Below are 55,423 nucleotides of genomic sequence, written 5' to 3' on the forward strand. Positions count from 1 at the left end.
TAACGGTCGGCGATGGGTAGGTTGCTGGACCTGGGAAAGAGGGACGGGGCCGGAAGACCGGCCGGTCGCGAACGGCTCATTCTGTAACGAGCTCTTAGTGGGATCGGTAGTCCAGCAGCGCCAAACGACTCACGCCTCACTTCGGCCAGTGATGCCTTGACCAGTGGAACGGGCCGCCACCCTGACATCAGCGTTTGACATCAACCGCCACGCACACCAGTACATGGCGACGGATCGACCCGGTCCGCATCCCTGGATTGACGATGCCGAATGGCTGGTGGCCGCCGTGCGCGCGCAGCGTGGACACGCCTACGGATCAGAAGGTTGCAGGTTCGAATCCTGCCGAGTGCACGCAGGTTGAAGGCCCCGGAGAGATCCGGGGCCTTCGGCGTTTCAGGGGCGTACGCAACGAACAGGCTGACAGCGGCACATCAGGGCAGCGATCGCTGTGAGCGCGCTCAGGGGCACGGGTGCGGCTTCGCTGTGGCCGTGCGGAGCTGGATGCTCAGCTGGGCGCCCAGTTCCCGGAAGCCCAGGGCGGCCGCGACCCGGCGCGAGGCGAGGAGCCGGGCACGCCATTGCGGGAGCAGTCCGGTGGCGAGCGCGTGGGCCACGGCTGCCGACGCCGGCACCCGGGCGAGGCCGCGGCCCCGCCACGCCGGGTGGGTCAGCACGCTGAGATGGGCGGCCCGGCCCGGCCAGGACTGATACCCGGCAGCGGCGATCACCGGACCCGTACCGCCCGCGCGGACCACGAAGGCCGGCGAGGTGATGTCCTCCAGGGCGGCCTCGTCGGTGTCGTCCGCACCCGCGGCCTCCTCCAGGCGTCGTAGATCGGAGCGGCCGCCCGGAAGTCGCTGCACCGGCGAGGCGCCCGCGGCGGCCGGGCGGAACAGGTCCGGGGAGGTGTAGGACAGCGTTGCGGGTCCGAGTACCCGGGCCACGGGCAGGGCCGCGCGCACCGCGTCGGCGTCGGTGAGCGCATCCGGCGGCAGCGTCGCCAGTCCGTCCCGGACCAGGGCTGCCGCGCGCTTCGTCGGGGCGGTCACGACGGCCGCACCGCCCAGGCGCACGACACCGATCCAGCCGGCCGGGCACAGGCTCGAGGTGGGCGAGGTGACGACACTGACGCCTCCGGCCGGCGGGAACGACACGGGAGCTGCCGCCAGGACCTCCCACAGCGCGCGGGCTCCGGCCTGCAGAGGATCTGACGTCATGGGCGGATCCTGCCAGTTCCACGTCCTCTGCGCCGCCGGTGAGGGGAAAGTGAGAGGACGGTGGAGGTGGCGCCTGCCCGGTGCGTCACGGTGACTCGGTTTTGTCGCGCACCCATGGGGGGGGGTCGATGCGGCGGACCACGGCGGCCGCGAGCGTCGTCACCGTACTCGTGCCGCTTCTCCTGGCCGGCGCTTCCACGGCGTCGGCCACAGCCGGTGGATCACTGACCGTCAGGACACCGGACCGGAGCGGCAAGCCGGTCCACGCCCAGGTCGCGGTCTGCAACACGAAGAGCGACGACTTCCGCTACGTCGAGGACAACAAGAAGGCGCCGCTGCCGAACGGCAGTCACGAGCTCGCCACGTCCTTCGTCGGCGGCAACGAGGACGTCGTCCTCGGCGGCCACAGCGTGCAGGTCTCCGGGGCCACGACGACCACGTTCGACGGCCGGACGGGGCGTGCGGTCGAGGTGTCGCTCAGTCCGAACCCGGGCAGCGGATACGACCACGGGGTCAGCGCGGCCGTCTGCGCCACCGGCAACGGCATCTGTTCAGTAGCGCCGCATGGCGGAAATCGTTCGATCGGGCGTGCTGTGTCGAGTGGTTGCACGAACGCTCGGACGGATGTTGCCGCGGGTGCGGCCGATCGGTGGACTTCGCGGACCGCGGCAGTGCGGCGTGCTGTCCACACCGCCGCGCATCAACGCCCACACACGTTGTGTCGGGCAACCAGGACGACTCGTTTTCCTCAACGCGAAGCATCACACCGCACTGCGGGTGACGACGGTGGAGCCGCGTGACGCATCGCGGTCGGACGCCGAGGTGAGGCCCCTGCCCGATCCCGCCGTCACCGCCGATGACCTCCCAAAACACCACAGCCGCGCCCTGCACACCGAATTTTTTGCCTATCAGGAAAGTTCAATAACGAACTAATTACTTTCCGTACTTTCGCGGCAACCGCACAGGTCCTTCACCGGTCACCCACGCGCAAACACCGCAGAAACCCGTGGGGAGCACCATGAGCCAGCAGCAGTACCCCCAGCCCCAGCAGCCCGGCAGCAACGGCCTGGCCACCACCGCACTCGTCCTCGGCATCATCGCCGTCGTGGTCAGCCTCATCCCTGTCCTCAACGTCGTCGTCTGGCCGCTCGCGATCCTTGGCATCATCTTCGGCGCCATCGGCCTCTCCAAGGCGGGCAAGGTCCGCAAGGGCAAGGGCGCCGGCATCACCGGCCTCGTCACGTCGGCCGTAGCGATCATCATGTTCTTCGCCATGAACGCCCTGTTCTTCTCCGCCGTCGACAAGGCCAGCAAGGAGCTCGACAAGTCGTACGACTCCACCACCGTCGGCGCCGGCAAGTCCAAGACCGGCGGCGCCAAGGAGTCCAAGGTCATGAAGGACTTCAAGGTCACCAAGTGCGACGTGGTCACCGGCGACTTCGGCATCAAGGAGATGGCCATCCACGTCGACTACGCCAACAACGGCGACCGCCGATACTCGTACTTCGTAGAGGGCGAGGTCCTGGCCGACGGCAAGAAGGTCAACGACTTCATGTCAACCGCCGAGAACCTCGCCCCGGGCCAGAAGTTCACTGACAAGAACGCTGGTGCGCTGGTGAACGCGGACGAGATCAAGGACGCCAAGAAGCTCGAGTGCAAGACCATCAAAGCGTCCCGAACTGACTTCTGATCGCTGACGTCGCACGACGCCGACCACCATCTGCAGGCCTCGCCGCGCACCCCGCAGCGGCGGGGCTCGCTGCATCATGGAGACCATGGAGCCGCAGCGGCACGGGCGCCGGCCGGACTGAAGCGGGGCGGAGACATGAGCGCAGGCCCGGCCGAGGGCCGGGCCGCGCGCGGGGAGCGGAGCGAGTCTCAATGACGGAGTCAAGCCGCTTGCGTGGCAGGCGGGGATAGACACGCAGACAGAAACAGATCAGGCAGGTGCTGCATCCAGTGCCTGCCTGATCTGCTGTTTCGGCTGTCGGGGTGGCGGGATTCGAACCCACGACCTCTTCGTCGGTTACGAACGCCCCAGGTAGCCGCACCGTCGGGTGTCTGCGCACTGAACAGATCAGTGCGCAGATCCTCGATTCCAGCTGCGCAGAGAAGAGTTCAGTGCCCAGGTCAAAGCCTTGGGCGCTGAACTGTTTCCTCTCGTCCGACAGGCTTCTCCGGGACCTACGGTTACCTGTCATGGACTGGACTACGCCCGTGAGCACGCTGATCGGTGGGCTGGTCGGGGTGGGATCGACGCTGCTGGCCGAGAGCGTGCGGTCCCGACGCGATCGGGGACACCAACTGCACCAGCTCAGACGGCAGCTGTACGCGCGCTATCTCGAAGCGCTCACCGGCACGGACAGCGAGCTGCAGCTGCTTGCCGTCCGGCGGCGGGCCCCGGTGGACGGGGCCGACCTCCGCGCCGCGTGGCGCGGTCACTCCCTGCTCGCCCTGAACTACGAGATCGCGCTGGTGGCCCCATCGCCGGTCGCCGCCGCGGCCGAGACGGCGTACCGGGCGCTGCGCGAGGTACGGAACCTCATGGGCACGACCGTGGTCACCGTCAGCGGTTCCGGCCCGGAGGGAGGCGACCCCGACCCCGGGGCAGCCGCGTGGCAGGGCGTCCACCGGCCGTACGCCGACGCGTTGGCGGCGCTGCGCACGGCCATGCGCGCGGACGTGGGGAGCGGCCAGGGACATTGACCGGACACCGGTGGCCCGGGCCGGGGCGCCGGGAACGGGCGGAGCCGGGGCTCGGGAAGGGCCGGACCGGGCGACGGCCTCCCCCGTCTCCTGCCCACCGGCCTCAGCACTCCTCCTCCGGGTCGTTCCGGTTCAGCTTCTCCAGGTACTCGTGGGCCAGCGCCGTGGCCCGGGTGAACCAGTCGGTGATGATCGCCAGTTCCTCGGGCGAGTAGTCGGAGAACAGGGCCGTCATGCGTTCGTAGTGGCCCGCGTAGACGGCCTCGACGCGGGTCACCGCGGCCGGTACGGCGGCCACCCGGACCCGGCGGCGGTCCTTCGGGTCGGGACGGCGGGTGACGTAACCGGCGCGTTCGAGGCGGTTGAGGATGCCGGTCACCGCGCCCGTGGTGACGTGCGCGCGGGCCGCGAGGTCGCCGGCCGTCAGCAGGTCGTCGCCGGCCTCCAGGACGAAGGCGAAGCAGGTCAGGTCCGTGACGTTCAGCCCCAGCCGCCGGGCCAGCTCCTGCTGTCCGATCAGGTGGGCGGCGATGAGGTGGTCCATCGACGACAGCGCCTGGGCCGGGGTGGCGGGCGGTCGCGGCGTGCCGTGCATCTTTCAGAATCCCTTAGCTCGTGAGATATTCGGATCGATGAACTTCTTAGTTCGTGAGGGAATGCCCTCCGTGGAGGTGGCGGTATGAGTCTGTACGACGAGGGCCACACGATCGCCGGTTGGACCGGCTTCGGCATCGCGACCGTGGGTGGCGCCGTGGTGGGCCTGGGGGTGTGCACCTCCTCGCCGGCGGCGGCCGCGGGTGGGCTCGCCGTCGTCGCCGTGAGCGTCCTGGTGACGTGGGCCCTGCATCTGTCCGGCTGGGGCAAGCCACCGGGGGTACGGCCTCGGGGGCAGTGGGGCATGCGGGTCCGGGACGCGCGGGCGCGGGAGGGACATCCCGGGTGCGTCGGCTGTCGGCTGGCGGGGCGTGGGCGGCGGACGGTGGCCGCCTCGGCCGCGGCGGCCCCGTCGCTGCCGGAGGTGCTTCCCGGGGAGCCTGTCCCTGTGTCGCCCGTCGACTGAACGCGCGCCTGCCGCGTGCAGCCCCGCCCGGACGCCGTTGTCGGACCCACCGCCTACCCTCGCGGGTGATGGCTCAGGTATGGACATGTTCCGGGCTCCGCTGGTCGTCGGACGGGCCCGTGCTGGTGTGGGGCGGCGGGCGGCGCAGTGTGCTGCCCTGGGGGAAGCGGGTCGCGTTCGCCGTGCCGGAAGGGGGACGGCGGACGTGTGTGGGGGCGCGCGGGCATGCCTGTCCCGCGCGGGCGGCCGTGCCGGGGCGGAGTACGGGGGCCCGGTGCGAGGAGTGCGCGCGGCTGGACCGGGCGCACTCGGTGGCCGCGGACACGATCGCCGACGATCCGCGGCCGTACCGGGTGTACCTGGCGTGGTTCGGACCGGGGATGACCAAGGTCGGCATCACCGCCGTGGAGCGGGGATCGGCGCGGCTGCTCGAACAGGGCGCCGTCTGTTTCAGCTGGCTGGGCACCGGTCCGCTGATGGCCGCCCGCCGCACGGAAGAACTGCTGCGGGCGGCGCTGCGGGTGCCGGACCGGATCCCGTACGCCGGGAAGCGGGCGGTGCGGTCCGCCCTGCCGACGGCCGCAGACGAACGGGCGGCGGAAGTACGGGAGTTGTATGCCCGTGCCCGTGCGCTCGCGCAGTGGCCGGAGTCGTTGCGGCCGGAGGACTGCCACGTCGTCGATCACATGCGCGTCTTCGGGCTCGCCGGGGCACCGGCCGCTCGCGGTGAGGTGCTGGAGCTCGTGCCGGGCGGTGCCGTGAGCGGGGAGCTGGCCGCGGCGGCCGGACCCGATCTTCACCTGGTGGTGGAGGGGCGCGGGATCGTCGTTCTCGACACCCGGCTGATGACCGGGTGGGAGCTGGTGCCGGCGGGCGGCGGGGCCGCGGAAGTCGTTCTGCCGGTGCGGGAGTTCAGGAGGGAGCAGGACGGCCTGTTCTGAGGGGGGCGGGTAAAGAATTGGATCCCGTACGGATCCCTTCGGGCAAGGTCCATGGACGTCGGTTGGCCCCACCGCCGACGGTGGTGCCATGAGTGATCACACGCACAGTCCTGTCACACCCACTCCCGAACCGCCGTACTACGCCGTCGTGTTCACCTCCCTGCGCACCGGTGACGACGCCGACGGATACGGCCACACCGCCGAGCACCTCTCCCGGCTCGTGCGGGACGTCCCCGGCTTCCTCGGCGAGGACTCCGCCCACACTCCGGGCGGGCTCGCCATCAGCGTCGCCTACTTCCGGGACCTCGACGGCATCGAGCGGTGGCGGCGGCATCCCGAACATCTCGCGGCCAAGCGGCGGGGGCGCGAGCGGTGGTACGAGCGCTACGTGATCCACATCGCCCGGGTCGAGCACACGCACGCCTTCGCCCGTGCCTGAGCGGCCGTGAGAAGTCCCAGGAGTTCCCTGAGAGATGCCTGTGCGTTTCTCAGGGAAATCACAGAATGGGGAAAGCATCCTCTCAGAGGCCCCGGCCAAGGTGTCCACCATGACCACGACCTCGCCCCAGGGGCGCACCGAACTGCTGAGGCCGGACGGGAGCCCCGTCCGAGTGCTTGTGGTGGACGACGAGCTGTCGATCACGGAACTGCTGAGCATGGCCCTTCGTTACGAGGGCTGGCAGATCAGGAGTGCGGGAGACGGGCAGGGGGCCGTCCAGACGGCCCGCGAGTTCCGGCCCGACGCCGTCGTGCTCGACATGATGCTGCCCGACATGGACGGGCTGGCCGTCCTCGGGCGGCTGCGCCGCGAGCTGCCCGATGTGCCCGTCCTCTTCCTGACCGCCAAGGACGCGGTCGAGGACCGTATCGCCGGGCTCACCGCCGGCGGCGACGACTACGTCACCAAGCCGTTCAGCCTGGAGGAGGTCGTCGCCCGGCTGCGCGGGCTCATCCGCCGCTCGGGCGCCGCCGACCGGCGGTCGGACTCCGTGCTCGTCGTGGGCGACCTGACCCTGGACGAGGACAGCCACGAGGTGTCGCGGGACGGCGACTCCATCCACCTCACCGCCACCGAGTTCGAGCTGCTGCGCTTCCTCATGCGCAACCCGCGGCGCGTGCTCAGCAAGGCGCAGATCCTGGACCGTGTGTGGTCGTACGACTTCGGTGGGCAGGCCAATGTCGTGGAGCTGTACATCTCCTACCTGCGCAGGAAGATCGACGCGGGCCGCGAGCCGATGATCCACACCCGGCGGGGGGCGGGTTACCTGATCAAGCCCGCGGTGTCATGAGCCGGCGACGACGGCCGGGTCCGCGAAAGCGCCGACGGGCGGGACGGCCGCGCACCCTGCGGACCCGGCTCGTCGTCGCGTCGGTGGCGCTGATCGCGGTGGTGTGCGCGGTGATCGGCACGGTGACGACGCTGGCGCTGCGCTCGTATCTGTACGGCCAGCTGAACGGCCAGCTGAACGAGATCGCCTCGCGCGCGTCCGGCTCCTTCGGGCCGCCCGGCCGGCAGCCCGGTGGTGGCGTCATGCCCGACGGACAGAGGATCAAGCCGCACCGGACGGGCCTCGGCGATTTCGTCACCAAGGGCGGCCCACAGCCCTCGGGCACCATCGCGGCCAAGGTCGAGAAGGGTGTCATCACCGACGCCAAACGCGGCGAGAAGTCCACGAGCGACTTCTCGATGACCCCGAAGCCGCTGACCGAGGCGCAGCTCGCCGCTCTGGGAGCCGTGCCGCAGCAGAACGGGGGACAGTACACCGTCGGCGTACCGGGGTTGGGTGATTACCGGGTCGAGTACCGGACCGGTGACAACGGTTCCTTCTACGTCGCTGTTCCGACCTCGTCGGTCGACGGCACCATCACCACACTCATCCTCGTCGAGATCAGTGTCACCGCCGCCGGTCTGATCGCCGCCACCCTCGCGGGGACCGTCATCGTCGGCGTTGCCACCCGCCCCCTGCGCAAGGTCGCCGCCACCGCCACCCGCGTCTCCGAACTCCCCCTGCACACCGGCGAGGTGAACCTCAGCGAGCGGGTCCCGGAGTCGGAGTGCGACCCGCACAGCGAGGTCGGCCAGGTCGGTGCCGCGCTCAACCGCATGCTCAACCACGTGCACGGCGCTCTCCACGCCCGGCAGCAGAGCGAGACGCGAGTACGGCAGTTCGTGGCCGACGCCAGCCACGAGCTGCGCACCCCCCTCGCCTCCATCCGCGGGTACGCCGAGCTGACCCGGCGCGGACGCGAACAGGTCGGGCCGGACACCCGGCACGCGCTCGGGCGGATCGAGTCCGAGGCCGGCCGGATGACCCTCCTCGTCGAGGATCTGCTGCTGCTCGCCCGGCTCGACGCGGGCCGGCCGCTGCAGTTCGAGCAGACCGATCTCATCCCGCTCGTCGTGGACACCGTGAGCGACTCCCGCGCGGCCGGCATGGACCACAACTGGCGGCTCGACCTGCCCGACGAGCCCGCCCTCGTCTCCGCCGACGCGGCCCGCGTCCAGCAGGTGCTGGTCAACCTGCTGGGCAACGCCCGCAAGCACACCCCGCCCGGTACGACCGTCACCGCGCGCGTGCAGCGGCGCGGGCCCTGGATGTGCGTCGACGTCGAGGACAACGGGCAGGGGATCCCCGCCGAGCTGCTGCCGCACGTCTTCGAGCGCTTCGCACGCGGGGACTCCGCCCGCTCGCGGTCCACCGGGTCGACCGGACTCGGGCTCGCCATCGTGCAGGCCGTGGCCACCGCGCACGGCGGAGCCGTGACCGTCGACAGCGTCCCCGGGCGGACCGTGTTCACCGTGCACCTGCCCGCGCTCGCCCCGGCCGTCCCGCAGCCGGCCCCGGAGACGAACTGGGCAGCGCACTCACAGGCACAGCACAGCACCACCACATCGGTGCGACAGGGCGCCTGACGAGAGTCGGTCCCATGCGAACCGACTCTTCTCCCGGCACCCTGCCGGCGCGGGAGCACCTCCCGGCCGCGGACGCCGGTACGCCTGTCCTGGACGTAGTGGTCCCCGTCTACAACGAGGAGAAGGACCTCCAGCCGTGCGTCCGCAGACTGCACGAGCACCTCACCCGCACCTTCCCGTACGCCTTCCGGATCACGATCGCGGACAACGCGTCCACGGACACCACGCCGTCGGTGGCGGCGCGACTGGAGGCGGAGATCCCCGAGGTCACCAACTTCCGGCTGGAGCAGAAGGGGCGCGGACGCGCCCTGCGGACCGTGTGGTCCGCTTCCGAGGCGCCGATCCTCGCCTACATGGACGTCGATCTGTCCACCGACCTCAACGCCCTGCTGCCGCTGGTGGCACCGCTGATCTCCGGTCACTCGGACCTCGCGATCGGCTCCCGGCTCGCCCGCACCTCCCGGGTCGTACGCGGCCCCAAGCGGGAGTTCATCAGCCGGGCCTACAACCTGATCCTGCGCGGCTCGCTCCAGGCCCGCTTCTCCGACGCGCAGTGCGGCTTCAAGGCAGTCCGGCGCGATGTGGCGCAGGTGCTGCTGCCCCTGGTGGAGGACACCGGCTGGTTCTTCGACACCGAGATGCTGGTGCTGGCCGAGCGGGCCGGGCTCAGGATCCACGAGGTGCCGGTGGACTGGGTCGACGACCCCGACTCCACGGTGCACATCGTGCGGACGGCCACCGACGACCTCAGGGGCGTGTGGCGGGTCGGCAGGGCGCTGACCACCGGTTCGCTGCCGCTGGACCGGCTGACCCGGCCCTTCGGGGACGACCCGCGCGACCGGCAACTGACCGACGTGCCCAAGGGACTGGCCCGCCAGGTCGTCGGCTTCTGTGCGGTGGGCGCCCTGTCGACCCTGTTCTACCTCCTGCTGTACAGCCTCTTCCGGCAGTTCTCCGGCCCGCAGATCGCCAACGCGCTCGCCCTGCTGGTCTCCGCGGTCGCCAACACGGCCGCCAACCGCCGGCTCACCTTCGGGGTGCGCGGCCGGAGCGGCGCCGTACGCCACCAGGCGCAGGGCCTGGTCGTCTTCGGTATCGGCCTCGCTCTGACCAGCGGCTCCCTGGCCGCCCTGAACGCGGCCGGCGCCGGCCCGGCGCACTCCACCGAACTGGCGGTGCTGATCGCCGCCAACCTCGCGGCGACCGTGCTGCGGTTCCTGCTCTTCCGGGCCTGGGTCTTCCCGGACCGTGGGGAGACCACCCCGTCCACGGTGGTCGCCGCGCACGACCCGTCCCCGCCGGCCTACCGCACGACGGCCCCCGGGGCCCCGTACGCACCGCTGCCCCAGCGGCCGGTGCCGCACCGGCAGCCCTACGACCCGTACCCCACGACCACCCAGGTCCGCGCCGGTGAAGCCGCGGACGGCAGCTGGAGGGACGCCACCATGCGACTGCAGCCGGTGCGCCCTCACGACACCGACCCGGGGGACCCCCGATGACCATCCACCAGGAGAGCGCCTCGACCGTGTGGGGCCCGCCCCCGTCAGCTCCCCCCAGAGAGGGCGAGGCCGGTGAACCCCGGCAGCCGTTCGCCCGGAGACTGTGGCGCGGCCGGCCCGAGGACCCCCGCTGGGTCCGCCCGGCCCTCCTCGGCCTGCTGGCCGCCACTGTCGTCCTCTACCTCTGGGACCTCAGCGCCTCCGGCTACGCCAACTCCTTCTACTCGGCGGCCGTCCAGGCGGGCAGCAGGTCCTGGAAGGCGTTCTTCTTCGGCTCGCTGGACGCGGGCAACGCCATCACCGTCGACAAGCCCTCGGCCTTCCTGTGGCCGATGGAGCTGTCGGTGCGCGTCTTCGGCCTGAACGCGTGGGCGATCCTCACCCCCGAAGTCCTCATGGGTGTCGGCACGGTGGCGGTCGTGTACGCGGGCGTGCGACGCCGGTTCAGCCCGGCGGCCGGTCTGATCGCGGGCGCGGTGCTCGCGCTCACCCCCGTCGCCGCGCTGATGTTCCGGTTCAACAACCCGGACGCCATGCTGGCCCTGCTGATGGCACTGGCCTGCTACTTCGTCGTACGGGCCGTGGAGGACGGCCGGACGAGGTGGCTGGTGTGGGCCGGCACCGCGATCGGCTTCGCGTTCCTCGCCAAGACGCTGCAGGCGTTCCTGATCCTGCCGCCGCTGGCCCTCGTCTACGCGGTCTGCGGTCCGGTGAAGCTGCGCAAGCGCCTGGTCCAGCTGGGCCTCGCGACGGTCGCCCTGGTCGTCTCCGGCGGCTGGTGGGTGGCGATCGTCGAGCTGTGGCCTGCCTCTTCCCGCCCCTACATCGGCGGTTCGCAGACCAACAGCTTCCTCGAACTGACCTTCGGCTACAACGGCCTCGGCCGTATCAGCGGCGACGAGACCGGCAGCGTCGGCGGCGGTGGCGGCGGCAACGGGTCCGGCCGCTGGGGCGAGACCGGCTGGGACCGGATGTTCGGCTCCGAGATCGGCAGCCAGATCTCCTGGCTGCTCCCGGCCGCGCTGATCCTGCTGGTCGCGGGCCTGGTGGTCACCAGGAAGCTGAAGCGGACGTCGGTCACCCGTGCGTCGTTCCTGGTGTGGGGCGGCTCGCTGCTGATGACCCTCGTGGTGTTCAGCTACATGGCGGGCATCTTCCACCAGTACTACACGGTGGCGCTCGCGCCGTACCTGGCGGCCGTCGTCGGCATGGGTGCCGGGCTGCTGTGGGAGAGGCGGAAGGAGACCTGGGCGTCGATCGCCCTGGCCGCGTCCGTGGTGGCCGCGGCGGCCTGGGGTTACGTCCTGCTCGACCGCACCCCGGCCTATCTGCCCTGGCTGAAGTGGCTGGTGCTGATCGGCGGTCTGGCGGCGGCGCTGGGTCTGATCTTCGCCGGCCGGATCTCCCGGCGGGCGGCGCTGGGGGCGGCGGCGGTGGGCCTGGTGGTCGCGCTCGCCGGTCCGACGGCGTACACGCTGAGCACCGTGGACTCCGCCCACACCGGCTCCATCCCGACGGCCGGTCCGGCGGGCGCGAGCATGATGGGCTTCGGCGGCGGCCGTCCGGGCGGCGGCCTGCGGGGTGGCTTCGGCGGTGGGACGCCGGGTCAGCAGGGCCGGCCGAACGGCCAGGGGCAGCAGGGCCAGGGTCTGCCGGGCGGGCAGAACGGCAACGGTTTCCCGGGTGGCGGCGGCTTCCCCGGTGGCGGTGTGCCGGGCCGGAACCAGCAGCAGGGCAACGGCACCACGCAGGGCCCGGGCCAGGGCCGGAACGGCAACGGCTTCCCCGGCGGCGGCCGGATGGGCGAGGGCGGCATGGGCGGCGGCGTCGGCGGCCTGCTGAACGGCGCGGACGTGTCCTCCGCAGCCAAGAAGCTGCTGGAGACGGACGCCTCGGAGTACACCTGGGCCGCCGCGTCCATCGGCTCGCAGAACGCGGCCGGCTACCAGCTCGCCACCGGTGAACCGGTGATGGCGATCGGCGGCTTCAACGGAACCGACCCCTCCCCGACGCCGGCGCAGTTCAAGAAGTACGTGGCGGAGGGCAAGGTCCACTACTTCATCGCGGGCGGCGGGTTCGGCGGGGGCGGCGGCAACAGCGGTACGTCCTCCGAGATCAGCTCGTGGGTGCAGAGCACCTTCGAGAAGGTCACGGCCGGTTCGGCCACCTTCTACGACCTGACGCGGAAGAAGTAGGCGACCGGCCGAAAAAGGTGTCGTACACCGCATAGGAGCTCCTATGCGGTGTACGACATGTCCGTGTCCCCAGGTTCCCCCGGTCGCCTCCGGCGCCGGCTGATCCTCGGAGTCGTCTGTCTCGCGCAGCTCACCGTGCTGCTCGACAACACCGTGCTGAACGTGGCCGTCCCGTCGCGCGGTCGCCGACCCGGCGATGGCGCACGCCGTCATGAGCGCGATTCCTCCCGAGAGGACGGGGGCGGGGGCCGGAATCAACGGCACCCTTGCCGAATTCGGGAACGGGCTTGGTGTTGCCGTCCTAGGAGCTGTGCTCAGCTCATCTGTGGCGGCGGGGGAGTCGTTGTCCGCGGGGCTGGGGACCGGGCAGCTGGTGGGGGCGTCCGCGGTGCCGGCGGGGGGATTCGTCGCAGCGGGGCTGCTCCGGCGGGCGGAGCGGGTGAGCGCCTGAGAGCCCGGGGGGTATGGGTAGGGGGCGGCTAGGTTGGGGCAGTGAGCGGACTGGAGAAAGGTGCGTCGGTGGCGAAGGAAGCGGGTCGTTCGGCGCGGGCCAGCGTCTGGCTGGGGGGCGGGTCCCGCCGTGGCAGTCGTAACGGTCAGCCCTCCGGGCTGGACCGGGAGCGGATCACGAGCGTGTCCGTACGGCTTCTCGACGCCGAAGGTCTCGCCAAGTTCTCCATGCGGCGGCTGGCCGCCGAGCTGAGTGTCACCGCGATGTCCCTGTACTGGTACGTCGACACCAAGGACGACCTGCTCGAACTCGCCCTGGACGCCGCCATGGGCGAGCTGCCGCTGCCCGATCCGGACGCCGAGGGGGAGGACTGGCGCGGGCAGTTGCGGGGGCTGGCCACCGAGTACCGGGCGTTGCTGGTGCGCCACCCCTGGCTGTCGCCGCTGGCGGGGCGCTACCTCAACATCGGTCCGAACTCGCTGGCCTTCTCCCGTGCGGTCCAGCGGGTGGTGCGCAGGGCGGGGCTGCCCGTGCACGGGGTGACGGGGGCGATCTCGGCCGTCTTCCAGTTCGTGTACGGCTTCGGCACGATCGAGGCGCACTTCTCCGCCCGGATCGCGGACACCGGGCTGAGCGCCGACGAGTATCACCGGCAGGCCATGGCCATGGTGGCCGAGGCCCCGGAGACCGCCGAGGTCATCGAGGAGTCGAAGGACATCATGGCGGCCCGTGGCGGCGACACGGTCGCCGAGATGCTCGACCGGGACTTCACCTTCGCCCTGGACCTGCTGATCGCCGGCATCGAGGCGATGGTCGACCGCGGCTGAGGCCTACTCCTCGCCCGCCACCAGCCGCGCCGGGAATCCGCCGGTGGCGACCGGGCCCCAGCGTTGCGGGGTCACCCGGATGATGGACTTGCCCTGCTTGAGCATCGCCTGGCGGTACTCGTCCCAGTCGGGGTGTTCACCGGCGATGGTGCGGAAGTACTCGACCAGGGGCTCCACGGAGTCGGGGGCGTCGATGACCTCCGCCGCGCCGTCGATCTGCACCCAGGGGCCGTCCCAGTCGTCGCTGAGGACGAGCAGGCTGACCCGCGGGTCCCGCTTGGCGTTGCGGGTCTTGGCACGCTCGGGGTAGGTCGAGACCACGATCCGGCCCGAGTCGTCGACCCCGCAGGTCAGCGGGGAGGCCTGCGGCCCGCCGTCGGTGCGGCGGGTGATCAGCAAGGCCCGGTGGCGGGGGCGTACGAAGTCCAGCAGCTCGTCCAGCGATACACGGGTGTTCGTCGCGATGTTCGGTGCCATGGGGGCAGCCTAGGGGCAGCGCCCGCCCCTGTGGCTGACCCTGCTGTGCCTAGGCCTGGGGCAGCGAGTCGCCCTGCACCGCCTGGATGTCCAGCTCGACCCTCAGCGTCGTGCCGATCGCGGCGATACCGGCCTGCAGCACCTGGTTGTAGTTCATCGCGAAGTCCTCGCGGTGCAGTTCCGCGGTGGCGCGGAACGCGGCCCGGGTGCCGCCCCACGGGTCGGCGCCGGTGCCGAGGTAGGCGAGGTCCAGGTCCACCGGCCGGACGACCCCGTGCATGGACAGCTCGCCGTGGACCGTCCAGCGGTCCGAACCCGCGGCCGTCACCCCCGTGGAGCGGTACGTGATCTCCGGGTGCTGCTCGACGTCGAGGAAGTCGGCCGAGCGCAGATGCGTGTCGCGCATGCCGTTGCCGGTGTCGATGGACGCCGACCTGATCACCGCCTCCACGCGGGACTTGGCGACGTCGTCGGGCGCGATCTCGATCGTGCCGCCGAACTCCGTGAACCGGCCGTGCACGCTGGAGATACCCAGGTGCTGGGCGACGGCGGCGACGGAGGAGTGCACCGGGTCGATCGTCCACGGGCCGGGCGGCGGCAGCTCGGTGCCGCCCTGCCGGGCCAGCGTCACCGTGCCCACCTCGGCCCGGCCGCTCGCGGTGACGATCGCGCTGGACGCGGCGGGCGCGTACCCGACGGCCGTCACGATCACGGTGTACGCCCCCGGCGTCAGCTCGGTGGCATCCCGTACGGCCCCCTCGGCGTCCGCCTCGGCGCGCAGCACCTGCGTGCCGGTCATGTCGGTCACCGTGACGACCGCGTGCGACACGGCCCACCCGTCCCGCGTACGGATCTTCGCGGTCAGTCCCATCCCGTTTTCTCCCTGAAAAGCCTACAAATCGGTCTCATGGAACCGGCCCGTGGCGCGCACCGCCACCTCCGGGGAGCGGCGCGCGCCACGGGCCGTGGTCGAACTACTCGCCGGGGTGGGCGAGTTCGATGTCGTGGCCGTCGGCACCGGTACCGGAGACGGTCAGCGCGGTGGCCACCGGCGGGTAGCCCGTCGCGATGACGGTGTACTCGCCGCTGTCCAGGTCGGTGAAGGCGTACGCGCCGTCCGTACCGGTGGTGGCGGTGCCGACCACGTTGCCGGCCTGGTCCACCAGGGTCACCCGGGCGTCGGCGAGCGGGCCGTGCGGAGCCTTGACCACACCCTGCAGCCGGGCGCCGGCGTCCAGGTCGACCTCGAGGCGGGTGATGCCGGTGGCGCCGACCTCGACCGGCAGCGCCCGCGGCCGGAACCCGCTCGCGTTGACGGCGACGGTCATCGAGCCCGGCACCAGGTCGGTGAAGGCGAACTCGCCCTGCTCGCCGGTGGCCGCGGTGGCCAGCAGGTCACCGCGCACATCGGTGACGATCACCATGGCGTCCTTGACCGGCAGCGCGCTCCCGGCGGCCCGGACCACACCGGTCAGCCCGCTGGTGCCGCTGAGCAGGATGTCGTACGACAGCGGCTCCTCGCCCACCACGACGGTGGAGGCCTGCGGCTGGTAGCCGTCGGCGGAGGCGATCAGCACGTAGCTGCCGGTGCCCGGGGCGGCCAGGGCGTAGGAGCCGTCCGCCTGGGCGACCGAGCGGCCCAGCTGGCGGCCACCGAGCGAGATCAGCGTCACCGCGGCCTGCGGCACCGGGGCGCTCTCGGCGCCGCGGACGAAGCCGTGCACCGGGGTGCCGCCGCCCGCGCCCGTCGAGGGCTCGGCGAGCGTGGCCACGGCGGTCGCCACCGGCGCCGCGGCGCCGGCCGCCGCCGGGCCGGAGGTGTCCGACACGACGGGCTGGGCCCAGCTGGGCACGTTCTGCTGTGCGGGTTCCTGCACGACGTTCTCCACGGTCGTCTCGAGGGACGCGGCGGCCTCCGTGACCGCCCCGGCCTTGTCCTGCGCGGCCTGGGCCAGCGCGCCGGAGGTCCGCAGCGGGACCTCCTTGATGAACAGCACCGTGAGGAACGCGATCAGCGCGAACGGGGCCGCGTAGAGGAAGACGTCCGCGATGCCGTGGCCGTAAGCGCCCTCCAGCCAGTCGCGCACCGGCTTGGGCAGCGCGTTCATGTCCGGCAGGTCGCCGCCGCCCATGGCCTTGGCCGCGGCCAGCCGCGCCTTCGGGCTGAGGTCGGTGATGGAGTCCTTGGCGTAGTGCGTGATCCGCTCCGACATCACCGAGCCGAGCACGCCGACGCCGACCGCACCGCCGAGGGAGCGGAAGAAGCTGACCGTGGAGGAGGCGGCGCCGAGGTCCTTGGGGGTGACCTGGTTCTGCGTGGACAGGACCAGGTTCTGCATCATCATGCCGACGCCGATGCCCAGGAGCGCCATGTAGATCGACAGCTGCCAGTAGGGGGTGTCGTAGCGCATCAGGCCGAGCAGGGCCAGACCGGCCGTGAGGAACAGCCCGCCGGCGACCAGCCAGCCCTTCCAGCGGCCGGTGTTGGTGATGAACCGGCCCGAGACCATGGACGCGACGAACAGGCCGCCGATCATCGGGATGGTCATGACGCCGGACATCGTCGGGGACTTGTCGCGGGCCAGCTGGAAGTACTGCGAGAAGAAGACGGTGCCCGCGTACATGCCGACGCCGACGAACAGCGAGGCCAGCGAGGCCAGCGAGATCGTGCGGTTGCGGAACAGGCGCAGCGGGATGATCGGCTCGGAGGCCCTGGTCTCGGTGAACACGAACAGCAGCGCGAGCACGATCGTGCCGCCCACCATCGTGTACGTCTGCCAGGACAGCCAGTCGTACTTGTCGTTGGCGAAGGTCACCCAGACCAGCAGCAGCGAGGCGGCGGCGGTGATGAAGAAGGCGCCGGTCCAGTCGACCTTGACCTTCCGCTTGGCGACCGGCAGGTGCAGGGTCTTCTGCAGCACGACCAGCGCGATCAGCGCGAAGGGGATGCCGACGTACAGGCAGTAGCGCCAGCCGAGCCAGGAGGTGTCGGTGATGACACCGCCGAGCAGCGGGCCGCCGACGGTGGCGACGGCGAAGGTGGCACCGGTGTAGCCGGAGTACCGGCCGCGTTCCCGCGGGGAGATCATCGCGGCCATGATGACCTGCACCAGGGCGGACAGACCGCCGGCGCCGAGGCCCTGGATGACACGCGCGCTGATCAGCATCGCCGGGTTCTGCGCGAGACCCGCGACGACCGAGCCGATGATGTAGATGACCAGGGATATCTGGACGAGGGCCTTCTTGCTCACCAGGTCGGCGAGCTTGCCCCACAGCGGCACGGAGGCCGTCAGGGCGAGCAGCGCCGCGGTGACGACCCAGGTGTAGGCGGACTGGCCGCCGCCGAGATCCTTGATGATCGTCGGCAGGGCGTTGGTGACGATGGTGGAGGACAGGATGGCGGCGAACAGGCCCAGCAGCAGGCCGGAGAGCGCCTCCATGATCTGCCGGTGCGTCATCGGGGCCTCGCTCGCCGAGGAACCTCCCCCGTGCTTGGCGTGAGCCCGCACACCGGCTGGTGTGGTCGTTGCCATGGGCTTCCTTTTCTTACGTGCTTGCGGGTGTACGGGTGGGCTGTGCGACGACGGGAGTGGTCTGCTCGGCCACCGGGGCCGGGAGCCGGATGGGGGCGGAGCGGCAGTCGCCGAAGGACGCGCGCAGGCGCGTCATCAGCCGGATGAGCTGGCCGACCTCGTCGTCGGTCCAGTCGGCGAGCCGCTCGGCCAGCAGGTGCGTGGTGCGCCGGGACAGCTCGTCGCACTGCTCCAGGCCCGCGGGCGTCAGGCGCAGGATGCGCGAGCGCTTGTCCGCCGGGTCCGGGTGCCGCTCGATCCAGCCGCGTGCGGCCACGTGTGCGACATGCCTGCTGGTCACCGACATGTCGACGGCGAGCAGCTCGGCGAGCTTGCTCATGCGCATGTCGCCGTGTCGGCTGAGCAGGGTCAGCACGGCGGCCGAGCCGGCCGGGCAGTCGGGGGGCAGGATGCGCCCCATGTCCCGCTTCACGGCTCCGACGGCACTGAGCTGACGCGCCAGCTCTTCGAACTGCGCCTGCTCGGCCATCACACCTCCCGTAATCGTTGCTTGGGGCAACCATAAGCCCGGTTGGTTGCTGCAGGCAAACAAGTAGGGGGGTGCGGCTGTAAAAACTTGGCAAAGGCAAGTATTGCGAGCGTAAACATCGAGGTGAGGCGGGGTGGGGTGCCCCCCTCTGTCCCGATGGCCCCCCACTTGGGCCGCCGGGCCCGTCTTCGCTAAGGTCTCGGGCCATGGCTAACACCCAGGGCCCCCAGGGCAATTACGACCCCGCCGGCAGCACCCAGATGTTCCGCGCGTTCGTCGACGAGGCCCCGCAGGGCCGGCAGCAGCAGGCGGCGGCCGCCTCCTCGGGCCCCCGCATCGGCCTGATCGTCGGCATCGTCGTGGCCGTCGCCGTGATCGCGGGCGTCGCCTGGCTCGCGATGTAGCAGGACTTACCGGGCCCGCTCAGGCAGGCCTACTCCCACCGGACGGACATGTCCCGCGTCTCGATGTGCATCCCGAGCGGCACCCGCCAGGCGTCGACGCACACCGTCCAGGTGGGCTTCTCGTGTGCTCCCGGGCCGATCGGCGCCGGGAGCTCCACGGTCGACTCGACCGTCCCCCAGTCGATCCCGAGCGCGCCGATGATGTGCGTGCCGAACGTCACCGAGCCCGAACGCACGGCCGTGCCGCCGGAGTTGTGGAAGGCGACGGTCACCTTCTGGCACCACCGCCGGTCCGCCTCGGCCGTCGCCGGGCCCTCCCAGGAGAGGTCGGCCGGGGAAGGGCTCGCGGTACGGCTCGGAGCCGGGCCGGAAGGGCCGGGCGCCGGTGTCGTACGACCGCCCCCGCCGCCGCCCGGGCCGGGACTGCCCGGGGTGGCACCTCCGCCGGGGGTGCCGGAGCCGCCGTCCGCGCCCGGGGCGCCCGAGCCGCCGCCCGCGCCCGGGGTGACCGAATCGTCCGGCGCCGCCTTCTTCGCGGTACCCGGCCGGCCCGAAGCGCCGGTACGGCCCGAACCCCGCGTGCCGTTGGAAGAGTTGGCCCCGCCCTCACCGTTCGCCCCGTCGAGCGGCACGAACGTCACCGCCCCGGTCGGTGCGGCGGCGCCCGGATTGCCCCGTGGGGAGCCCGCGCCGACGGCGACATAGCCGCCGCCCGGGCCGCCGCCCCCGCACGCGGCCAGCACCCCGCCCAGACAGACGACGGCCGCCGACGCTGCCGTAACGGCGCCTCGGCGGCCACGCGTCCATGTCGTCCATGTCGCCCGGGTCGTCCCGGGTGTGCGTGCGCTGCGGTCCGGCCCTGTCGCTCGCGGCATCGGGCCAGTGTGACTGACGGTTCGTCAGAAAAGAAGCGTCAGTCGGAGATCAGTCCCTCGCGCAGCTGGGCCAGGGTCCGGGTGAGCAGCCGGGAGACGTGCATCTGCGAGATGCCGACCTCCTCGCCGATCTGCGACTGGGTCATGTTGGCGAAGAAGCGCAGCATGATGATCCGCCGCTCCCGGGGCGGGAGTTTGGCCAGCAGCGGCTTGAGGGACTCCCGGTACTCCACGCCCTCGAGCGCGGTGTCCTCGTAGCCGAGCCGGTCGGCCAGGGAGCCCTCGCCGCCGTCGTCCTCGGGGGCGGGGGAGTCGAGCGAGGAGGCGGTGTAGGCGTTGCCGACCGCGAGGCCGTCGACCACGTCCTCCTCGGAGACACCGAGCACCGCGGCCAGCTCGGTCACCGTCGGGGACCGGTCCAGCTTCTGGGACAGCTCGTCGCTGGCCTTGGTGAGGGCCAGGCGCAGCTCCTGCAGGCGGCGCGGGACGCGCACCGACCAGGAGGTGTCCCGGAAGAAGCGCTTGATCTCGCCCACGACCGTCGGCATCGCGAACGTCGGGAACTCCACGCCCCGTTCGCAGTCGAAGCGGTCGATCGCCTTGATCAGGCCGATGGTGCCGACCTGGACGATGTCCTCCATCGGCTCGTTGCGCGAGCGGAAGCGGGCCGCCGCGTAGCGGACCAGCGGGAGGTTCAGCTCGATCAGGGTGTCCCGGACGTAGGCGCGCTCGGGACTGTTCTCGTCGAGTGCGGCGAGCCGCAGGAACAGGGAGCGGGACAGGGTGCGGGTGTCGATGTCCCCGGCGGCCGGCAGGGCCGGGGCGGCCTCCGCGTCGGGGACGGCCGGGGCCGGCACGGCGTCGAGGGCCGTGACGCCCCCGATGCCGTCGAGGACGTCGAGAGCGTCGAGCTCCTTGGGTGCTGCCTCGCTCTTCGTGGGCGTCAGCACCTTCGAGCTGCCCTGTTCTGCGGACATGCCACCCCCTTTGGGTCGCGGGACGGTCGGGGCGGCGCCGTCTTTCGAGCAACGCAGCCTTCACCTGAATACCGGCGCCGGGGCCCCGGCAAACGCGCTTCCCGCAGAATGTCACATGTCGGCAACACGCTGTAGTGACATGTCGACATGCAAGATGCGAATCGGCCCTGGAAACAAGGGGTCTGACGGTTATTCGAGGGGAAACTGTCGGAAACAGCGCAGGTGAGCGATTCGCTCGCGGCGGTTAGCGCTCGATCGAGTTTGCGATGCAGTGGCGTTCGGTTCGTGTGCTTCCGTGCGCCCGCTATGCATCAGTCGAACACCCGCTGTGCATCGGCCGGAGTGCGCTATGCGTCGATGCGATTGGCGGACCGCAGCCGCTGGAAGCTACGCGCGAGTAGCCGGGAGACATGCATCTGGGAGACGCCGAGTTCCGCGCTGATCTGGGACTGGGTGAGATTGCTGTAGTAGCGCAGCAGAAGGATTCTCTGTTCCCGCTCGGGGAGTTGGACGAGCAGATGGCGGACCAGGTCGCGGTGTTCCACGCCGTCCAGGGCCGGGTCCTCGTAGCCGATCCGGTCCAGCAGGCCGGGCAGCCCGTCGCCCTCCTGCGCGGCTTCGAGCGAGGTGGCGTGGTACGACCGCCCCGCCTCGATGCAGGAGAGCACCTCCTCCTCGCTGATCCGCAGCCGCTCGGCGATCTCGGAGGTGGACGGCGAGCGGCCGTAGAGCGTGGTCAGGTCCTCGGTGGCGCTGTTGACCTGCACCCACAGCTCGTGCAGCCGGCGCGGGACGTGGACCGTGCGGACGTTGTCCCGGAAGTAGCGCTTGATCTCGCCGACCACGGTCGGCATCGCGAAGGTCGGGAACTGCACGCCCCGCTCCGGGTCGAAGCGGTCGATGGCGTTGATCAGGCCGATCGTGCCGACCTGGATCACGTCCTCCATGGGTTCGTTGCGGGAGCGGAAGCGGGCGGCGGCGTAGCGCACGAGCGGGAGGTTCGCCTCGATCAGCGCTCCCCGTACCCGGTTGTGCTCCGGCGTGCCGGGGGTCAGCTCCTTCAGCTCGGCGAACAGTACCTGGGTGAGGGCTCGGGTGTCGGCGCCACGCCGTTTCTCGGGGGTCTCGGGGGCGGGAGGGGGTGCCTCCTCCTGGGGTGGCGCAGTACTGGCCGACACGGTCAACGCCACCTCTTCATCGCTCAATCATCCGTCAAAAGCGGTCATAGCATCACAAGACATGTGCACTGTGTGCAAGCACCTCATAACGCCGTGTTGTGGTCAAACATCGACAAGTTGGGGCGTAAAGGCGCACGAAAGCCCCCCGCCGATCCGGCGGGGGGCTCCCGGGGTGATGCTCTAGAACTCGTAGTCGGCGATCACCCACGTGGCGAACTCGCGCCACAGCGCGACGCCCGTCTGGTGGGCCGGGTGTTCCAGGTAGCGCTTGAGGGCGTCGGTGTCCTCGACCGCCGAGTTGATCGCGAAGTCGTACGCGATCGGCCGGTCGCTGATGTTCCAGCCGCACTCCCAGAAGCGCAGTTCCTCGATCTGCCCGCCGAGCGCGCGGAAGGCTTCCACGCCCGCCACGACCCGCGGATCGTCGCGCTCGACGCCCTCGTTGAGCCTGAAGAGGACCAGGTGGCGGATCATGGGGTGTACCTCAGCTCTTTCCTCCGTGGGCGACCCAGGTCATGAAGTCGCCGATGGCCTTGGCCGCGTCCGAAATGCCTTCGAAGCCTATCTGCACGTAGTCGGCGGCCTTCGCCGGGTCTGTGATGATCACGTACAGCGCGAAGACCACGAGCGCGTACACGGCGATCTTCTTCGCGTTCACCGCCACCGCGGCCTCCCCTGTCCCGTGCCCCGTGGGCCCCTGCTGCCGGCGGCGAGTGTAACCGTCGCGCCCTTTTCGGGGATCAACGGCCCGCCGACCGAGGTCCTTTGCCGGGCTGGTACGACCGCGGGCCGTGCCATCCCCCGGAAAGCGGCGCGCACTTGCGGTTCTCTTCCCGTGCGTCCCCTCCTCGGGACGCACGAAGGGCCCCGTCTTTCGACGAGGCCCTCGCACAAGCGGTAGCGGAGGGATTTGAACCCTCGGTGACTTGCGCCACACTCGCTTTCGAGGCGAGCTCCTTCGGCCGCTCGGACACGCTACCGAGGGAGACCCTACAGCAAGGTGGGGCAAGGTTTGAAATCGGTATTCACCGGTCCCGGAAGAAATCGGTGAGAAGCCGGGCGCACTCCGCCGCGAGTACGCCCTCGACGACCTCCGGGCGGTGATTGAGCCGCCGGTCGCGCACCACGTCCCACAGGGAGCCCGCCGCGCCCGCCTTGTCGTCCCGTGCTCCGTAGACCACCCGGTCGACCCGGGACTGCACGAGGGCGCCGGCACACATCGTGCACGGCTCCAGGGTGACCACCAGCGTGCAGCCGGTCAGCCGCCACTCCCCGAGCCGGGCCGCCGCCCGCCGGATCGCGAGCACCTCCGCGTGGGCCGTGGGGTCGCCGGTGGCCTCGCGCTCGTTGTGCCCGGCGCCGAGCACCGTCGTACCGTCCGGGGACAGCACGACGGCCCCTACGGGGACGTCCCCGCCCCGGACGGCCGCTTCGGCCTCGCCCAGGGCGAGCCGCATCGCGGCCCGCCAGCGGTCGCGTACCGGGTCCGGTGTGCCCGCCGTGGTGCCGGGGAGCCGCGCCGCGGTCAGCGGACGGTCTCCAGCACCTCCGAGGCGCCCAGGGCCTCGGCGATCGAGCTCAGCGCCTCATCGGCGTCCAGGATGCGCAGCTCCTTCTCGCTGATGCCCAGGTCGTCCAGGATCGCGCCGTCGCCCACCGGGCTGTGCGGCACCGCGTCGGCGGCGGCGCCGCCCTCGTCCTCGTCGTCGTCCTCCGACTCACCGTCCTCCGTGCCGTCGAGGTCCAGCGAGTCCAGGTCGGGGCCGTCGTCGGCACCGGGCTCCCGGCCCAGCAGCTCGTCCGTGAGCAGCAGCTCACCGTAGGCGCTGCGCTGGGCGGCGGCCGCGTCCGAGACGTAGATGCGAGGGTCGTCCTCGCCGTCCACGCGGACGACGCCGAACCAGGCGTCCTCCTGCTCGATCAGGACGAGCACCGTGTCCTCTTCGGGAGAGGCTTCCCGGGCCAGGTCGGCCAGATCCGACAGGGTCTCCACATCGTCGAGCTCTGTGTCGCTCGCTTCCCACCCGTCTTCGGTGCGCGCGAGCAGTGCGGCGAAGTACACCGTGACTCTCCCACTGGTCATAGGCGTGCCGGTTGGGGGTCCCCCCGGCGGAGGTACATCGGCGGGAAGAGCTCGGTCTCCGAGCCCCGCCCACTCGGAATCGTGGCAGAAACAAGGCTTTCAGGGGACGTCTTCGGCTCCCTGTGTGTTGAGCGTTCGTTGCCGCCACCTGCGGATCGTACGCGGCTTTTCCGCGCGCTCACGCACGCCCACCGCCCAAACGCCGGTGCGTGCGCGGATCTTCCTCACCCGGAACGTGTCTGCAGTGCCGTGCTCACGGGGGTCCTCCCTACCAGCGGAACGTCCGCATGCGCAGCGCGTGGCGCAGCCGGGCGGCCTTGGCGCGTCGCGGCTGTACCCGGGCGCGGAGGGCGCGTGCCTCGGCGAGGTCGCGCAGGAACTGGGCGCGGCGGCGGCGCCGCTCGGTGTCCGTCTCCGGCGGCTCGGGGTCGACCGTCTCGGAATCGCCCGCCGCGTCCGACGGGTCAGGCAGGTCAGCCATGTCACCACCACCCCAGGTCCGTCCCTCCCACTTTCCCTCGTACGGCGGGTCCGATGCCAGGGCCGACGGAGTGCGGGGCGCGGGTACCGTTAGGGACATGCGTCTCCATGTCGTCGACCACCCCCTGGTCGCTCACAAGCTCACCACGCTGCGCGACCAGCGCACCGACTCCGCCACCTTCCGCCGTCTCGCCGACGAGCTGGTCACCCTGCTCGCCTACGAGGCCACGCGGGACGTGCGCACCGAGGCCGTCGACATCCGGACGCCCGTCGCACAGACCACCGGCGTCAAGCTGGCCCGCCCCCGCCCGCTCGTGGTGCCGATCCTGCGGGCCGGCCTCGGCATGCTGGACGGGATGGTGCGGCTGCTGCCGACGGCCGAGGTGGGCTTCCTCGGCATGATCCGCAACGAGGAGACGCTGCAGGCCTCCACCTACGCCTCGCGGATGCCGGAGGACCTCTCGGGCCGCCAGGTGTACGTCCTGGACCCGATGCTGGCCACGGGCGGCACGCTGGTCGCGGCGATCCAGGAGCTGATCAAGCGGGGCGCCGACGACGTCACCGCGGTGGTCCTTCTCGCGGCTCCCGAGGGCGTCGAGCTGATGGAGCGGGAGCTGGCGGGGACGCCGGTCACCGTCGTCACGGCGGCCGTGGACGACCACCTCAACGAGCACGGGTACATCGTGCCGGGGCTGGGCGACGCGGGGGACCGGCTCTACGGGGCGGCCGAGTAGTTCTCCGCGCCTACGGGATGCGGCTCCGGCACCGTTCGCGGGCGCGGCTGCGTGGGGGCCTCTTCCGCCCACGCGGCGGAGCCGCACATCGATCCTGCGTCCCTTGCGGGGGCGCTGTTCAGCAGCCCTTCTTCGTGGATGCCGTCGGCTCGGGGGCCGTCAGGGCCGATCGTGCCTGCTCCGCCACCGCGGGGGCGGCCAGGCCCTTGAAGGCGTCGCCGATGACGAAGTCCACGGCGGCGTCCTTGCGGCCGGCTTCGGCACGCTGCTCGGCGCCTGAGATCTCCGTGGCGAGCACCGCCAGCGAGGTGTTCCGGGCGTCGGCGGGACCGAGGAGCAGCCCGGTGCCCTTGACCTTCTTGTCGAACTCCTTGCTCGCGTTCCCCACGGAGCCGATCTTGAAGCCGCGCTTCTTCAGCTGGTCCGCGGTGTCCTTCGCGAGCCCGGTGCGGGCGGTGGCGTTGTAGACGTTCACGGTGATCCGGCCGGGCTCGGGCAGGGCCTTCACCCGGGCGGCGGGCGCGGCCTCGGTGCGGCAGTGGGTCCTGGTGCCGGCCGTGGTGTGCTTCTTGTCGCCGCCCGCGAAGACGTCGACGAGCTGCAGGCTGCCCCACCCGACCAGACCGAGCACGGCGACGGACGCCACCACCACGGCCACGAGCCTGCGGCGACGCCGGGGCGGGCGCATGCGAGGGTACTTGTCCCCCGTGATCCGGTACTTGCCGCCCATGCCCGGGGGAGTCAGCATGCTCATGGGCGCAGCGTAGTGTGCCTGAGCGGCGATGCCTATTAGATGATCAGTAGATGCCGCTCAGCGGAACCCGAAAGGGTCAAGGGACCGACCGTCGTGCCCGCGCGGGATCAGTCGAGTTCGAGCACGCGCGCGTGCAGCACCTGCCGCTGCTGGAGGGCGGCGCGGACCGCGCGGTGGAGGCCGTCCTCCAGGTACAGGTCGCCCTGCCACTTCACGACGTGTGCGAAGAGGTCGCCGTAGAAGGTCGAATCCTCCGCCAGCAGGGTCTCGAGGTCGAGCTGCTGCTTGGTCGTCACGAGCTGATCGAGGCGGACCGGGCGCGGCGCGACGTCCGCCCACTGCCGGGTGCTTTCCCGGCCGTGGTCGGGGTACGGCCGGCCGTTTCCGATGCGCTTGAAGATCACACGGAAAGCCTACCGGCCAAGACGTTCCGGGCGCAGCCATGGCGGCGGAGTGCAACGCTTGAAAAGATGCCACAAAAGGGACATACAGGCTGATGGCGGGAAGAGGGGCCGGAGATGAGTGACAGCGAGCCCGTGCCGTCCGCCGCTCCCCGGGGCACCGCGGACCTCCCCGCCGAGGCACGGAAGATCGCCTCCGGATACGCGTTCACGGGCCCCGCCCTCGATCTCGGCGCGCTGCTGTGGGACGGCACCTGCCACCCGGACGCCCCGGTCCGCATTCCCCTGTCCATGCTCAACCGGCACGGGCTGGTCGCGGGCGCCACCGGCACCGGCAAGACCAAGACCCTCCAGCTGATCGCCGAGCAGCTGTCGGCCCAGGGCGTCCCGGTGTTCCTCGCGGACGTCAAGGGCGACCTGTCCGGCATCGCACGCCCCGGGCAGGAGAACGACCGGGTGCGCAAGCGGTCCGGCGAGGTCGGCCGGCCGTGGACCCCGGCCGGCTTCCCGGCGGAGTTCTTCGCGCTCGGCGGCCTGGGCCACGGCGTTCCCGTGCGCGCCACCGTCACCAGCTTCGGCCCGGTGCTGCTGGCCAAGGTCCTCCGGCTGAACCGGACCCAGGAGCAGTCCCTCGGCCTGATCTTCCACTACGCCGACACCAAGGGCCTGGAGCTGATCGACCTCAAGGACCTCAGGGCGGTGGTCGCCTTCCTCACCTCGGACGAGGGCAAGGCCGAGCTGCGGAGCATCGGCGGCCTGTCCAGCGCCACGGCCGGGGTGGTCCTGCGCGCGCTCACCGTCTTCGAGGCGCAGGGCATGGCGGACTTCTTCGGCGAGCCGGAGTTCGACACGGCGGAATTCCTCCGTTCGGCCGAGGACGGGCGCGGCATCGTCTCCGTGCTCGAACTCCCCGCCGTGCAGGACCGGCCCCTGCTGTTCTCGACGTTCCTGATGTGGCTGCTCGCCGACCTCTTCCACGACCTGCCCGAGGTCGGGGACGCCGACAGGCCCAAGCTGGTGTTCTTCTTCGACGAGGCCCACCTGCTGTTCGACGACGCCTCCGAGGCGTTCCTGGACTCCCTCACGCAGACGGTACGGCTGATCCGGTCCAAGGGCGTCGGGGTCTTCTTCGTCACCCAGACCCCCAAGGACGTCCCCGCCGACGTCCTCGCCCAGCTCGGCAACCGCGTCCAGCACGCCCTGCGCGCCTTCACCCCCGACGACCAGAAGGCCCTGAAGGCCACCGTGCAGACCTTCCCGAGGTCGGCGTACGACCTGGAGGAACTGCTCACCGGTCTCGGCATCGGCGAGGCCGTGGTGACCGTGCTCAGCGAGAACGGCGCCCCGACCCCGGTCGCGGCCACCCGGCTGGGCGCCCCGGAGTCCCTGATGGGCCCGGTGGACGCGGCCGAACTGGACCGGGCGGTCCGCGACTCCTCGCTGCACGGCCGTTATGCACAGGCTGTGGACCGCGAGTCGGCCTACGAGAAGCTGAGCGCCGCCGCGCCCGCGCAGCAGGCACCGCCCCCGAGGGCTCCGCGGGCCCCCGACAGGGAGCCGTCCCTGGTCGAACAGGTCGTCGACAGCGGGATGTTCAAGTCCCTGGCCCGTTCGGTCGGCACCCAGCTCGGCCGGGAGATCACCCGCTCCCTGTTCGGCACGGCCCGGCGGAGGCGGTAGCCCGCCCCCGCCGGCACCGGTTCAGCGGTCCCGTTTCCCGGGCTGCCGCTGGGATTCCTCCTTCCGTTCCGGCTTTGGCGCCGTACCGCGCCTGGCCTCCGCGCGCAGCAGGGCGCGCAGAACGGCGTACGGGTCCATGGGCATGGCGGTGCTCCTTGCGTCGAGCCGACTGACCTGTGCGGGGCGCGGGTCTGTCAGCAGCGCAGGACCACCGTGCGCAGCAGGGCCGGGGCGTACGGCTCCCGGGGCGTGGTGGAGCACGGGCGTGGGGCCGGCCGGGCCGGTGACGCGGGGGCGGAGAGGGGTGCGGGGCGTTCGGGTACGTCGGCCCGGTGGACGGCGCGGGCGCAGGGCCGTACGAGCGTGCCGAGGACGTCGTGCTCGAAGGTCTCGGCCGCCGCGCCGAGCGCGGGTGCCGCCTGGGCCTGCACATGGGCGCCGGGCACCCACAGGGCGAGCAGCAGCGCGAGCATCCGCAGCCAGGTGCGGCTGCGGGGACTGCGCGCGGTTCGGCTCACGGCAGGGTTCTCCCCCCGGCGGGCGGGGGTGCAGCACGCGGGGCCCGGGATCCGCCCGCTCGGCGTAGGTGAGGGCCCGGCGGTTGACGCCGGCGGTCACACCGTGCGGGGCACCGCCTTGGCCCGGCTGCGGATGCCGAACGCGGTGACGATCTCGGTGATGCCCACCACGAGCAGCCAGATGCCGCCGACGAGGGTCAGCACGGCGATCGACCGGAACGGCGAGTCGATGAGCACGATCCCGGCGATGAAGGTGACGATCCCGAGGAAGATCTGCCAGCCCCGGGCGGGCATCCGGGAGTCGTGCAGCGCGGCCACGGTCTGGGTGATGCCGCGGATCAGCCAGCCGATGCCGATCCACAGGGCGAGCAGCAGGATCGACTGCATGGGCCCGCGGAAGCAGAACAGACCGAGCAGGATCGACAGCGCACCGCTCATGAAGGCCAGCACGCGCAGCGAGGTCGCCTTGTGCGTGCCGAAAGCGGCGACCAGTTGGAAGATGCCGCTGACGACGAGGTAGACGCCGAAGAGGACGCCGGCCACGAGGAGCGAGTGGCCGGGCCAGATCAGGACCAGGATCCCGAGGATCAGCGAGGCGATCCCGGTGACCAGGACGACCTGCCAGGCGGCCCGGGACAGCGCGTGCAGGGGGCCCTCGAACGGCGGCTCGGGCTCGTGGTGCCCGCCCGTGGGCGGTGTCGCGTGGACGCGCCGGTCGTCGTACTCACGCTCACGGCCCCACTGCGGGCCGCTGTTGGGTGCCTCGGTCATGGTCCATGCTTGGACCGCGCGGAGGACCCCCGCCAGCCGGGTGGGCCGATCGGCTTACCTCGCCCCGGCCTGCTTCCCGCCCGCCTTGGCGGCCTTCGCCGCCGCCTTCGTCTCCTGCTTGTGGGCGCGCACCTTGGCCAGCGACTCCGGTCCGGTGATGTCGGCGACGGACCGGAAGGACTTCGCCTCGCCGTACGCGCCCGCGGCCTCCCGCCACCCCGTGGGCGCGACCCCGAGCTGCTTGCCGAGCAACGCGAGGAAGATCTGCGCCTTCTGCTTGCCGAACCCCGGCAGTTCCTCCAGGCGTTGCAGCAGTTCCTGCCCCGACCGGACGTCCCGCCAGACCGCCTCCGCGTCCCCGTCGTAGTGCTCGACCAGGTACTGGCACAGCTGCAGGATCCGCTTCGCCATCGACCCCGGGTAGCGGTGCACGGCGGGTTTCTCGGAGAGCAGCGCGGCGAAGGCCTCCGGGTCCATGGCGGCGATGTCGTGCGCGTCCAGGTCGTCGGCGCCGAGCCGGTCGGCGATGGTCCGGGGGCCCTTGAACGCCCATTCCATCGGCACCTGCTGGTCGAGCAGCATCCCCACCAGGGCGGCGAGCGGGGAGCGGCCGAGCAGCGCGTCGGCCTCGGGGTCCTGGGCGAGGTGCAGCGTCACGTCCATGGGTCGATGATCTCGCGGGCTCGGGGACGGCGCGCGCCGGTGCCGGGGCGTACGGCGTGTACCGGTCCCCGAGCGTCCGGCCGTCCCCCGCTCGCGTACGATTCCCCGTGAAACTTAGGCAAGGCTTACCTAAAGTAGACCTGAAGTAGAGGGAGCCCCGGGGTGACCGCCGAGACCTACCGTGACGCCTGGGGCATCCCGCACCTGCGCGCGTCCGACGCCCGCGAACTCGCCCACGCCCAGGGCCGGGTGACCGCCCTGGACCGGGCCTGGCAGCTGGAGGTCGAACGCCACCGCTCCCGGGGCACCTCGGCCTCCTTCCTCGGCGCCGGGGCCCTGTCCTGGGACGTCCTCGCCCGCCGGGCCCGCCTCGACGACACCGCCCGCCGCTGCTTCGCCGCGCTGGAACGCCGGGACCCCGAGACCGCCGACTGGGTCCGCGCCTACGTCGACGGCGTCAACGACGGCCTGCCCGCCGGCGCCCGCCGCGCCCCCGAGTTCACCCGCACCGGCCTCACCCCGGGCCGCTGGCGGCCGTGGACCCCGCTGGCCGTCTGGCTCGCCACCCACATCCTGTTCGCCGGTTTCCCCGCCAAGCTCTGGCGCGAGCAGGCGGTACGGCACCTGGGCCGCGACGCCGTCCGCCTCTTCGCCACCGACGGCCCCGGCACGGCCGGCAGCAACGGCTGGCTGCTCACCGGGGCCCGCACGGCGAGCGGTCACGCCATCGTCGCCGGTGACCCGCACCGGTTCATCGAGGACCCCGGCGTCTATCAGCAGATCCGCCTGTCCTGCCCCGAGTTCGACGTCGTCGGACTCGCCGTCCCCGGCGTCCCCGGCATCGCCCACTTCGGCCACACCGGCACGGCCGCCTGGGCCATCACCAACGCCATGGCTGACTACCAGGACCTCTACCGCGAACGGCTGCGGCGCACCGGCGCCGGCGTGGAGGCCCTCGGCCCGGACGGCCACTGGCACCGGGCCGCACGGCACACGGAGACCGTGGAGATCGCGGGCGAGCCGCCCGTCGAGATCGAGCTGATCGAAACACCCCGCGGCCCGGTGATCGCCGGCGGTCCGGAGGGCCTGGAGGCGGGGCTCACCCCCGAGCGTCCACACCCCCCCCAAGCCGCCGAAGGCGACGTCGAGGCGCTCGCCCTGCGCTACCCGCCGCGCGTCACGGAGGACCTCGGTCTCAGCGCTCTGCTCCCCCTCCTGCGCGCTCGCACCGTCGCCGACATCGACCGGGCCCTGGACGCCTGGGCCGAGCCCGTCAACGTCGTACAGGCCGCCGACACCCGGGGCCACACCCTCCACCGCGTCGCCGGCCGCGTCCCCCTCCGCGCCGAGGCCAACCGGCTCCACCCGGTCCCCGCCTGGCAGCCCGGCCACGACTGGCAGGGCACGCACCGGACGCCGTACGCCGAACCGGCCGACGGCATCGCGGTGATGGCCAACCAACGCGGCCTGGCCACGCCCCTCGGCGTCGAGTTCGCCCCACCGCACCGCGCCGACCGCATCCGCGCCCTCCTCGGCACCCGCCGCTCCTGGACCGCCGACGCCATGCCCGCGATCCACACCGACACCCACCTCGGCTCCGCCGCGCCCCTCCTCGACCACCTCGCCGCCCTCGACGGACTCACCCCCGAAGCGGCCCGCCTCCGCGACCGCCTGCTCGCCTGGAACCGCCACATGGACGCCGGCAGCACCGACGCGGCGGCCTACGCGGCCGTGCGCTCCGCCGTCGTACGCCACCTCGCCGCGCACCCGGTGTTCGCCCCGCTCGCCGAACCCCCCGCCTACCCCGAGGTCCTGCTTCCCTGGCTGGCCCTCGTCCCCCGCATCGGCCACGCCCTCGAACACCTGCTGCGCGCCGAGGAGTTGTACGGCATCGACCGCCCGGCCACCGTCCGCGCCGCCCTGGAGGAGGTGGCCGCCCAGCCCCCGCACGGCACCTGGTCCGACACCCACCGCCTGAGCCCCTGGCGCGCACTGCCGGCCCCGGAGCCGTCCGCGGAACCCGGTCTCGCCGGCGACCACGACTGCGTGCTCTGCACCTCCGCCGTCCCCGGCCTCACCGACCGCGCCGCCCGCGGCCCCGCCGCCCGCTACATCTGGGACCTGGCCGACCGCGACAACAGCCGCTGGGTGGTCCCCTTCGGCGCCGACGGCGTCCCCGGCACCCCTCACCACACCGACCAACTCCCCCTCTGGCTCACGGGAGAACTGGCTCCGATCGTCACCGACTGGGCCCTGCTGGAACCCGACCGCACCGAGGAGACCGATGTCTGACCTGTACGAACACCACATCGACGGCTACGGCACCGTCCGTGTCCGCCCCCTCGACCCGGCGGCCGACGCGACCGTGGTCCACGCCTGGGTGCGTGCGGAACGCGCCGCCTTCTGGGGCATGACCGGCCTCACCCGGGACCAGGTCGCCGAGACCTACGCCCACATGGCGACCCTCGACACCCACCACGCCCGCCTCGTCACCAAGGACGGCACGCCGGCCGCCCTGCTCCAGACGTACGAACCGGCGGCCGACCGGGTCGGCGAGTGCTACGACGTACGCCCCGGCGACCTCGGCGTCCACGTCCTCCTCGCCCCCGCCGGCCCCGCCGGACCCCGGCCCGGCTGGACCACCGCGCTGCTGACGGCGATGACGGCGTACGCGCTGCTCGGCCTCGACCGGCGACGGCTCGTGGTCGACCCGGACGTGCGCAACACCAAGGCCATCGACCGCTTCGAGCGCCAGGGCTTCGTCCGCGGACCGGCGGTCGTCCTCCCCGAGGTGGACGTCCCCGACGTCCACCTGCCCGAGAAGCACGCCCAACTCGCCTTCCTCGAGCGGGCGGTAGCCTTCCCCGGGTGACGACGACGCCACACGAGCTGATCGCCCACTACGGACTCGAACCGATCCCCCGCGAGGGCGGACTGTTCCGGCAGACGTGGGCGGGGCCCGAGCGGCCGGACGGCCGGCCCGAGGGCTCCGCCATCGTCGCCCTGCTCACCGCGGACGACTTCTCCGCCCTGCACCGCCTCCCCGCCGACGAGATCTGGCACTTCTACCTCGGTGACCCGCTCCACCTGCTGCTCCTCGCCCCGGACGGCACCACCCGCAGCACCGTCCTCGGCCCCGACCTGCGCTCGGGACAGCACCTCCAGCTGACCGTGCCGGCCCGCACCTGGATGGGCGCGCGGGTGGCGCCGGGCGGCGCCTGGACGTTCTTCGGCTGCACGATGGCCCCCGGATTCACCTACGCGGACTACGAACACGGGAACTCCGAGGAGCTGACGGCGCGTTACCCCTCCGAAGCCGCCCGCATCACGGAACTGTGCCGTCCATGACCCTGCTCGACGGACAGACCGCCCTGGTGACCGGCGCGGGTGGCGGCATCGGCCGCGCCATCGCCCTGCGCTTCGCCCAGGAAGGTGCCGCGGTGGCCCTGCACTGCCGTACGGCGGTCGCCTCGGCCGGGGAAGTGGCCGCCCGCATCCGGGAGTCGGGCGGCGAGGCCGTCGTGCTCCGGGCGGACCTGACGGACGAGGACGCCTGTCACCGGCTGGTCCGGGAGACCACGGACTGGTCCGGTGGCCGACTCACCGCCCTCGTCAACAACGCCGCCGTCCAGCCGGTCCAGCCCCTGCCCGGCATGACGGCGGCGCAGTGGCGCACCGTCGTCGACACCAATCTCACCAGCGTCTTCGCCTGCACCCAGGCCGCCGCCGCCCATCTGCGCGAGCACGGCGGCGGCACCATCACCCACCTCGCCTCCATCGAGGCCGCCCACCCCGCCCCCGGCCACGCGCACTACGGCGCGGCCAAGGCCGCGGTGGTCATGCACGCCCGCGCGGCGGCCCTGGAGTACGGCCCGGCGGGCATCCGCGTCAACACGGTCTCGCCCGGCCTGATCGACCGCGAGGGCCTGGCGGAGACCTGGCCGGAAGGCGTACGGCGCTGGCTCGCCGCCGCCCCCACCGGCCGCCTCGGCCGCGCCGAGGACGTGGCCGACGCCTGCGTGTTCCTGGCCTCGCCGCTGGCGTCCTGGATCACCGGTCACGACCTGGTGGTGGACGGCGGGGTCTCGGCGCGGCCGACCTGGTGAGCAGCCGGAGCCCCGGCCCGGCCGGCCCGGTGAGCACGGCGGCCGATCTCTCCGTACCTGTACGAGGCACACGGTCGCGCGGGGACGGAGGGAACGACGTGCACCAGACACGCCAGGACCGGGAGCGGGACCGCGGCCAAGGCCGGGAACCACGCCGGCCAACACTTCTCCGGACCTCTGTGCGCACATCTCCGCGAACACCCCTCCCGACCTCCCTCCGGGCACGCCCGCGACCGGCCCTGCGCCACCTGACGCTCCTCTGCACGGCCGTCCTCCTGCTCCTGCTCGGCACCGCGGCCCCCGCCTCGGCCCACGCCGCCCTGCGCCGGAGCGACCCCTCCGACGGCACGGTCCTGAAGACGGCCCCCCGGCAGGTGACCCTGACCTTCAGCGAGTCGGTCGGTCTGCTCGACGACTCCTTCCGGATCTACGACCCCCGTAACCACCGGATCCGCACCGGCCCCGCCGAGCACGCCTCGGGCCGCTCCGCCACCGCCCGCGTCCCCCTGCCGGCCAGGCTCGCCACCGGCACCTACACGGTGGCCTGGCGGGTGGTGTCGGCGGACAGCCACCCGGTGTCCGGCGCGCTCACCTTCTCGGTCGGCAAGCGCACCGCGACCACGGCGAGCCCCGTCGCGGACGACACGGAGAACCCGGCGACGGCGGCCCTGTACAACATCGCCCGCTACCTCGCCTATCTCTCCCTGGCCCTGCTGCTCGGCACGGCGGCGTTCGTGGCGTACTGCCGCCCGCGCGTGACGTCCCCGCTGCGCACCCCCGCCCTGGCCGCCGCCGTGACGCTCCTCGCCTCGACGGCGGCCCTGTTCCTGCTGCGGGCCCCGTACGAGGAGGGCACGTCCCCGGTGACGGCCCTGTCCCTGTCCGCGCTCACCCGGACGGCGACGACCCGGCCCGGCGAGCTGCTCCTCGCCCGGCTGGCGCTGCTGCTCCTGGCCGGGGCCGGCGCGGCCCTCCTGCGGGCCCGCCGCAGAAGGCTGCCCCGCCGTACGGCCCTCGCCGTGTCCGCGGCCCTCACCCTCCCGCTGGCCCTGACGTGGACGACGGCCGAACACGCCTCCGCGGGCCTCCAGGTCCCGCTGGCGATCACCTCGGCGACCCTGCACCTGCTGGCCATGGCGGCCTGGCTGGGCGGCCTGGCGGCGCTGCTGCGCACCCTGCGGCGCACGGCACACGACCCGGCCGCCCTCCCCGTGCCGGTCCTCACCCGGTTCTCCCGCCTGGCGCTCGCCTCGGTGACGGTCCTGGCCCTCACCGGCGTCTACCAGTCCTGGCGGGGCCTGGGCTCCTGGCAGGCGCTCACGGACACCACGTACGGCCGCACCCTGCTGGCCAAACTGGCCGCGGTGACGGCCCTGCTGCTGGCAGCGGCCTGCTCCCGCACCTGGACGAAACGCCTGACCCGGCACTCACCGGCCTCGGCCCCGTCCCCGCAGCGCGCCCGCACCCCCGAACCGGCCACCGTCCCCTCGGCACCCCCCTCGCCGGCACCCCCCTCGCCGGCACCGTCCCCGCCCCCGGACCGGCCCGCCCCGCCCCCCGCCGTCTCCTTCCACCTCCTCCGCCGCTCGGTGCTGGCCGAGGCGGCCGTGGCCGGTGTCGTGCTGGCCCTGACGACCCTCCTGACGACCACCCCGCCCGGCCGCACGGCGACGCAGGCGGCCGACTCCCCGGCGCCGACGTCCGGCATCGCCACGGCCTCGGTCACGACGATCCCGTTCGACGTCGGCACGCCCGGCGGTCACGGCAGCGTCCAGATCACCCTGGATCCGGGCCGGGTCGGCGGGAACTCCGTCCAGGCGGTCGTCTACGGCCCCGACGGCGGCCTCTCCACGGTCCCCGAACTCCGGATCACCCTCACCCTCCCCGCCCAGCGGATCGGCCCCCTGGACACCAAGGTCACCGACCGCGGCGGCTACTGGGCCGCGGACTCCTTCGACCTGCCGATCCCGGGCCGCTGGACCCTGAAGGCGACGGTACGGGTCTCCGCCCTGGACCAGGTGACCGTCTCGGCACCGCTGCGGGTGGCGGGATAGGCCGAAACACGGAATGGCTCCACGGAGGACTGGCTACTCGTTCCGCACGGGGTTCGGCAGACAGCCCCGCAGGGCTCTCCGGGCGTGTGCTCGGGGAGCCTGCCCGCACGGCCGTCCACGACATGACAGCGCTCGCGAGGCAGCGCAGGCTGGGGCAGGGGTGAGGAGACGAAAGGTCACTCATGCCGCGATCCATGCGCGCGCTCGTCGCCACAGAGGTCGGCGAGCCGAACGATGTCCTGCGGCTGGAATCCCGGCCTGTTCCCACGGCAGAAGCCGGCCAGGCGTTGATCCGGGTGAAGGCGACCCCGATCCACGCCAGCGATCTGCACGTGCTGCGTGGTCGCTACGGATTCCTCCCCGAGTTCCCCACCGTCGGCGGGCACATGGAATGCGTGGGCCGTATCGAGGCCCTGGGGCCGGACACCGAGGGACTGGAGATCGGCGAGCGCGTCGTGGCCGTCGCCGTCCCGGCCGTACCCGGGCCGCGCGTGGCCGGCACCTGGCAGGAGTACCTCGTCGCCGATACGCACAGGCTTCTGCCGGTCCCCGACCGGCTGAGCGACTCCAGCGCCTGCCAACTCGCTGTCAACCCGTTGACCGCGCTCCTCCTGGTGACGCGTGAACTCGAGGCACAGCCGGGCGAATGGCTGTTGCAGACGGCGGCGGGCTCCACCGTCGGCCGGCTCGTCATCCAGCTGGCCAGGCATCTGGGTGTGCGCACGATCAACGTGGTGCGGCGGCGCGATGCCGTCGACGAGATCAAGGCGCTCGGTGGCGACGAGGTCATCTGCACCGAGGACGAGGACCTGGTGCAGCGGGTCGCTGAGATCGCCGGACCGGCCGGCGTGCGCAAGGCCGTCGACTGTGTCGCGGGCCCCGTAGGTGCCCAGGTGTCCCAGGCCTTGGCTCCGGGAGGAGAGGTCGTGGTCTACGGCGCCCCTCTCGCCCCATCGGCAGACCGACCCGGCGGCGCTGACGATCCCGCTGTCGGCGCGCTCGGTCATCTACGAGACCAAGGTGGTCCGCGGCTTCTGGCTGAACCGCTGGTTCGGCACCGCCTCACCCGCGGATGCGCTGAGCGCGCTGTCCGAGGTCCGCGGTCTCGTCGCCGACGACGTGCTGAGCATCCCCCGAGGCCGGCCGTTCCCGCTCGAACGCTTCACCGAAGCCGTCTCGTTCGCCGAGACACCCGCTCACGGCGCCAAACCGCTCCTCGTCCTCGAGGACGGCCGGGACGAAGGCGACGCGTAGGGCGCCGGGGGCGCCCGCACGCCATGTGACGGGAGTCATGCTCCGCGAGGGCGCCCGGCGAGTCACCCAGCGAGTCGGAACCGAGAACGACAACGTCGAAGGGCCCCACTGCGAACAGTGGGGCCCTTCGACAACGTGCCCGGTGAGGCACTGGCGGAGGATACGAGATTCGAACTCGTGAGGGGTTGCCCCCAACACGCTTTCCAAGCGTGCGCCCTAGGCCTCTAGGCGAATCCTCCGCCGGAAACATTACATGACCGAGGGGAGTGCTCGCGAACCCGTTCCCGCAGGCCGTCCTCGGGTGCGGTCCGCGGCCCGCCTCGGGTACAGATCGCGGCCCGCGATCGGGTACTGTGGGGCGCAGCCCCTCACGTGGCGCTATCTGACTGAACTCCCCCAGGGCCGGAAGGCAGCAAGGGTAAGTCGGCTCTGGCGGGTGCGTGGGGGGCCCTTGCGTTTCCCCGAGGACGCGGGAAATGCGGTGGACCGCCGAGGGGGCGGGCGTCTCGGGCGGAGCCCGTTGTCAGTGGGCGCCTATAACCTCGTATGCGTGTCGTCTCTCGCCCTGTACCGCCGCTATCGCCCGGAGACCTTCGCGGAGGTCATCGGGCAGGAGCATGTCACCGACCCGCTGCAGCAGGCGCTGCGGAACAACAGGGTCAATCACGCGTACCTGTTCAGCGGGCCGCGTGGGTGCGGGAAGACCACCAGCGCGCGCATCCTCGCCCGCTGCCTGAACTGTGAGCAGGGACCCACTCCCACCCCCTGCGGGGAGTGCCAGTCCTGCCGGGACCTCGCGCGCAACGGCCCGGGCTCGATCGACGTCATCGAGATCGACGCGGCCTCCCACGGTGGTGTGGACGACGCCCGTGACCTGCGTGAGAAGGCCTTCTTCGGCCCCGCCGGCAGCCGGTACAAGATCTACATCATCGACGAGGCCCACATGGTCACGTCTGCCGGCTTCAACGCGCTGCTGAAGGTGGTCGAGGAGCCGCCGGAGCATCTGAAGTTCATCTTCGCCACCACCGAGCCCGAGAAGGTCATCGGCACCATCCGGTCCCGGACCCACCACTACCCCTTCCGGCTCGTGCCGCCCGGCACCCTGCGCGACTACCTCGCCGAGGTGTGCGGGCGGGAGGACATCCCGGTCGAGGAGGGCGTGCTCCCGCTCGTCGTGCGTGCCGGCGCCGGTTCCGTGCGTGACTCCATGTCCGTCATGGACCAGCTCCTCGCCGGTGCCGGCGAGGCCGGTGTGACGTACGCCATGGCGACCTCGCTGCTCGGGTACACCGACGGTTCCCTGCTCGACTCCGTCGTCGAGGCCTTCGCCACCGGTGACGGGGCCGCGGCCTTCGAGGTCGTGGACCGGGTCATCGAGGGGGGCAACGACCCGCGCCGGTTCGTCGCCGACCTCCTGGAGCGGCTGCGCGACCTGGTGATCCTCGCCGCCGTGCCGGACGCGGTGGAGAAGGGGCTCCTGGACGCCCCGGCCGACGTCCTGGAGCGCATGCAGGTCCAGGCCTCCACCTTCGGTGCCGCCGAGCTGAGCCGCGCCGCCGACCTGGTCAACGAGGGCCTGACAGAGATGCGCGGCGCCACCTCGCCCCGCCTCCAGCTGGAGCTGATCTGCGCGCGCGTGCTGCTTCCCGCCGCCTACGGCGACCAGCGCTCGGTGATGGCCCGTCTCGACCGCATCGAGCGCGGCGTCAGCTTCTCGGCCGGCGCCGGCGCGCCAGCCATGGGCTACGCCCCCGGACCCGAGGCCCACGGCGGCGTGCCCGTCCCGCCTGGCGGCGGTGCGGCCGCCGCCCGGGCGGCCGTGCGGTCGGGGGGCCCGCAGGCCTCGGGGGCTCCGGGAGGGACCCCGGGAGCGGTGCAGGGGCCGGGAGCCGTCGGCGCCCCGGCCGCCGCCCCTGCGCCCGCTTCCGCCCCGGCACCGGCACCCACCCCCGCCCCGGCCGCTGCCTCAGCCCCCCTGTCTGCGGCCGAGGAGGCCCCGGCCCCGGCACCCGCAGCCGCGCAGTCCCCCGCTCCTGCCCCCGCCGAGCCCGTCGCGCCCTCCCCGTCCGCTCCCGGCGCCTGGCCGACCGCGGCTCCCGCGGGCGGCGGCCGACGTCCCGGTGGCTGGCCCACGGCCGCATCCGCGGGGAGCGGCGGCCGGCCCTCCCCGGCGCCCGCCGCCGCGGCCCCGGCCGGTGCCCCGCCTTCCGGCTCCCCGCAGGCGGCCCCGCCGCAGGCCGCCGGGTACACGCCCCCGGCCGGTGGCCTCGACCCCCGCATGCTCTGGCCGAACATCCTGGAGGCGGTCAAGAACCGCCGCCGCTTCACCTGGATCCTGCTCAGCCAGAACGCCCAGGTGACCGGCTTCGACGGCACCACCCTCCAGCTCGGCTTCGTCAACTCCGGGGCCCGCGACAACTTCTCCGGCAGCGGCAGCGAGGACGTGCTGCGGCAGGCGCTGGCCGAGCAGTTCAACGTGCAGTGGAAGATCGAGGCGATCGTCGACCCGTCCGGTGGTGGCTCCGCGCCCCCGCCCGCGGGCGGCTCGCCGGGTTACGGCGGCGGGGGCGGCTACGGCGGTGCGCCGGCCGGTGGCACCGGCCACGGCGGTGCGCCTGCCGGCGGCGGTGGTGGCTACGGCGCCCAGTCCGCCGCCCGCCCGGCAGCGCCTCCGTCGGCACTGCAGCCGCCTGCCGCTCCTCAGGGCGGCTCGGCGGCGGCACCCGCCCGCCCGGCCCCGCAGCCCGCCGCGGCGCCCGAGCCGCCGGCTCCGGTCGCCCCCGAGGACGACATCCCCGAGGACGACGATCCGGACCTGGACGAGTCGGCCCTGTCCGGCCACGAGCTGATCGTCCGGGAACTGGGGGCGACGGTGGTGGAGGAGTTCTCGAACGAGTAGGGCCCGGCCCGCCGGGACCGGTGCCGAGCGACCCGCGCCCCGCGCTCTTGGAGGAAGCCCCAACTCCACCGGCGCCCGAGCTTCGGCGACCTTGCCAGTAGGCTGACCCCGTGAAGGTCCTCGTCATCGGCAGCGGCGCCCGCGAACACGCCCTGTGCCGCTCCCTGTCCCTCGACCCCGACGTCACCGCGCTGTACTGCGCCCCCGGCAACGCCGGCATCGCCGAGGTCGCCGAGCTGCACCAGGTCGACGCGCTCGACGGCACGGCGGTCGCCGAGCTGGCCGGCCGCCTCGGCGCCGAGCTGGTCGTCGTAGGCCCGGAGGCCCCGCTGGTCGCCGGGGTGGCCGACGCCGTGCGCGCGGCCGGCATCCCGGTCTTCGGCCCGTCCGGTGAGGCCGCCCGGCTGGAGGGGTCCAAGGCCTTCGCCAAGGACGTCATGGCGGCGGCCGCGGTGCCGACCGCCCGCTCCTACGTCTGCACGACGGCCGAGGAGATCGCCGAGGCCCTGGACGCCTTCGGTGCCCCCTACGTCGTCAAGGACGACGGCCTGGCCGCTGGCAAGGGCGTGGTCGTCACCGACGACATCGAGGCCGCCAAGGCGCACGCCGCCGCCTGCGACCGCGTGGTCATCGAGGAGTTCCTTGACGGCCCCGAGGTCTCCCTGTTCGCCGTCACCGACGGCGAGACGGTCGTCCCGCTCCAGCCCGCCCAGGACTTCAAGCGCGCCCTGGACGGCGACGAAGGCCCGAACACCGGTGGCATGGGCGCGTACTCGCCGCTGCCGTGGGCCGACCCGAAGCTGGTCGAGGAGGTGCTGCAGTCGGTGCTGCAGCCGACGGTCGACGAGCTGCGCCGCCGCGGCACCCCGTTCTCCGGCCTGCTCTACGCGGGGCTGGCGATCACCTCGCGCGGGGTGCGGGTGATCGAGTTCAACGCCCGCTTCGGCGACCCCGAGACCCAGGTCGTGCTGGCACGGCTGCAGACGCCGCTGGCCGGTCTCCTCATGGCCGCCGCGACCGGCCACCTCGCCGACCTGGCACCCCTGCGCTGGAGCGAGGAGGCGGCCGTCACCGTCGTCGTCGCCTCGCACAACTACCCCGGCACCCCTCGTACGGGCGACCCGATCACCGGCCTGGACCAGGTGGCCGCCGAGGACGCCCCGCACGCGTACGTGCTGCACGCCGGGACCAGGCGCGACGGCGACGCGGTCGTCAGCGCGGGCGGACGCGTGCTGTCCGTCACGGCCGTCGGCGAGGACCTTGCTCAGGCGCGCGAGCGGGCGTACCGGGCGGTGGACCGCATCCGCCTGGACGGCTCCCAGCACCGCACGGACATCGCGGCGAAGGCGGCGCAGGCGTAGGCGTCCTCGACGGCCGTAGCGGCGCATTCTCGACTTGATCGGGCCCCGGAGCGGAATCCGGGGCCCGATCTTTGCTGTCTGTCACCCAGCTCTGACCAAAGCCATTCCATCGAGTGAGCAATCGCCTATATGGCTGACGGGGGCCAGGGCCCCAACTAGGGTGCCGCGCAAGCGTTCCGGCACTTGGCCCACCGGCATTGCGATGTCAGTGGCGGGTGCCACAGTGGGGGAGTGAGCAACACCAGGACAGCACGGCATCGACAGGGAGGGGGTGAGGTCGGCTCGTGACCGGAATCGGTGTGGAGATGGGCGCGCAGGCGGCGCGCTCCCGCGCCCTCGCCGTGCTGCGGGTGCGGGGCCGGGCGCTGGCCGTGGCCCTGCTGCCCGCGGGTGCGGCCGTGATCCTGCTGACCGGTGGCGCCACCGGTCATCTCACCGGCCCGGGCTGGGACGGCGTCCGCTGGGCCGCGTGCGTGCTCGCCGTGCTGGTGCTGCTGGCCGCCGCCGGCATCGCCCTGGTCGTGGCGCGGGCCCGCCCCGCGGTCAGCCCGACGGTGCCGGTACCGGAGGAGTCCGCCCCGGACCTGTACCGGATGGTGCGTGACCTCGCCGACCGCCTCGACGTGCCCGCTCCCTCGGCCATAGCGCTCACCCCGGACTGCGACAGCTGGCTGGAGGACCGCGCCCATTCGGCCCACGGCCCGCCCCCGAGCCCGGCGGCGGACGAGATAGCGGGCCCGGGCCCGGGTCACCGTCGCGCCCCCGTCGCGCCGGTCCTGGTCATCGGCTCCCCGTTCCTGTGGTGGATGCGGGTCGGCGAGCTGCGCGCGGTCCTCGCCCCGGTCATCGCGGGTACGGGCCCCTCGGCGCACCCCGACATAGCCGCCGCCCGTCGTTTCGTGCGCGGGCTGGACGCGGCGGTGGCCGTGGCCGCGACGCCGGGCCGCTGTCCGGCGACCCGAGGGGTGTGCGCCGTCCTCGGCTCGGTGGCCCGGCTGCTGCTGCGGGGCTGCCGCGAGCATGCGACGCAGATGGAGCGCGGGGTCGCCGCGGCGGCGGCCGAGCGGGCACAGGCGGTGGACTACGGCCTCAGGATCGTCGCCCAGGAGCAGGTGGGCCTCGCCTACGCCGGTTGGGACCGGCTGCTGACCAGGGTCGCGCTGCCCGCCTGGCGGATGGGCCGCTGGCCGTCCCGGCTGGACGCGGGCGTGGTCGCGGCGCTGACCGAGCTGTCCCGGCGCGACCGGCTGGCCGAGGGCTTCGCCTCCCGCCTCGGCGAGCGCCCCGCCTGCGACCTGCTGGAGGAGCCCGGCGCGATCGACGAGGCCGCCTCCCTCCTCGCCGCCCGCCTCTTCCACGGCGGCCCCGCGGAGACCGGCCCCGACTGGGCCCCGGTGGAGTGGCAGGCCTATCCGGAAGAGGTCGTGGACCGCACCTGGCGCGCCGACGCGGCCCGTCTGCACCGGGTCCTGGACTCCCTGGGCGTCCGCCCGTCCCTCGACCCCTCGACCCCCGACCCCGGCGGCGCCACCCTCTCCCGGGTCCTGGACCACCTCACCGAACCCAATGCCCCCGCGGCGCTGCTCCACCCCCCGGACCCCGATCCCCACACCAGTCCCGGGCCCACCGAAGGGACGGCTTCCGGCCCCGCAGCCCCCGAGCCCGGGCCCGCCGGGCAGACCGTCCCCGCCCCGCTCGCCGAGTCCGGGCCCGGCGAGGAAACAGCCCACGCGGTCCTGAGCGCCGAGCCGCCCCCGGCCGAGGCCACCGCCCCAGGTGCCCCCCAGGTCCATCCTGGCGCCGACGAGAGGCCCGCCCACGGGGTCCACCACCCCGGGCAGCCCTCCACCGAGGCCATCGGCCCAGGCCCCACCACCGAGCCCGACCCCGGGCCGTCCCGGAGGTCTGCCCCCACGGCCCCGGGCACCGAGCCGACCTCGCCGGACAGCACCACCGCCGACGCCTCGGATGCCGCACCGCATCAGGCCGAGGGCACCGCTCCCGGCGCCTGCCGGTCCGGCCCCGGGCCCTCTGACCAGGCTGCCCCCACGGCCCTGGGTGCCGAGCCGCCCCCGGCGAATGAGACCACCCCCGGCCCCCTCGAGGCCGAGGCCGGAGCCGCCGTGCCCGTCTCGGCGGCCATCCCTCGGGACGCCGTCGCGCCCGTCCCGGCCGGCGCCGATCCCACCACCGAGCCCGGGCCCGCCGAAGTCCCCGCCACTCCCGTTGAAGCGACAGCCCTCCACCCCGACGACGACACCGACCCCGGTACCGAGCGCAGTGCTGTTCTCGCCGCTGGGCTCAGTGCGGAGTTGGCTCGTGAGGAGGCTGCCGTGCCGCGAGGGGCGTCCGCCGCCGGGCGGTGTCCCGAGAGCGCGCTGTGGGACGACGGCGGGCTGCCGCTGTTCCCGCTCCAACCCCCGAGAACCGGCCGCGATCTGCTCGCCGACCACGTCACGGCGATGGTGTGCTGCGCGGCCGTGGACACCGCCGGCGCGCTCCCCGCCCTGGACTGGCTGGACGGCCCCTCCCTGCTGCTGGACGGCGAGCGGGCCGCCGATCTGGCGCCCAAGGTCCGCAGCCTGATCGAGGAGGGAGACCCGGGCCCGCTGCGCGACTGGCTGGCCGCCTCCGGGATACGCCCCGAGAAGCCCGTACGGCTCGTCTGACCCGCGCCGCACCCCCGTACACAGGCAGCCGTACCCCCAGCCGTACGCCACTCCCGCACACCGTCGTAACGGAGAAGCGACTTCCACTTCAGGTCAATTCGCAACGACTAGTGACCGAGCCCGTGCGTTATGTGATGTGCTGGGACCGACCACGCCTTTGGCAAAGGCTTGCGACATACGACAGCCCGACCGAGCACAGCGCGCACGGCCAGCCCAAGGGCGTACCCGCAGACCAGCACACCGAGACAGCTCACGGGGGCATGAGGGAGGGGAGCGACCATGGCCTCGGACCACATCCGCCGCTGGGAGTCCGGAGCACTCGCGCACGCCGTCACGGACCCCTTCGGCCAGGGCCCGGTGCCCTGGCTGCGCGGCAGTGAGACCTATTTCGACGACACAGGTCACGTCGTGCCCTGGTACGTGGACCCGAGCCAGCCGCAGCCGACCGGTGAGAACCCGCGCGTCCCGGCACCCCGCTCGTCCGGTTCCGGACCCCGCTCGGCCGACGACGTGCACCGCCAGATCAAGGGCTTCACCTCCACCGGCGCGGTCACGCCCGGCGAGGCGATCGACTTCCACATCACGGTCGAGCGGCCCCAGGAGTTCAGCGTCGACATCTACCGGATCGGCCACTACGGCGGCGACGGCGCATCCAAGATCACCACCAGCCCCCGGCTGTCCGGCATCGTGCAGCCTCAGCCGCTGGCCGCCGACCGCACGGTCTCCTGCCACCACTGGTGGCTGTCCTGGCGCCTCCAGGTGCCCTCCCACTGGAGCATCGGCGCCTATGTGGCCGTCCTGACCACCTCGGACGGCTACCGCTCCCACGTTCCGTTCACGGTCCGCGACGACCATCCCGCCGACCTGCTCCTGCTGCTGCCGGACATCACCTGGCAGGCGTACAACCTGTACCCGGAGGACGGCCGCACCGGTGCCAGCCTCTACCACGCCTGGGACGAGAAGGGCTGCCTGCTGGGCGAGGCCGACGCGGCGACCACGGTCTCCTTCGACCGCCCCTACGCCGGCGCGGGCCTCCCGCTCCACGTGGGGCACGCCTACGACTTCATCCGCTGGGCCGAGCGCTACGGCTACGACCTCGCCTACGCCGACGCCCGCGACCTGCACGCCGGCCGCGTCGACCCCGCCCGCTACCGGGGCCTGGTCTTCCCCGGGCACGACGAGTACTGGTCGGTGCCGATGCGCCGGGCCGTCGAGGAGGCCCGCGACCGTGGCACCTCGCTGGTCTTCCTCTCCGCCAACACCATGTACTGGCAGGTGGAGCTGGGCCCTTCCCCGTCGGGAGTGCCCGACCGGCTACTGACCTGCCGCAAGCGCAAGGGGCCCGGAAAGCCGGTGCTGTGGCGGGAGATCGACCGGCCCGAGCAGCAGCTGGTCGGCATCCAGTACGCAGGCCGCGTCCCCGAGCCGCACCCGTTGATCGTCCGCAACGCCGGCCACTGGCTGTGGGAGGCGACCGGCGCGCACGAGGGCGACGAGATCGAGGGCCTGGTGGCCGGCGAGGCCGACCGGTACTTCCCGCGCACCGCGCTGCCCGAGCACGACGAGCGCATCCTGCTCGCGCACTCTCCCTACACCGACAACGACGGTGTCCGGCGTCACCAGGAGACCTCCCTGTACCGCGCCCCCTCCGGCGCCTGGGTGTTCGCCTCCGGCACCTTCGCCTGGTCCCCGGCCCTGGACCGTCCCGGCCATGTGGACCCCAGGATCCAGCGCGCCACGGCGAACCTGCTCGACCGCATCTGCAAACGCGACTGATCAAACGGAGCGTCTGCGACCCCCCTGGCCGAAACCGATCGCCCCGATAAGGGAGAATCGAGGCACTTGGACAGAACCACGGGGAGGAACCGTGTCCGGATTCGTAGAAAAGCCCGAGCCGATCCAGGTTCCGGGCCTGGTGCACCTGCACACCGGCAAGGTGCGCGAGCTGTACCAGAACGAGGCGGGCGACCTCGTGATGGTCGCCAGCGACCGCATGTCCGCCTACGACTGGGTGCTGCCCACCGAGATCCCCGACAAGGGCCGCATCCTCACCCAGCTCTCCCTGTGGTGGTTCGACCAGCTGCGCGACCTGGCCACCAACCATGTGATCAGCACCGAGCTGCCCGCGGGCGCCCCGGCCGACTGGGCGGGCCGCACGCTGGTCTGCAAGTCGCTGAAGATGGTCCCGGTGGAGTGCGTGGCCCGTGGCTACCTCACCGGCTCCGGCCTGCTCGAGTACGAAGAGTCCCGTACGGTCTGCGGCCTCGCCCTCCCCGAAGGCCTGGTCGACGGCTCGGAGCTGCCCGCCCCGATCTTCACCCCGGCCACCAAGGCCGAGGTCGGCGAGCACGACGAGAACGTCTCCTACGAGGAGGTCGCCCGCCAGGTCGGCGCCGAGACCGCTGCCCAGCTGCGCCAGGCCACGCTCGCCGTGTACTCCCGGGCCCGTGACATCGCCCGGGACCGGGGGATCATCCTGGCCGACACCAAGTTCGAGTTCGGCTTCGACGGCGACTCGCTCGTCCTCGCCGACGAGGTCCTCACTCCGGACTCCTCCCGGTTCTGGCCGGCCGACCAGTGGCAGCCGGGCCGCGCGCAGGCCTCGTACGACAAGCAGTTCGTCCGGAACTGGCTGACCTCCGCCGCGTCCGGCTGGGACCGCAAGAGCGAGCAGCCCCCGCCGCCGCTGCCGCAGGAGGTCGTGGAGGCGACGCGGCAGAAGTACGTGGAGGCGTACGAGCGCCTGACGGGTGCCGGCTGGCGCTGACCCGCCCCGCCCCCGGGAGACCGGGGGCAACGCAAAAGGCCCCCGGTCTCCCGGGGGCCTTGCTGGAGCGGACGACGAGGCTCGAACTCGCGACCTCAACCTTGGCAAGGTTGCGCTCTACCAACTGAGCTACGTCCGCACTGCGCCGTGGCGCGAGAGCAACTATACCCAACCTCGGTCGCGCGCGTGACGCACTCCCGTATGAGGGCTCCCGCCCCGAGCGGCGTGACGATCGAAGAGTGTGGTTCCGGGGGCGCAGCGGCCCCCTCGGCGGTCACCGCACCGGGCGCCCCGTCGGTGGCCGGCCGCACCGTCTCGGCCTTCCGCGCACCCGGCGGCGAGCCCGCGGAGGGCGTCACGGCGCCGGCCAACTCCGGGGCGGACAGTGGTTTTCGGCGTGCGCGGTCCGGCTGTGCCCGTCGATCCGCCGGGCACCGGCCATCTCGCTCCGTGCCCCCCCCCCGCCCGCCACCGGGAGGCGTCGCTCCCGATGGCGATCGGCGTCCGCGGGCCGGGCAGTTCGGGGTGCGGAGATGTGGCGACGTTCACATGATTCGTGATCGGGTGGGAAAACAGGCCGGAGATCAATCCTGAGATCAACGAAAAGACCCCGGTCCAGTGGACCGGGGTCTTTTTCCCGAGCGGACGACGAGGCTCGAACTCGCGACCTCAACCTTGGCAAGGTTGCGCTCTACCAACTGAGCTACGTCCGCACTGCTCCCGACCGGCTCCCACCGATCGGTGCGAACACCAGCCTACCTGATCCACAAGAGTGGTCGTGACCGGTGTCAGAGCGGGTGACAGGAATCGCACACTGCGCCTTCCCCCTGGAAGGGGGATGTTCTACTACTGAACTACACCCGCATGGTCCTCGGGATCCGGCCTTTCGGCCTCGCCCCTCGGCGTGCTGCAGACATTAGCTGATCAGCAGGGGGGTTGCGCAAGTCGGTTCCCCCGCACGGCCCGGTGTCTGCCAAGTGCACGGACCTCAGGGCCCGCTGACGGACCCTGAGGACTCGCCCCTTCGCGGGCTCACTGCGCGGCGCTGAACGCCTCGTAGACCTTCTTCGGGATGCGTCCACGGGCGGGGACGTCCATCTTGTTGGCCTGGGCCCAGGCGCGGACGGCCGCCGGGTCGGGGGCGACCTCCGTCTGCTTGTACGCCTTGCCGGACCGCGAGCGCTTGCGGCCGGCCTCCACGTACGGCGCGAGCGCCTTGCGCAGTTTCTTGGCGTTGGTTTCGTTCAGGTCGATCTCGTACGACTTGCCGTCGAGTCCGAAGGCGATCGTTTCCGCCGCTTCCGAGCCGTCGATGTCGTCAAAGAGAGTGACCACGACCTTTTGCGCCACGAATATCGGTCCCTTCGTGCGGCACGTCGATACAGCTCACGGCGATGACGTGCCGAGTATCGGCTATTGCCAATTCATTTGTACAGTGCCTGGCAATGCAAAGTGAAGCCCGACTAAATCTGTCCGCGTGTCCGAGCACAATAGGCGGCCGGAGTGGACCGTCGAACTTTCCCAGAACTTTTCGCGGCGGTACGGCTTCGACACCCGATCGTGATGCGCCTCACGTAGTTTCCTACAACTCTACCCGCGTAGAAATTTTGTGCGGGTAGTCTGAAGGAACCTGCTCAGCACCACACACCGGGAGTGCCAGTGGCACGCGTCGTAGTCGACGTCATGCTCAAGCCGGAGATCCTCGACCCCCAGGGCCAGGCGGTCCAGCGTGCGCTGCCGCGCCTGGGTTTCACGGGGATCTCGGACGTACGTCAGGGAAAGCGATTCGAACTGGAAGTTGACGGGCCGGTCGACGAGGCCGCACTCGCCCGCATCCACGATCTCGCGGAATCCTTCCTCGCGAACACCGTGATCGAGGACTTCACCGTCAAGGTCGAAGAAGTGGCGGAGGCGGCCAAGTGACCGCTCGTATTGGCGTCGTCACTTTCCCCGGGAGCCTGGACGACCGGGACACCCAGCGCGCGATCCGTGTCGCGGGCGCCGAACCGGTCGCCCTGTGGCACAAGGACAAGGACCTCAAGCAGGTCGACGCCGTGGTGCTCTGCGGAGGTTTCTCGTACGGCGACTATCTGCGCGCCGGTGCCATCGCGCGCTTCTCGCCGGTGATGGAGCCGCTCGTCGAGCAGGCGAAGGCCGGTCTGCCGGTCCTCGGTATCTGCAACGGCTTCCAGATCCTCACCGAGGCCCACCTCCTCCCGGGCGCCATGCTCGGCAACGACCACCTCCACTTCATCTGCCGCGACCAGAAGCTGCGGGTGGAGAACGCGGAGACCTCCTGGACCGGCGACTACCGCCAGGGCCAGGAGATCCACATCCCGCTGAAGAACATGGACGGCCGGTACGTCGCCGACGAGTACACGCTCGACAAGCTGGAGGCGGAGGGCCGGGTGGCTTTCCGGTACCTCGACTTCAACCCGAACGGCTCGCTGCGCGACATCGCCGGCATCACCAACGAGGCGGGCAACGTCGTCGGCCTCATGCCGCACCCGGAGCACGCCGTCGAGCCGCTGATCGGTACGGGCCGTACCGACGGCCTGCCGTTCTTCACCTCGATCCTCAAGAAGCTGGTCAACGCATGAGCCGGACGCCTCTGGACACGGTCGAGCACGCGGCCGCGACCCCCGACGTCGAGCTGCCCTGGGCCGAACTCGGCCTGAAGAAGGACGAGTACGAACGGGTGGTGGAGATCCTCGGCCGCCGCCCGACCGGCGCCGAGCTCGCCATGTACTCGGTCATGTGGTCCGAGCACTGCTCGTACAAGTCCTCCAAGGTCCACCTGCGCCAGTTCGGCGAGAAGGCGCCCGAGAGCGACGCCCTGCTCGTCGGCATCGGCGAGAACGCCGGTGTGGTGGACGTCGGCCAGGGTTACGCGGTCACCTTCAAGGTCGAGTCGCACAACCACCCCTCCTACGTCGAGCCCTACCAGGGCGCGGCCACGGGCGTGGGCGGCATCGTCCGCGACATCATCGCGATGGGCGCCCGTCCGGTCGCCGTCGTGGACCCGTTGCGGTTCGGTGCGGCCGACCACCCGGACACCAAGCGGGTGCTCCCGGGTGTCGTCGCCGGCATCGGCGGCTACGGCAACTGCCTGGGTCTGCCGAACATCGGCGGCGAGGTCGTCTTCGACGCCTGCTACCAGGGAAACCCGCTGGTCAACGCCGGTGCCATCGGTGTGATGCGGCACGAGGACATCCACCTCGCCAAGGCCTCCGGCGCGGGCAACAAGGTCATCCTGTACGGCGCCCGGACCGGCGGCGACGGCATCGGCGGCGCGTCGATCCTCGCCTCCGAGACCTTCGACGACGCGAAGCCGTCGAAGCGCCCCGCCGTCCAGGTCGGCGACCCCTTCCAGGAGAAGCTCCTCATCGAGTGCACCCTGGAGGCCTTCAAGGAGAAGCTGGTCGTCGGCATCCAGGACCTCGGCGCGGCCGGTCTGTCCTGCGCGACGAGCGAGCTCGCCTCGAACGGCTCCGGCGGCATGCGCGTCACCCTGGACGACGTGCCGCTGCGCGACTCCACGCTCTCGCCCGAGGAGATCCTCATGAGCGAGTCGCAGGAGCGCATGTGCGCGGTCGTGGAGCCGGAGAAGGTCGACCGCTTCCTGGAGATCTGCGAGAAGTGGGACGTCATCGCCACCGTCATCGGTGAGGTCACCGACGGCGACCGGCTGGAGATCTTCTGGCACGGCGAGAAGATCGTCGACGTGAACCCGCGCACGGTGGCGCACGAGGGTCCGGTCTACGAGCGCCCGTACGCCCGCCCCGAGTGGCAGGACGCGCTGCAGGCCGACGACGCGAACAAGCTGCCGCGCCCGGAGACGGGCGAGGAGCTGAAGGACCAGGTCCTGAAGCTGGTCGCCTCCCCCAACCAGGCCTCCAAGAAGTGGATCACGTCCCAGTACGACCACTTCGTGCAGGGCAACACCGTCCTCGCCCAGCCGGAGGACTCCGGCATGATCCGCGTGGACGAGGAGACCGGTCTCGGCGTCGCCATCGCCACGGACGGCAACGGCCGTTACGCCAAGCTGGACCCGTACACGGGCGCCCAGCTGGCCCTGGCCGAGGCGTACCGGAACGTGGCCACCACGGGCGCCAAGCCCCTCGCGGTCTCGGACTGCCTGAACTTCGGCTCGCCCGAGGACCCGGCGGTGATGTGGCAGTTCGCGGAGGCCGTGCGCGGTCTCGCCGACGGCTGTCAGCAGCTGGGCACCCCGGTGACCGGCGGCAACGTCTCGCTCTACAACCAGACGGGCGAGGCGGCGATCCACCCCACCCCGGTCGTCGCCGTACTCGGCGTGATCGACGACGTGGCCCGCCGCACCCCGGTCGCCTTCCAGGAGGAGGGCCAGCTGCTGTACCTCCTCGGCGACACCCGCGAGGAGTTCGGCGGCTCGGCCTGGTCCCAGGTGGTCCACGACCACCTCGGTGGTCTGCCTCCCAAGGTCGACCTGGAGCGTGAGCGGCTGCTGGCCGAGATCCTGATCTCCGCCTCCCGCGACGGCATGATCGACTCCGCGCACGACCTGTCCGACGGCGGCCTGGTCCAGGCCGTGGTCGAGTCCGCCCTGCTGGGCGGCAAGGGCGCCCGTCTGGTCGTCCCCGACGGCCTGGACGCCTTCACCTTCCTGTTCTCCGAGTCGGCCGGACGCGCGATCGTCGCCGTGCCGCGCTCGGAGGAGGTCCGCTTCAACGACATGTGCGGTGCGCGGGGCCTGCCGGTCACCCGTATCGGCGTCGTGGACGGCGACACGGTGGAGGTCCAGGGCGAGTTCACGCTCACCCTGGAGGAGCTGCGCACGGCGCACGAGGACACCGTCCCGGCGCTGCTGAAGTAGTCGCCGTACGGCTGTGAGGGCCCCGTCCGGGACACCGGGCGGGGCCTTTCCCACGCGGCCAGGGCGCCCTCGACGGGTTCCGGCCGCACGGGCCGGGCCGCGCAACCCCCGGTCGAAAACGACCTGAAGGGCCACGGGGCGAAGGCATAGGCTCACCGCCATGCCACCGGCCAAGAAGCGCGCGCGCAGCTACGACCCCGCCAGGACCCGAGCAGCCGTCCTCGCCCAGTTCGGGAACGTACGAGAGGCCGCACGCGGTCTCGGCCCAGAGCAGCTCGCCCGGCCCACGCGGCTCGGCGGGTGGACCGTGCGCGATCTCGTCGCGCACATCGGCATGGCCCTCACCGCGATCCACCGGGCGCTCGCCCTGCCCGAGCCGCCGAGGGCGGACGCCGTGCTGCTCGACTGGCCCTTCGCCACCTCGGCCAACTCCGCCGCCATCGCCGAGTTCACCCGGAACATCGCCGCCGAACAGCCCGACCTGCACGCCTATCTGACGGACGTCGAGCAGTCCCTGCGCACCCTCCTCGACGAGCATCCCGGCAGCCGGCTCCTGCGGACGAGTGCCGGCGCCCTGTCCCTGGACGACTATCTGGTCACCCGTACGGTCGAGCTCGTCGTGCACACCGACGACCTCAACGACGCCGTGCCGGGCCTCGACGTCCCGCACGACCGGCAGGCCCTGGCCGCCGCCACCCGGCTGCTCGCCGACGCCCTCGCCGTGAAGGCGCCCGGCGGCTCCACCGAGGTGCGCGTGCCGCCGTACGCCGTCGTGCAGTGCGTGGAAGGCCCCCGGCACACCCGCGGCACCCCGCCCAACGTCGTCGAGACCGACCCCCTGACCTGGATCCGGCTCGCCACCGGCCGCCTGACCTGGAAGGACGCTCTGACCGAGGCGAAGGTCAGCGCGAGCGGCGAGCGCGCCGACATCGGGGAGCTGCTGCCGCTCATGGCGTAGCGGAACCACTGGCCCCGCACGTCCGTCGAAACGTTATGAACCGGTACAAGCAACGCGTGACGGCGGCGGCGCTGGCCGTCGTGTTCGGCCCCCTGGGGGTGGCCTGCGCCGGGGCGCGGGGGGACAGTGGTCCGGTGGCCGCACACGAACCGGTGACCGGCGTCGAGTGGCGGGTCGACAGCGTCACCACCGACGGGACGACCCTGCACGCCCCCGCCGCCGCCCGGCTGCGCATCGACGAGGACGGAAGGGCGGCGGGCAACCTGGGCTGCAACCAGTTCAGCGCCCAGGCCACCGTGCAGGGCGACCGGATCACCTTCGGTGGCCTCCGCACCACCCGGATGGCCTGTGACAACGCCAGGATGACCTTCGAGCGGGCCCTCGCCCGGGCGCTCGGCGGCCAGACGCTCACCGGCACGGCCGAGCACGGAACGCTCGTCCTCACCACGGGTCACGGGGAGCGCGTGCGCCTCACCCGCAGCACGCCCGAATGATGTGCGACACCTCACTCGGGCCCACGGCGAGAACCCGCGCAGCCGCCCCGTACGGCGCGCCCCAGATCCGGACCGCGCCCGGTCGCGCGCCTCTGACCTGCGGAAACGGATAATCACCCAAGGTGATCCACATCCGTTGGCCCGTCAGAGTCGCGTATCCCCAATTCGGACCAGTGGTCGACCTCGCCTACACTCGGTGGCGTGCCACGTGGTGACGGTCGACTCAATCACGATCTGCTTCCCGGCGAGAAGGGCCCCCAGGACGCTTGCGGCGTCTTCGGCGTCTGGGCTCCGGGTGAAGAGGTCGCAAAGCTCACGTACTTCGGGCTCTACGCCCTCCAGCACCGGGGTCAGGAATCCGCGGGAATCGCGGTCAGCAACGGCTCCCAGATCCTCGTCTTCAAGGACATGGGCCTGGTCTCCCAGGTCTTCGACGAGACCTCGCTCGGTTCGCTCCAGGGTCATATCGCGGTCGGACACGCCCGCTACTCGACCACCGGCGCCTCCGTGTGGGAGAACGCCCAGCCGACGTTCCGCGCCACCGCGCACGGCTCGATCGCGCTCGGCCACAACGGCAACCTGGTCAACACGGTGCAGCTCGCCGAGATGGTCGCCGAACTGCCCAACGACAACAACAGCCGCTCCACCCGGGTCGCGGCCACCAACGACACCGACCTGCTGACGGCCCTGCTCGCCGCCCAGGTCGACGGGGACGGCAAGCCGCTGACCATCGAGGAGGCCGCCCACGCGGTCCTCCCGAAGGTGCGGGGCGCCTTCTCGCTCGTCTTCATGGACGAGCAGACCCTCTACGCCGCCCGTGACCCGCAGGGCATCCGCCCGCTGGTCCTCGGCCGCCTGGAGCGCGGCTGGGTGGTCGCCTCCGAGTCCGCCGCTCTCGACATCTGCGGCGCGAGCTTCGTGCGGGAGATCGAGCCGGGCGAGTTCGTCGCCATCGACGAGAACGGCCTGCGCTCCTCCCGATTCGCGGAAGCGAAGCCCAAGGGCTGTGTCTTCGAGTACGTGTACCTGGCCCGTCCGGACACCGACATCGCCGGCCGGAACGTGTACCTCTCCCGGGTGGAGATGGGCCGCCGGCTCGCCAAGGAGGCCCCGGTCGAGGCCGACCTGGTCATAGCGACCCCGGAATCCGGCACCCCGGCCGCCATCGGCTACGCGGAGGCCTCCGGCATCCCGTTCGGCGCGGGTCTCGTGAAGAACGCCTACGTCGGCCGCACCTTCATCCAGCCCTCGCAGACCATCCGCCAGCTGGGCATCCGCCTGAAGCTGAACCCGCTGAAGGAAGTCATCAAGGGCAAGCGCCTGGTCGTCGTCGACGACTCGATCGTGCGCGGCAACACCCAGCGAGCCCTGGTCCGGATGCTCCGCGAGGCCGGCGCGGCGGAGGTCCACATCCGGATCTCCTCCCCGCCCGTGAAGTGGCCCTGCTTCTTCGGCATCGACTTCGCCACGCGCGCGGAGCTGATCGCCAACGGCATGACCATCGAGGAGATCGGCACCAGCCTCGGCGCCGACTCGCTCGCCTACATCTCCATCGACGGCATGATCGAGGCGACCACCATCGCCAAGCCGAACCTGTGCCGCGCCTGCTTCGACGGCGAGTACCCGATGGAGCTGCCGGACCCGGAGCTGCTCGGCAAGCAGCTGCTGGAGACCGAGCTGGCGGCCGGTCCCGCCGCCACGGCCGCGTCGGACGCGATCCGCCGCCCGTAACACCCCTGCAGTACGACACGAAAGCTCTCACAGCCATGTCTGAGACAACTGGTGCCAGCTACGCAGCGGCGGGCGTCGACATCGAGGCGGGCGACCGCGCGGTCGAGCTGATGAAGGAGTGGGTGAAGAAGACCCAGCGGCCCGAGGTCCTGGGCGGCCTCGGCGGCTTCGCCGGGCTCTTCGACGCCTCCGCCCTCAAGCGCTACGAGCGCCCGCTGCTCGCCTCCGCCACGGACGGCGTCGGCACCAAGGTGGACATCGCGCGCCGCATGGGCGTCTACGACACCATCGGCCACGACCTGGTCGCCATGGTCATGGACGACATCGTGGTGTGCGGCGCCGAGCCGCTGTTCATGACCGACTACATCTGCGTCGGCAAGGTCCACCCCGAGCGCGTCGCGGCCATCG

General features: G+C 72.0%; 53 protein-coding genes, 5 tRNA genes, 1 other RNA gene and 2 pseudogenes (1 of these 61 cut by a window edge). 35 read left to right on the top strand and 26 right to left on the bottom strand.

Annotated elements, in window-relative coordinates:
- Positions 1-458: 458 nt before the first annotated feature.
- A complete protein-coding gene (locus tag ACIHEJ_RS36650) occupies positions 459-1,217 on the bottom strand; it encodes a GNAT family N-acetyltransferase (protein ID WP_400142029.1) in 759 nt (252 codons plus the stop codon).
- A 128-nt stretch (positions 1,218-1,345) separates the two neighbouring features.
- On the opposite strand from ACIHEJ_RS36650, the gene ACIHEJ_RS36655 reads away from it, so the two are divergent.
- From ACIHEJ_RS36655 to ACIHEJ_RS36665, 3 genes are all read left to right on the top strand, one after another.
- A complete protein-coding gene (locus ACIHEJ_RS36655; RefSeq protein ID WP_400142031.1) occupies positions 1,346-2,017 on the top strand; it encodes a hypothetical protein in 672 nt (223 codons plus the stop codon).
- 218 nt (positions 2,018-2,235) lie between these two features.
- A complete protein-coding gene (locus ACIHEJ_RS36660) occupies positions 2,236-2,907 on the top strand; it encodes a DUF4190 domain-containing protein (RefSeq protein ID WP_400142032.1) in 672 nt (223 codons plus the stop codon).
- 527 nt (positions 2,908-3,434) lie between these two features.
- Complete coding sequence (locus ACIHEJ_RS36665; protein ID WP_400142034.1) at positions 3,435-3,923, top strand: hypothetical protein; 489 nt, start codon at positions 3,435-3,437, stop codon at positions 3,921-3,923.
- A 103-nt stretch (positions 3,924-4,026) separates the two neighbouring features.
- Here the strand turns inward: ACIHEJ_RS36665 and ACIHEJ_RS36670 are convergent, their stop codons facing one another.
- Entirely contained in the window at positions 4,027-4,518 is a 492-nt protein-coding gene (locus ACIHEJ_RS36670; protein WP_400142036.1) for a MarR family transcriptional regulator, read from the bottom strand.
- Positions 4,519-4,602: 84 nt separating this feature from the next.
- Here ACIHEJ_RS36670 and ACIHEJ_RS36675 point away from each other — a divergent pair, with 84 nt between their 5' ends.
- From ACIHEJ_RS36675 to ACIHEJ_RS36715, 9 genes and pseudogenes are all read left to right on the top strand, one after another.
- A complete protein-coding gene (locus tag ACIHEJ_RS36675) occupies positions 4,603-4,983 on the top strand; it encodes an HGxxPAAW family protein (RefSeq protein ID WP_400142038.1) in 381 nt (126 codons plus the stop codon).
- 68 nt (positions 4,984-5,051) lie between these two features.
- The gene (locus ACIHEJ_RS36680; RefSeq protein WP_400142040.1) at positions 5,052-5,924 is read left to right on the top strand and encodes a DUF2797 domain-containing protein; all 873 of its coding nucleotides are present in this window, start codon (positions 5,052-5,054) and stop codon (positions 5,922-5,924) included.
- An 88-nt stretch (positions 5,925-6,012) separates the two neighbouring features.
- Entirely contained in the window at positions 6,013-6,363 is a 351-nt protein-coding gene (locus ACIHEJ_RS36685; protein ID WP_400142042.1) for an antibiotic biosynthesis monooxygenase family protein, read from the top strand.
- A gap of 109 nt (positions 6,364-6,472) precedes the next feature.
- Entirely contained in the window at positions 6,473-7,213 is a 741-nt protein-coding gene (locus ACIHEJ_RS36690; protein WP_400142044.1) for a response regulator transcription factor, read from the top strand.
- Entirely contained in the window at positions 7,210-8,838 is a 1,629-nt protein-coding gene (locus ACIHEJ_RS36695) for an ATP-binding protein (protein WP_400142046.1), read from the top strand. The genes ACIHEJ_RS36690 and ACIHEJ_RS36695 overlap by 4 nt, the downstream gene beginning before the upstream one ends.
- Positions 8,839-8,852: 14 nt before the next feature.
- Positions 8,853-10,337 carry a glycosyltransferase gene (locus tag ACIHEJ_RS36700; RefSeq protein WP_400142048.1) on the top strand — a complete coding sequence of 495 codons (1,485 nt, stop codon included), beginning with the start codon at positions 8,853-8,855 and terminating at the stop codon, positions 10,335-10,337.
- Complete coding sequence (locus ACIHEJ_RS36705) at positions 10,334-12,532, top strand: ArnT family glycosyltransferase (protein ID WP_400142050.1); 2,199 nt, start codon at positions 10,334-10,336, stop codon at positions 12,530-12,532. Before ACIHEJ_RS36700 ends, ACIHEJ_RS36705 begins: the two co-directional genes overlap by 4 nt.
- Positions 12,533-12,710: 178 nt before the next feature.
- A pseudogene (locus ACIHEJ_RS36710) lies at positions 12,711-12,983 on the top strand (MFS transporter); the annotation flags it as partial.
- A gap of 68 nt (positions 12,984-13,051) precedes the next feature.
- Positions 13,052-13,810, top strand: coding sequence for a TetR/AcrR family transcriptional regulator (locus ACIHEJ_RS36715; protein WP_400142051.1), 759 nt, complete (start codon positions 13,052-13,054; stop codon positions 13,808-13,810).
- A gap of 3 nt (positions 13,811-13,813) precedes the next feature.
- Here the strand turns inward: ACIHEJ_RS36715 and ACIHEJ_RS36720 are convergent, their stop codons facing one another.
- From ACIHEJ_RS36720 to ACIHEJ_RS36735, 4 genes are all read right to left on the bottom strand, one after another.
- Positions 13,814-14,287 carry a PPOX class F420-dependent oxidoreductase gene (locus ACIHEJ_RS36720; RefSeq protein ID WP_400142053.1) on the bottom strand — a complete coding sequence of 158 codons (474 nt, stop codon included), beginning with the start codon at positions 14,285-14,287 and terminating at the stop codon, positions 13,814-13,816.
- Positions 14,288-14,336: 49 nt separating this feature from the next.
- On the bottom strand, positions 14,337-15,158 hold the full coding sequence (locus ACIHEJ_RS36725; RefSeq protein ID WP_400142055.1) for a YceI family protein: 822 nt from the start codon (positions 15,156-15,158) through the stop codon (positions 14,337-14,339).
- A 103-nt stretch (positions 15,159-15,261) separates the two neighbouring features.
- A complete protein-coding gene (locus ACIHEJ_RS36730; protein ID WP_400142057.1) occupies positions 15,262-17,820 on the bottom strand; it encodes an MFS transporter in 2,559 nt (852 codons plus the stop codon).
- A 13-nt stretch (positions 17,821-17,833) separates the two neighbouring features.
- A complete protein-coding gene (locus tag ACIHEJ_RS36735; protein WP_400142058.1) occupies positions 17,834-18,349 on the bottom strand; it encodes a MarR family winged helix-turn-helix transcriptional regulator in 516 nt (171 codons plus the stop codon).
- A gap of 206 nt (positions 18,350-18,555) precedes the next feature.
- On the opposite strand from ACIHEJ_RS36735, the gene ACIHEJ_RS36740 reads away from it, so the two are divergent.
- On the top strand, positions 18,556-18,753 hold the full coding sequence (locus ACIHEJ_RS36740; RefSeq protein ID WP_400142060.1) for a hypothetical protein: 198 nt from the start codon (positions 18,556-18,558) through the stop codon (positions 18,751-18,753).
- A gap of 29 nt (positions 18,754-18,782) precedes the next feature.
- Here the strand turns inward: ACIHEJ_RS36740 and ACIHEJ_RS36745 are convergent, their stop codons facing one another.
- The 9 genes from ACIHEJ_RS36745 to ACIHEJ_RS36785 all read right to left on the bottom strand — a co-directional run bounded on the left by ACIHEJ_RS36745 (position 18,783) and on the right by ACIHEJ_RS36785 (position 24,347).
- Positions 18,783-19,628, bottom strand: a complete 846-nt coding sequence (locus ACIHEJ_RS36745; protein WP_400142062.1) for a hypothetical protein — start codon at positions 19,626-19,628, stop codon at positions 18,783-18,785.
- A gap of 38 nt (positions 19,629-19,666) precedes the next feature.
- Entirely contained in the window at positions 19,667-20,605 is a 939-nt protein-coding gene (locus tag ACIHEJ_RS36750; protein WP_400142064.1) for an RNA polymerase sigma factor SigF, read from the bottom strand.
- A gap of 347 nt (positions 20,606-20,952) precedes the next feature.
- Positions 20,953-21,789 (bottom strand): RNA polymerase sigma factor SigF, encoded by an 837-nt coding sequence (locus tag ACIHEJ_RS36755; RefSeq protein ID WP_400142217.1) that lies wholly within the window; start codon positions 21,787-21,789, stop codon positions 20,953-20,955.
- Positions 21,790-21,963: 174 nt separating this feature from the next.
- Entirely contained in the window at positions 21,964-22,257 is a 294-nt protein-coding gene (locus ACIHEJ_RS36760) for a Dabb family protein (protein WP_400142066.1), read from the bottom strand.
- A gap of 10 nt (positions 22,258-22,267) precedes the next feature.
- A complete protein-coding gene (locus ACIHEJ_RS36765; RefSeq protein WP_366016427.1) occupies positions 22,268-22,447 on the bottom strand; it encodes a hypothetical protein in 180 nt (59 codons plus the stop codon).
- A 231-nt stretch (positions 22,448-22,678) separates the two neighbouring features.
- Positions 22,679-22,763 (bottom strand) — tRNA-Ser (locus ACIHEJ_RS36770).
- A gap of 45 nt (positions 22,764-22,808) precedes the next feature.
- Positions 22,809-23,240, bottom strand: coding sequence for a tRNA adenosine(34) deaminase TadA (gene tadA, locus ACIHEJ_RS36775; RefSeq protein ID WP_400142068.1), 432 nt, complete (start codon positions 23,238-23,240; stop codon positions 22,809-22,811).
- Positions 23,241-23,308: 68 nt separating this feature from the next.
- A complete protein-coding gene (locus ACIHEJ_RS36780; RefSeq protein ID WP_400142219.1) occupies positions 23,309-23,845 on the bottom strand; it encodes a hypothetical protein in 537 nt (178 codons plus the stop codon).
- Between the two features lie 289 nt (positions 23,846-24,134).
- Positions 24,135-24,347, bottom strand: coding sequence for a hypothetical protein (locus ACIHEJ_RS36785; RefSeq protein ID WP_400142070.1), 213 nt, complete (start codon positions 24,345-24,347; stop codon positions 24,135-24,137).
- Positions 24,348-24,444: 97 nt separating this feature from the next.
- Here ACIHEJ_RS36785 and upp point away from each other — a divergent pair, with 97 nt between their 5' ends.
- Complete coding sequence (upp, locus tag ACIHEJ_RS36790) at positions 24,445-25,080, top strand: uracil phosphoribosyltransferase (protein ID WP_228624343.1); 636 nt, start codon at positions 24,445-24,447, stop codon at positions 25,078-25,080.
- A gap of 118 nt (positions 25,081-25,198) precedes the next feature.
- On the opposite strand, the gene ACIHEJ_RS36795 is transcribed toward upp, so the two are convergent.
- Together ACIHEJ_RS36795 and ACIHEJ_RS36800 are read right to left on the bottom strand one after the other, a co-directional pair.
- Positions 25,199-25,834 (bottom strand): LytR C-terminal domain-containing protein, encoded by a 636-nt coding sequence (locus ACIHEJ_RS36795; protein ID WP_400142072.1) that lies wholly within the window; start codon positions 25,832-25,834, stop codon positions 25,199-25,201.
- A 107-nt stretch (positions 25,835-25,941) separates the two neighbouring features.
- Positions 25,942-26,238: a type II toxin-antitoxin system VapB family antitoxin gene (locus ACIHEJ_RS36800; protein WP_004943146.1), complete on the bottom strand. Its 297-nt coding sequence runs from the start codon at positions 26,236-26,238 to the stop codon at positions 25,942-25,944.
- Positions 26,239-26,352: 114 nt separating this feature from the next.
- Between ACIHEJ_RS36800 and ACIHEJ_RS36805 the strand changes: the two genes are divergently transcribed.
- Complete coding sequence (locus ACIHEJ_RS36805; protein WP_400142074.1) at positions 26,353-27,915, top strand: helicase HerA-like domain-containing protein; 1,563 nt, start codon at positions 26,353-26,355, stop codon at positions 27,913-27,915.
- A gap of 21 nt (positions 27,916-27,936) precedes the next feature.
- On the opposite strand, the gene ACIHEJ_RS36810 is transcribed toward ACIHEJ_RS36805, so the two are convergent.
- The 4 genes from ACIHEJ_RS36810 to ACIHEJ_RS36825 form a co-directional block, all read right to left on the bottom strand.
- Entirely contained in the window at positions 27,937-28,059 is a 123-nt protein-coding gene (locus tag ACIHEJ_RS36810; protein ID WP_400142076.1) for a hypothetical protein, read from the bottom strand.
- A 50-nt stretch (positions 28,060-28,109) separates the two neighbouring features.
- The gene (locus tag ACIHEJ_RS36815; protein ID WP_400142078.1) at positions 28,110-28,433 is read right to left on the bottom strand and encodes a hypothetical protein; all 324 of its coding nucleotides are present in this window, start codon (positions 28,431-28,433) and stop codon (positions 28,110-28,112) included.
- A gap of 96 nt (positions 28,434-28,529) precedes the next feature.
- On the bottom strand, positions 28,530-29,204 hold the full coding sequence (locus tag ACIHEJ_RS36820) for an HdeD family acid-resistance protein (protein WP_400142080.1): 675 nt from the start codon (positions 29,202-29,204) through the stop codon (positions 28,530-28,532).
- A 54-nt stretch (positions 29,205-29,258) separates the two neighbouring features.
- Positions 29,259-29,867 carry an HhH-GPD-type base excision DNA repair protein gene (locus ACIHEJ_RS36825; protein WP_400142082.1) on the bottom strand — a complete coding sequence of 203 codons (609 nt, stop codon included), beginning with the start codon at positions 29,865-29,867 and terminating at the stop codon, positions 29,259-29,261.
- Positions 29,868-30,029: 162 nt separating this feature from the next.
- Between ACIHEJ_RS36825 and ACIHEJ_RS36830 the strand changes: the two genes are divergently transcribed.
- The 7 genes and pseudogenes from ACIHEJ_RS36830 to ACIHEJ_RS36860 all read left to right on the top strand — a co-directional run bounded on the left by ACIHEJ_RS36830 (position 30,030) and on the right by ACIHEJ_RS36860 (position 37,281).
- Positions 30,030-32,159 carry a penicillin acylase family protein gene (locus ACIHEJ_RS36830; protein WP_400142084.1) on the top strand — a complete coding sequence of 710 codons (2,130 nt, stop codon included), beginning with the start codon at positions 30,030-30,032 and terminating at the stop codon, positions 32,157-32,159.
- The gene (locus ACIHEJ_RS36835; RefSeq protein WP_400142086.1) at positions 32,152-32,739 is read left to right on the top strand and encodes a GNAT family N-acetyltransferase; all 588 of its coding nucleotides are present in this window, start codon (positions 32,152-32,154) and stop codon (positions 32,737-32,739) included. Before ACIHEJ_RS36830 ends, ACIHEJ_RS36835 begins: the two co-directional genes overlap by 8 nt.
- Positions 32,736-33,215 carry a cupin domain-containing protein gene (locus ACIHEJ_RS36840; RefSeq protein ID WP_400142088.1) on the top strand — a complete coding sequence of 160 codons (480 nt, stop codon included), beginning with the start codon at positions 32,736-32,738 and terminating at the stop codon, positions 33,213-33,215. Before ACIHEJ_RS36835 ends, ACIHEJ_RS36840 begins: the two co-directional genes overlap by 4 nt.
- Positions 33,212-33,973 (top strand): SDR family NAD(P)-dependent oxidoreductase, encoded by a 762-nt coding sequence (locus ACIHEJ_RS36845; RefSeq protein ID WP_400142089.1) that lies wholly within the window; start codon positions 33,212-33,214, stop codon positions 33,971-33,973. Before ACIHEJ_RS36840 ends, ACIHEJ_RS36845 begins: the two co-directional genes overlap by 4 nt.
- Before the next feature lie 239 nt (positions 33,974-34,212).
- Positions 34,213-36,027: a copper resistance CopC/CopD family protein gene (locus tag ACIHEJ_RS36850; RefSeq protein WP_400142220.1), complete on the top strand. Its 1,815-nt coding sequence runs from the start codon at positions 34,213-34,215 to the stop codon at positions 36,025-36,027.
- A 194-nt stretch (positions 36,028-36,221) separates the two neighbouring features.
- Positions 36,222-36,920, top strand: a pseudogene (locus ACIHEJ_RS36855) (zinc-dependent alcohol dehydrogenase family protein); the annotation flags it as partial.
- A 127-nt stretch (positions 36,921-37,047) separates the two neighbouring features.
- Positions 37,048-37,281, top strand: coding sequence for a hypothetical protein (locus tag ACIHEJ_RS36860; RefSeq protein WP_400142224.1), 234 nt, complete (start codon positions 37,048-37,050; stop codon positions 37,279-37,281).
- Positions 37,282-37,432: 151 nt separating this feature from the next.
- On the opposite strand, the gene ACIHEJ_RS36865 is transcribed toward ACIHEJ_RS36860, so the two are convergent.
- A tRNA-Ser gene (locus tag ACIHEJ_RS36865) sits at positions 37,433-37,520 on the bottom strand.
- A gap of 120 nt (positions 37,521-37,640) precedes the next feature.
- On the opposite strand from ACIHEJ_RS36865, the gene ffs reads away from it, so the two are divergent.
- The 6 genes from ffs to ACIHEJ_RS36895 all read left to right on the top strand — a co-directional run bounded on the left by ffs (position 37,641) and on the right by ACIHEJ_RS36895 (position 46,977).
- Positions 37,641-37,737: signal recognition particle sRNA small type (ffs, locus tag ACIHEJ_RS36870), an RNA gene on the top strand.
- A 94-nt stretch (positions 37,738-37,831) separates the two neighbouring features.
- Positions 37,832-40,180, top strand: coding sequence for a DNA polymerase III subunit gamma and tau (locus ACIHEJ_RS36875; RefSeq protein ID WP_400142091.1), 2,349 nt, complete (start codon positions 37,832-37,834; stop codon positions 40,178-40,180).
- 110 nt (positions 40,181-40,290) lie between these two features.
- Positions 40,291-41,541, top strand: a complete 1,251-nt coding sequence (gene purD / locus ACIHEJ_RS36880) for a phosphoribosylamine--glycine ligase (protein ID WP_400142092.1) — start codon at positions 40,291-40,293, stop codon at positions 41,539-41,541.
- Between the two features lie 284 nt (positions 41,542-41,825).
- Positions 41,826-44,210, top strand: coding sequence for a hypothetical protein (locus ACIHEJ_RS36885; protein ID WP_400142094.1), 2,385 nt, complete (start codon positions 41,826-41,828; stop codon positions 44,208-44,210).
- A 279-nt stretch (positions 44,211-44,489) separates the two neighbouring features.
- A complete protein-coding gene (locus tag ACIHEJ_RS36890) occupies positions 44,490-45,986 on the top strand; it encodes a N,N-dimethylformamidase beta subunit family domain-containing protein (protein ID WP_400142096.1) in 1,497 nt (498 codons plus the stop codon).
- A 91-nt stretch (positions 45,987-46,077) separates the two neighbouring features.
- Entirely contained in the window at positions 46,078-46,977 is a 900-nt protein-coding gene (locus ACIHEJ_RS36895) for a phosphoribosylaminoimidazolesuccinocarboxamide synthase (RefSeq protein ID WP_400142098.1), read from the top strand.
- Between the two features lie 63 nt (positions 46,978-47,040).
- On the opposite strand, the gene ACIHEJ_RS36900 is transcribed toward ACIHEJ_RS36895, so the two are convergent.
- The 4 genes from ACIHEJ_RS36900 to ACIHEJ_RS36915 all read right to left on the bottom strand — a co-directional run bounded on the left by ACIHEJ_RS36900 (position 47,041) and on the right by ACIHEJ_RS36915 (position 48,327).
- Positions 47,041-47,116: transfer RNA gene (locus tag ACIHEJ_RS36900), tRNA-Gly, on the bottom strand.
- A 501-nt stretch (positions 47,117-47,617) separates the two neighbouring features.
- Positions 47,618-47,690: transfer RNA gene (locus tag ACIHEJ_RS36905), tRNA-Gly, on the bottom strand.
- 79 nt (positions 47,691-47,769) lie between these two features.
- Positions 47,770-47,841, bottom strand: a tRNA-Gly gene (locus ACIHEJ_RS36910).
- 168 nt (positions 47,842-48,009) lie between these two features.
- Positions 48,010-48,327, bottom strand: a complete 318-nt coding sequence (locus tag ACIHEJ_RS36915; protein ID WP_031164632.1) for an Lsr2 family protein — start codon at positions 48,325-48,327, stop codon at positions 48,010-48,012.
- Positions 48,328-48,636: 309 nt separating this feature from the next.
- Here ACIHEJ_RS36915 and purS point away from each other — a divergent pair, with 309 nt between their 5' ends.
- The 7 genes from purS to purM form a co-directional block, all read left to right on the top strand.
- The gene (gene purS / locus ACIHEJ_RS36920; RefSeq protein ID WP_400142100.1) at positions 48,637-48,900 is read left to right on the top strand and encodes a phosphoribosylformylglycinamidine synthase subunit PurS; all 264 of its coding nucleotides are present in this window, start codon (positions 48,637-48,639) and stop codon (positions 48,898-48,900) included.
- The gene (gene purQ, locus ACIHEJ_RS36925; RefSeq protein ID WP_400142102.1) at positions 48,897-49,577 is read left to right on the top strand and encodes a phosphoribosylformylglycinamidine synthase subunit PurQ; all 681 of its coding nucleotides are present in this window, start codon (positions 48,897-48,899) and stop codon (positions 49,575-49,577) included. The genes purS and purQ overlap by 4 nt, the downstream gene beginning before the upstream one ends.
- Complete coding sequence (gene purL, locus ACIHEJ_RS36930; protein WP_400142103.1) at positions 49,574-51,832, top strand: phosphoribosylformylglycinamidine synthase subunit PurL; 2,259 nt, start codon at positions 49,574-49,576, stop codon at positions 51,830-51,832. The genes purQ and purL overlap by 4 nt, the downstream gene beginning before the upstream one ends.
- A 160-nt stretch (positions 51,833-51,992) precedes the next feature.
- Positions 51,993-52,790 carry a sterol carrier family protein gene (locus tag ACIHEJ_RS36935; RefSeq protein WP_400142105.1) on the top strand — a complete coding sequence of 266 codons (798 nt, stop codon included), beginning with the start codon at positions 51,993-51,995 and terminating at the stop codon, positions 52,788-52,790.
- Between the two features lie 56 nt (positions 52,791-52,846).
- On the top strand, positions 52,847-53,284 hold the full coding sequence (locus ACIHEJ_RS36940) for an META domain-containing protein (protein WP_400142107.1): 438 nt from the start codon (positions 52,847-52,849) through the stop codon (positions 53,282-53,284).
- Positions 53,285-53,485: 201 nt separating this feature from the next.
- A complete protein-coding gene (gene purF, locus ACIHEJ_RS36945; RefSeq protein ID WP_400142109.1) occupies positions 53,486-55,015 on the top strand; it encodes an amidophosphoribosyltransferase in 1,530 nt (509 codons plus the stop codon).
- A 35-nt stretch (positions 55,016-55,050) separates the two neighbouring features.
- A protein-coding gene (gene purM / locus ACIHEJ_RS36950; RefSeq protein ID WP_400142111.1) for a phosphoribosylformylglycinamidine cyclo-ligase crosses the window boundary here: on the top strand, positions 55,051-55,423 show its 5' portion. Its footprint extends 695 nt past the window's final position; 373 of the gene's 1,068 nt are visible here — the first part of the coding sequence; it begins with the start codon at positions 55,051-55,053; its stop codon lies off the right edge, out of view.

Source organism: Streptomyces sp. NPDC052301 (assembly GCF_044593395.1).
Lineage (GTDB): Bacteria > Actinomycetota > Actinomycetes > Streptomycetales > Streptomycetaceae > Streptomyces.

Bases quoted from the DNA above. Each gene is read 5' to 3' on its own strand.
- ACIHEJ_RS36650 (WP_400142029.1), bottom strand. From the start codon at position 1,217: ATGACGTCAGATCCTCTGCAGGCCGGAGCCCGCGCGCTGTGGGAGGTC.
- ACIHEJ_RS36655 (WP_400142031.1), top strand. From the start codon at position 1,346: ATGCGGCGGACCACGGCGGCCGCGAGCGTCGTCACCGTACTCGTGCCG.
- ACIHEJ_RS36660 (WP_400142032.1), top strand. From the start codon at position 2,236: ATGAGCCAGCAGCAGTACCCCCAGCCCCAGCAGCCCGGCAGCAACGGC.
- ACIHEJ_RS36670 (WP_400142036.1), bottom strand. From the start codon at position 4,518: ATGCACGGCACGCCGCGACCGCCCGCCACCCCGGCCCAGGCGCTGTCG.
- ACIHEJ_RS36675 (WP_400142038.1), top strand. From the start codon at position 4,603: ATGAGTCTGTACGACGAGGGCCACACGATCGCCGGTTGGACCGGCTTC.
- ACIHEJ_RS36680 (WP_400142040.1), top strand. From the start codon at position 5,052: ATGGCTCAGGTATGGACATGTTCCGGGCTCCGCTGGTCGTCGGACGGG.
- ACIHEJ_RS36685 (WP_400142042.1), top strand. From the start codon at position 6,013: ATGAGTGATCACACGCACAGTCCTGTCACACCCACTCCCGAACCGCCG.
- ACIHEJ_RS36690 (WP_400142044.1), top strand. From the start codon at position 6,473: ATGACCACGACCTCGCCCCAGGGGCGCACCGAACTGCTGAGGCCGGAC.
- ACIHEJ_RS36695 (WP_400142046.1), top strand. From the start codon at position 7,210: ATGAGCCGGCGACGACGGCCGGGTCCGCGAAAGCGCCGACGGGCGGGA.
- ACIHEJ_RS36700 (WP_400142048.1), top strand. From the start codon at position 8,853: ATGCGAACCGACTCTTCTCCCGGCACCCTGCCGGCGCGGGAGCACCTC.
- ACIHEJ_RS36705 (WP_400142050.1), top strand. From the start codon at position 10,334: ATGACCATCCACCAGGAGAGCGCCTCGACCGTGTGGGGCCCGCCCCCG.
- ACIHEJ_RS36720 (WP_400142053.1), bottom strand. From the start codon at position 14,287: ATGGCACCGAACATCGCGACGAACACCCGTGTATCGCTGGACGAGCTG.
- ACIHEJ_RS36725 (WP_400142055.1), bottom strand. From the start codon at position 15,158: ATGGGACTGACCGCGAAGATCCGTACGCGGGACGGGTGGGCCGTGTCG.
- ACIHEJ_RS36730 (WP_400142057.1), bottom strand. From the start codon at position 17,820: ATGGCAACGACCACACCAGCCGGTGTGCGGGCTCACGCCAAGCACGGG.
- ACIHEJ_RS36735 (WP_400142058.1), bottom strand. From the start codon at position 18,349: ATGGCCGAGCAGGCGCAGTTCGAAGAGCTGGCGCGTCAGCTCAGTGCC.
- ACIHEJ_RS36740 (WP_400142060.1), top strand. From the start codon at position 18,556: ATGGCTAACACCCAGGGCCCCCAGGGCAATTACGACCCCGCCGGCAGC.
- ACIHEJ_RS36745 (WP_400142062.1), bottom strand. From the start codon at position 19,628: ATGCCGCGAGCGACAGGGCCGGACCGCAGCGCACGCACACCCGGGACG.
- ACIHEJ_RS36750 (WP_400142064.1), bottom strand. From the start codon at position 20,605: ATGTCCGCAGAACAGGGCAGCTCGAAGGTGCTGACGCCCACGAAGAGC.
- ACIHEJ_RS36760 (WP_400142066.1), bottom strand. From the start codon at position 22,257: ATGATCCGCCACCTGGTCCTCTTCAGGCTCAACGAGGGCGTCGAGCGC.
- tadA (WP_400142068.1), bottom strand. From the start codon at position 23,240: ATGCGGCTCGCCCTGGGCGAGGCCGAAGCGGCCGTCCGGGGCGGGGAC.
- ACIHEJ_RS36785 (WP_400142070.1), bottom strand. From the start codon at position 24,347: ATGGCTGACCTGCCTGACCCGTCGGACGCGGCGGGCGATTCCGAGACG.
- upp (WP_228624343.1), top strand. From the start codon at position 24,445: ATGCGTCTCCATGTCGTCGACCACCCCCTGGTCGCTCACAAGCTCACC.
- ACIHEJ_RS36795 (WP_400142072.1), bottom strand. From the start codon at position 25,834: ATGAGCATGCTGACTCCCCCGGGCATGGGCGGCAAGTACCGGATCACG.
- ACIHEJ_RS36805 (WP_400142074.1), top strand. From the start codon at position 26,353: ATGAGTGACAGCGAGCCCGTGCCGTCCGCCGCTCCCCGGGGCACCGCG.
- ACIHEJ_RS36810 (WP_400142076.1), bottom strand. From the start codon at position 28,059: ATGCCCATGGACCCGTACGCCGTTCTGCGCGCCCTGCTGCGCGCGGAG.
- ACIHEJ_RS36820 (WP_400142080.1), bottom strand. From the start codon at position 29,204: ATGACCGAGGCACCCAACAGCGGCCCGCAGTGGGGCCGTGAGCGTGAG.
- ACIHEJ_RS36825 (WP_400142082.1), bottom strand. From the start codon at position 29,867: ATGGACGTGACGCTGCACCTCGCCCAGGACCCCGAGGCCGACGCGCTG.
- ACIHEJ_RS36835 (WP_400142086.1), top strand. From the start codon at position 32,152: ATGTCTGACCTGTACGAACACCACATCGACGGCTACGGCACCGTCCGT.
- ACIHEJ_RS36845 (WP_400142089.1), top strand. From the start codon at position 33,212: ATGACCCTGCTCGACGGACAGACCGCCCTGGTGACCGGCGCGGGTGGC.
- ACIHEJ_RS36890 (WP_400142096.1), top strand. From the start codon at position 44,490: ATGGCCTCGGACCACATCCGCCGCTGGGAGTCCGGAGCACTCGCGCAC.
- purL (WP_400142103.1), top strand. From the start codon at position 49,574: ATGAGCCGGACGCCTCTGGACACGGTCGAGCACGCGGCCGCGACCCCC.
- ACIHEJ_RS36935 (WP_400142105.1), top strand. From the start codon at position 51,993: ATGCCACCGGCCAAGAAGCGCGCGCGCAGCTACGACCCCGCCAGGACC.